At 66.2% G+C, this 54,521-nt stretch carries 55 protein-coding genes, 2 pseudogenes and 1 riboswitch (1 of these 58 running past the window's edge); of the genes and pseudogenes, 37 read left to right on the top strand and 20 right to left on the bottom strand.

All coding sequences use genetic code 11. The features are described 5' to 3' along the window. A protein-coding gene (locus QX124_RS30530; protein ID WP_315756427.1) for a hypothetical protein crosses the window boundary here: on the top strand, window positions 1–41 show its 3' end. It extends 172 nt beyond the left edge of the window; the window shows 41 of its 213 coding nt (coding positions 173–213); its start codon lies off the left edge, out of view; its stop codon occupies window positions 39–41. 8 nt (window positions 42–49) lie between these two features. Here the strand turns inward: QX124_RS30530 and QX124_RS30525 are convergent, their stop codons facing one another. After that, complete coding sequence (locus QX124_RS30525; RefSeq protein ID WP_315770418.1) at window positions 50–622, bottom strand: GNAT family N-acetyltransferase; 573 nt, start codon at window positions 620–622, stop codon at window positions 50–52. Window positions 623–630: 8 nt separating this feature from the next. Beyond that, complete coding sequence (locus QX124_RS30520) at window positions 631–2,988, bottom strand: Orn/Lys/Arg decarboxylase N-terminal domain-containing protein (protein ID WP_315799170.1); 2,358 nt, start codon at window positions 2,986–2,988, stop codon at window positions 631–633. A 143-nt stretch (window positions 2,989–3,131) separates the two neighbouring features. On the opposite strand from QX124_RS30520, the gene cobT reads away from it, so the two are divergent. The 3 genes from cobT to cobS are packed head-to-tail and all read left to right on the top strand — an operon-like array spanning window position 3,132 to window position 5,496. Beyond that, window positions 3,132–4,187, top strand: a complete 1,056-nt coding sequence (cobT, locus tag QX124_RS30515; protein WP_315799177.1) for a nicotinate-nucleotide--dimethylbenzimidazole phosphoribosyltransferase — start codon at window positions 3,132–3,134, stop codon at window positions 4,185–4,187. Next, complete coding sequence (locus QX124_RS30510; protein WP_315786185.1) at window positions 4,187–4,780, top strand: histidine phosphatase family protein; 594 nt, start codon at window positions 4,187–4,189, stop codon at window positions 4,778–4,780. Before cobT ends, QX124_RS30510 begins: the two co-directional genes overlap by 1 nt. Beyond that, window positions 4,777–5,496 carry an adenosylcobinamide-GDP ribazoletransferase gene (cobS, locus tag QX124_RS30505; protein ID WP_315739776.1) on the top strand — a complete coding sequence of 240 codons (720 nt, stop codon included), beginning with the start codon at window positions 4,777–4,779 and terminating at the stop codon, window positions 5,494–5,496. Before QX124_RS30510 ends, cobS begins: the two co-directional genes overlap by 4 nt. On the opposite strand, the gene cobD is transcribed toward cobS, so the two are convergent. After that, a complete protein-coding gene (gene cobD, locus QX124_RS30500) occupies window positions 5,493–6,524 on the bottom strand; it encodes a threonine-phosphate decarboxylase CobD (RefSeq protein ID WP_315799169.1) in 1,032 nt (343 codons plus the stop codon). The genes cobS and cobD overlap by 4 nt on opposite strands. A gap of 22 nt (window positions 6,525–6,546) precedes the next feature. Here cobD and cbiB point away from each other — a divergent pair, with 22 nt between their 5' ends. After that, entirely contained in the window at window positions 6,547–7,515 is a 969-nt protein-coding gene (cbiB, locus tag QX124_RS30495) for an adenosylcobinamide-phosphate synthase CbiB (RefSeq protein WP_315799168.1), read from the top strand. Here cbiB and QX124_RS30490 read toward each other — a convergent pair. The 3 genes from QX124_RS30490 to cobU are packed head-to-tail and all read right to left on the bottom strand — an operon-like array spanning window position 7,502 to window position 10,161. Beyond that, window positions 7,502–8,995 (bottom strand): cobyric acid synthase, encoded by a 1,494-nt coding sequence (locus tag QX124_RS30490; protein ID WP_315799167.1) that lies wholly within the window; start codon window positions 8,993–8,995, stop codon window positions 7,502–7,504. The genes cbiB and QX124_RS30490 overlap by 14 nt on opposite strands. A gap of 4 nt (window positions 8,996–8,999) precedes the next feature. Continuing rightward, window positions 9,000–9,608, bottom strand: a complete 609-nt coding sequence (gene cobO, locus QX124_RS30485) for a cob(I)yrinic acid a,c-diamide adenosyltransferase (protein WP_315799166.1) — start codon at window positions 9,606–9,608, stop codon at window positions 9,000–9,002. A 16-nt stretch (window positions 9,609–9,624) separates the two neighbouring features. Further along, window positions 9,625–10,161: a bifunctional adenosylcobinamide kinase/adenosylcobinamide-phosphate guanylyltransferase gene (cobU, locus tag QX124_RS30480; RefSeq protein ID WP_315799165.1), complete on the bottom strand. Its 537-nt coding sequence runs from the start codon at window positions 10,159–10,161 to the stop codon at window positions 9,625–9,627. 35 nt (window positions 10,162–10,196) lie between these two features. Beyond that, a riboswitch (cobalamin riboswitch) is annotated at window positions 10,197–10,390 on the top strand. Between the two features lie 119 nt (window positions 10,391–10,509). Here cobU and QX124_RS30475 point away from each other — a divergent pair. From QX124_RS30475 to cobJ, 8 genes are read left to right on the top strand one after another with little or no spacing between them, the layout of a single operon-like run. Beyond that, a complete protein-coding gene (locus tag QX124_RS30475) occupies window positions 10,510–11,142 on the top strand; it encodes a HupE/UreJ family protein (protein ID WP_315799164.1) in 633 nt (210 codons plus the stop codon). Between the two features lie 3 nt (window positions 11,143–11,145). Then, window positions 11,146–11,541 (top strand): DUF1636 domain-containing protein, encoded by a 396-nt coding sequence (locus QX124_RS30470; RefSeq protein WP_315739769.1) that lies wholly within the window; start codon window positions 11,146–11,148, stop codon window positions 11,539–11,541. A 19-nt stretch (window positions 11,542–11,560) separates the two neighbouring features. Then, window positions 11,561–12,598, top strand: coding sequence for a cobalamin biosynthesis protein CobW (gene cobW, locus QX124_RS30465; RefSeq protein WP_315799163.1), 1,038 nt, complete (start codon window positions 11,561–11,563; stop codon window positions 12,596–12,598). Window positions 12,599–12,607: 9 nt separating this feature from the next. Further along, window positions 12,608–16,030: a cobaltochelatase subunit CobN gene (gene cobN / locus QX124_RS30460; RefSeq protein WP_315799162.1), complete on the top strand. Its 3,423-nt coding sequence runs from the start codon at window positions 12,608–12,610 to the stop codon at window positions 16,028–16,030. Beyond that, window positions 16,027–17,301: a precorrin-3B synthase gene (cobG, locus tag QX124_RS30455; protein ID WP_315799161.1), complete on the top strand. Its 1,275-nt coding sequence runs from the start codon at window positions 16,027–16,029 to the stop codon at window positions 17,299–17,301. Before cobN ends, cobG begins: the two co-directional genes overlap by 4 nt. Next, window positions 17,294–17,926 carry a precorrin-8X methylmutase gene (locus QX124_RS30450; RefSeq protein WP_315799160.1) on the top strand — a complete coding sequence of 211 codons (633 nt, stop codon included), beginning with the start codon at window positions 17,294–17,296 and terminating at the stop codon, window positions 17,924–17,926. Before cobG ends, QX124_RS30450 begins: the two co-directional genes overlap by 8 nt. After that, the gene (locus QX124_RS30445) at window positions 17,923–18,681 is read left to right on the top strand and encodes a precorrin-2 C(20)-methyltransferase (RefSeq protein WP_315777613.1); all 759 of its coding nucleotides are present in this window, start codon (window positions 17,923–17,925) and stop codon (window positions 18,679–18,681) included. Before QX124_RS30450 ends, QX124_RS30445 begins: the two co-directional genes overlap by 4 nt. Next, on the top strand, window positions 18,678–19,445 hold the full coding sequence (cobJ, locus tag QX124_RS30440; protein ID WP_315799159.1) for a precorrin-3B C(17)-methyltransferase: 768 nt from the start codon (window positions 18,678–18,680) through the stop codon (window positions 19,443–19,445). The genes QX124_RS30445 and cobJ overlap by 4 nt, the downstream gene beginning before the upstream one ends. On the opposite strand, the gene QX124_RS30435 is transcribed toward cobJ, so the two are convergent. Next, window positions 19,409–20,182 (bottom strand): cobalt-precorrin-6A reductase, encoded by a 774-nt coding sequence (locus QX124_RS30435; RefSeq protein WP_315799158.1) that lies wholly within the window; start codon window positions 20,180–20,182, stop codon window positions 19,409–19,411. The genes cobJ and QX124_RS30435 overlap by 37 nt on opposite strands. A 14-nt stretch (window positions 20,183–20,196) precedes the next feature. Between QX124_RS30435 and cbiE the strand changes: the two genes are divergently transcribed. Genes cbiE through cobM form a run of 3 tightly spaced genes read left to right on the top strand, consistent with a single transcriptional unit; the run spans window position 20,197 to window position 22,591 of the window. Further along, window positions 20,197–21,432, top strand: a complete 1,236-nt coding sequence (gene cbiE / locus QX124_RS30430) for a precorrin-6y C5,15-methyltransferase (decarboxylating) subunit CbiE (RefSeq protein ID WP_315799157.1) — start codon at window positions 20,197–20,199, stop codon at window positions 21,430–21,432. Further along, a complete protein-coding gene (locus QX124_RS30425) occupies window positions 21,429–21,833 on the top strand; it encodes a cobalamin biosynthesis protein (RefSeq protein ID WP_315739759.1) in 405 nt (134 codons plus the stop codon). The genes cbiE and QX124_RS30425 overlap by 4 nt, the downstream gene beginning before the upstream one ends. After that, window positions 21,830–22,591, top strand: coding sequence for a precorrin-4 C(11)-methyltransferase (gene cobM / locus QX124_RS30420; protein WP_315777618.1), 762 nt, complete (start codon window positions 21,830–21,832; stop codon window positions 22,589–22,591). The genes QX124_RS30425 and cobM overlap by 4 nt, the downstream gene beginning before the upstream one ends. Here cobM and QX124_RS30415 read toward each other — a convergent pair. After that, complete coding sequence (locus tag QX124_RS30415; RefSeq protein ID WP_315799156.1) at window positions 22,561–23,691, bottom strand: cobalt-precorrin-5B (C(1))-methyltransferase; 1,131 nt, start codon at window positions 23,689–23,691, stop codon at window positions 22,561–22,563. The genes cobM and QX124_RS30415 overlap by 31 nt on opposite strands. A gap of 47 nt (window positions 23,692–23,738) precedes the next feature. Here QX124_RS30415 and QX124_RS30410 point away from each other — a divergent pair, with 47 nt between their 5' ends. Together QX124_RS30410 and bluB are read left to right on the top strand one after the other, a co-directional pair. Then, on the top strand, window positions 23,739–25,079 hold the full coding sequence (locus QX124_RS30410; protein ID WP_315799155.1) for a cobyrinate a,c-diamide synthase: 1,341 nt from the start codon (window positions 23,739–23,741) through the stop codon (window positions 25,077–25,079). Then, a complete protein-coding gene (gene bluB, locus QX124_RS30405) occupies window positions 25,076–25,732 on the top strand; it encodes a 5,6-dimethylbenzimidazole synthase (RefSeq protein WP_315799154.1) in 657 nt (218 codons plus the stop codon). The genes QX124_RS30410 and bluB overlap by 4 nt, the downstream gene beginning before the upstream one ends. Before the next feature lies 1 nt (window position 25,733). Here bluB and QX124_RS30400 read toward each other — a convergent pair whose 3' ends face one another. Beyond that, entirely contained in the window at window positions 25,734–26,459 is a 726-nt protein-coding gene (locus QX124_RS30400; protein ID WP_315799153.1) for a formyltransferase family protein, read from the bottom strand. Between the two features lie 18 nt (window positions 26,460–26,477). Continuing rightward, window positions 26,478–27,809, bottom strand: a complete 1,332-nt coding sequence (locus QX124_RS30395; RefSeq protein ID WP_315799176.1) for a hypothetical protein — start codon at window positions 27,807–27,809, stop codon at window positions 26,478–26,480. A 940-nt stretch (window positions 27,810–28,749) separates the two neighbouring features. On the opposite strand from QX124_RS30395, the gene QX124_RS30390 reads away from it, so the two are divergent. The 11 genes from QX124_RS30390 (at window position 28,750) to QX124_RS30340 (ending at window position 38,963) form a co-directional block, all read left to right on the top strand. After that, window positions 28,750–29,454: an RNA polymerase sigma factor gene (locus QX124_RS30390; RefSeq protein ID WP_315786228.1), complete on the top strand. Its 705-nt coding sequence runs from the start codon at window positions 28,750–28,752 to the stop codon at window positions 29,452–29,454. Window positions 29,455–29,592: 138 nt separating this feature from the next. Beyond that, window positions 29,593–30,417 carry a flagellin gene (locus QX124_RS30385; protein WP_315739750.1) on the top strand — a complete coding sequence of 275 codons (825 nt, stop codon included), beginning with the start codon at window positions 29,593–29,595 and terminating at the stop codon, window positions 30,415–30,417. A 61-nt stretch (window positions 30,418–30,478) separates the two neighbouring features. Continuing rightward, window positions 30,479–32,194, top strand: a complete 1,716-nt coding sequence (fliD, locus tag QX124_RS30380) for a flagellar filament capping protein FliD (protein WP_315799152.1) — start codon at window positions 30,479–30,481, stop codon at window positions 32,192–32,194. Further along, the gene (locus QX124_RS30375; protein WP_315739748.1) at window positions 32,194–32,619 is read left to right on the top strand and encodes a flagellar export chaperone FliS; all 426 of its coding nucleotides are present in this window, start codon (window positions 32,194–32,196) and stop codon (window positions 32,617–32,619) included. Before fliD ends, QX124_RS30375 begins: the two co-directional genes overlap by 1 nt. Before the next feature lie 232 nt (window positions 32,620–32,851). Next, a complete protein-coding gene (locus QX124_RS30370) occupies window positions 32,852–33,124 on the top strand; it encodes a hypothetical protein (RefSeq protein WP_315739747.1) in 273 nt (90 codons plus the stop codon). A 462-nt stretch (window positions 33,125–33,586) separates the two neighbouring features. Next, window positions 33,587–34,252, top strand: a complete 666-nt coding sequence (locus QX124_RS30365) for a flagellar hook assembly protein FlgD (protein ID WP_315799151.1) — start codon at window positions 33,587–33,589, stop codon at window positions 34,250–34,252. Between the two features lie 22 nt (window positions 34,253–34,274). Further along, the gene (flgE, locus tag QX124_RS30360) at window positions 34,275–35,513 is read left to right on the top strand and encodes a flagellar hook protein FlgE (protein WP_315739745.1); all 1,239 of its coding nucleotides are present in this window, start codon (window positions 34,275–34,277) and stop codon (window positions 35,511–35,513) included. Window positions 35,514–35,516: 3 nt separating this feature from the next. After that, entirely contained in the window at window positions 35,517–35,786 is a 270-nt protein-coding gene (locus tag QX124_RS30355) for a hypothetical protein (RefSeq protein WP_315799150.1), read from the top strand. 15 nt (window positions 35,787–35,801) lie between these two features. Then, window positions 35,802–36,254: a flagellar protein FlgN gene (locus QX124_RS30350; RefSeq protein ID WP_315739743.1), complete on the top strand. Its 453-nt coding sequence runs from the start codon at window positions 35,802–35,804 to the stop codon at window positions 36,252–36,254. A 27-nt stretch (window positions 36,255–36,281) separates the two neighbouring features. Then, window positions 36,282–38,039 (top strand): flagellar hook-associated protein FlgK, encoded by a 1,758-nt coding sequence (flgK, locus tag QX124_RS30345; RefSeq protein ID WP_315799149.1) that lies wholly within the window; start codon window positions 36,282–36,284, stop codon window positions 38,037–38,039. 15 nt (window positions 38,040–38,054) lie between these two features. Next, window positions 38,055–38,963: a flagellin gene (locus tag QX124_RS30340; protein ID WP_315799148.1), complete on the top strand. Its 909-nt coding sequence runs from the start codon at window positions 38,055–38,057 to the stop codon at window positions 38,961–38,963. A 453-nt stretch (window positions 38,964–39,416) separates the two neighbouring features. Here the strand turns inward: QX124_RS30340 and QX124_RS30335 are convergent. The 6 genes and pseudogenes from QX124_RS30335 to QX124_RS30310 form a co-directional block, all read right to left on the bottom strand. Further along, window positions 39,417–39,954: pseudogene (locus QX124_RS30335) on the bottom strand (hypothetical protein). 140 nt (window positions 39,955–40,094) lie between these two features. Beyond that, complete coding sequence (locus QX124_RS30330; protein WP_315799147.1) at window positions 40,095–40,499, bottom strand: BA14K family protein; 405 nt, start codon at window positions 40,497–40,499, stop codon at window positions 40,095–40,097. Between the two features lie 124 nt (window positions 40,500–40,623). Next, window positions 40,624–41,406 (bottom strand): alpha/beta hydrolase, encoded by a 783-nt coding sequence (locus tag QX124_RS30325; protein WP_315799146.1) that lies wholly within the window; start codon window positions 41,404–41,406, stop codon window positions 40,624–40,626. A gap of 3 nt (window positions 41,407–41,409) precedes the next feature. After that, a complete protein-coding gene (locus tag QX124_RS30320; RefSeq protein ID WP_315799145.1) occupies window positions 41,410–42,705 on the bottom strand; it encodes an O-acetylhomoserine aminocarboxypropyltransferase in 1,296 nt (431 codons plus the stop codon). A gap of 92 nt (window positions 42,706–42,797) precedes the next feature. Then, window positions 42,798–43,418, bottom strand: coding sequence for a nitroreductase family protein (locus QX124_RS30315; RefSeq protein WP_315799144.1), 621 nt, complete (start codon window positions 43,416–43,418; stop codon window positions 42,798–42,800). A gap of 80 nt (window positions 43,419–43,498) precedes the next feature. Continuing rightward, window positions 43,499–44,428, bottom strand: coding sequence for an aliphatic sulfonate ABC transporter substrate-binding protein (locus tag QX124_RS30310; protein ID WP_315777648.1), 930 nt, complete (start codon window positions 44,426–44,428; stop codon window positions 43,499–43,501). 438 nt (window positions 44,429–44,866) lie between these two features. Here QX124_RS30310 and QX124_RS30305 point away from each other — a divergent pair, with 438 nt between their 5' ends. Further along, on the top strand, window positions 44,867–46,243 hold the full coding sequence (locus QX124_RS30305) for an IS30 family transposase (RefSeq protein ID WP_315715219.1): 1,377 nt from the start codon (window positions 44,867–44,869) through the stop codon (window positions 46,241–46,243). Window positions 46,244–47,309: 1,066 nt separating this feature from the next. After that, window positions 47,310–48,062: a hypothetical protein gene (locus tag QX124_RS30300; RefSeq protein WP_315799143.1), complete on the top strand. Its 753-nt coding sequence runs from the start codon at window positions 47,310–47,312 to the stop codon at window positions 48,060–48,062. A gap of 378 nt (window positions 48,063–48,440) precedes the next feature. Here the strand turns inward: QX124_RS30300 and QX124_RS30295 are convergent, their stop codons facing one another. Then, window positions 48,441–49,091 carry a TetR family transcriptional regulator gene (locus QX124_RS30295; protein WP_315799142.1) on the bottom strand — a complete coding sequence of 217 codons (651 nt, stop codon included), beginning with the start codon at window positions 49,089–49,091 and terminating at the stop codon, window positions 48,441–48,443. Window positions 49,092–49,184: 93 nt separating this feature from the next. On the opposite strand from QX124_RS30295, the gene QX124_RS30290 reads away from it, so the two are divergent. Further along, complete coding sequence (locus tag QX124_RS30290) at window positions 49,185–49,847, top strand: O-methyltransferase (RefSeq protein WP_315799141.1); 663 nt, start codon at window positions 49,185–49,187, stop codon at window positions 49,845–49,847. Window positions 49,848–49,924: 77 nt separating this feature from the next. Here QX124_RS30290 and QX124_RS30285 read toward each other — a convergent pair whose 3' ends face one another. Further along, window positions 49,925–50,092 (bottom strand): hypothetical protein, encoded by a 168-nt coding sequence (locus tag QX124_RS30285; RefSeq protein WP_315799178.1) that lies wholly within the window; start codon window positions 50,090–50,092, stop codon window positions 49,925–49,927. Between QX124_RS30285 and QX124_RS30280 the strand changes: the two genes are divergently transcribed. Next, window positions 50,013–50,612 (top strand): aspartate/glutamate racemase family protein, encoded by a 600-nt coding sequence (locus tag QX124_RS30280; RefSeq protein WP_315799175.1) that lies wholly within the window; start codon window positions 50,013–50,015, stop codon window positions 50,610–50,612. The two genes, QX124_RS30285 and QX124_RS30280, sit on opposite strands and share 80 nt — an antisense overlap. Before the next feature lie 12 nt (window positions 50,613–50,624). Here QX124_RS30280 and QX124_RS30275 read toward each other — a convergent pair whose 3' ends face one another. Then, entirely contained in the window at window positions 50,625–51,983 is a 1,359-nt protein-coding gene (locus tag QX124_RS30275) for an LLM class flavin-dependent oxidoreductase (protein ID WP_315799140.1), read from the bottom strand. A 142-nt stretch (window positions 51,984–52,125) separates the two neighbouring features. On the opposite strand from QX124_RS30275, the gene QX124_RS30270 reads away from it, so the two are divergent. The 4 genes and pseudogenes from QX124_RS30270 to QX124_RS30255 form a co-directional block, all read left to right on the top strand. Beyond that, on the top strand, window positions 52,126–52,659 hold the full coding sequence (locus tag QX124_RS30270) for a tannase/feruloyl esterase family alpha/beta hydrolase (RefSeq protein ID WP_315799139.1): 534 nt from the start codon (window positions 52,126–52,128) through the stop codon (window positions 52,657–52,659). A 140-nt stretch (window positions 52,660–52,799) separates the two neighbouring features. Continuing rightward, window positions 52,800–53,006: a PRC-barrel domain containing protein gene (locus tag QX124_RS30265; RefSeq protein ID WP_315739728.1), complete on the top strand. Its 207-nt coding sequence runs from the start codon at window positions 52,800–52,802 to the stop codon at window positions 53,004–53,006. A 330-nt stretch (window positions 53,007–53,336) separates the two neighbouring features. After that, on the top strand, window positions 53,337–53,564 hold the full coding sequence (locus QX124_RS30260; RefSeq protein ID WP_315799174.1) for a hypothetical protein: 228 nt from the start codon (window positions 53,337–53,339) through the stop codon (window positions 53,562–53,564). Between the two features lie 134 nt (window positions 53,565–53,698). After that, a pseudogene (locus tag QX124_RS30255) lies at window positions 53,699–54,023 on the top strand (amidohydrolase); the annotation flags it as partial. 139 nt (window positions 54,024–54,162) lie between these two features. Here QX124_RS30255 and QX124_RS30250 read toward each other — a convergent pair. Beyond that, window positions 54,163–54,521, bottom strand: a 359-nt coding sequence (locus QX124_RS30250) for a hypothetical protein (RefSeq protein ID WP_315799138.1), incomplete at its 5' end; no start/stop codon positions are given.

Raw genomic sequence — 54,521 nt, 5'->3', positions numbered from 1 at the left:
CCGACCGCATTGAGGTGAAGGCGGCCGACTTTCCGTCCTGACCTGCGGCTCAGCGGCCCATCCCAGCCGGTGCGTCGCTGGCTCCGGGGCCAAGCGAGCGCTGCACCATCACTGTGTCGCACCAGCGGCCGAAACGGTAGGCTACTCCCGGCAGCAGCCCCACCCTGACGAACCCGAAGCGCTCATGAATGCCGAGCGAGGCGACATTATCGGCGTCGATATAGCCGATCATCTGGCGATATCCGGCCGCGGCGGATGCATCGATCAGCGCCTGCATCAGCAGCCCGCCGACACCACGGCCGAGATGCTCATGGTGGACATAGATCGAATGCTTGACCGCGAACCGGTAGGCCGGCCGCTTCCTGAACAAGACGACATAGGCATAGCCCACGACTTCGCCGCGGAATGTCGCGACAAGATGTGGCAGCCGATGATTTCGCAGATTCTTGCGCCGCTGCTTGAGGTCGTCCGGCTCGGGCGCCCCGGAACCGGCGGCGCTGTCCTCGACCCCGCGGCGGACATGCCGCCGGTAGATCGAGAGCATGGCCTCGACATCCTCGTCGCGTGACGGCCTGACGAGGACCGGCGGCTCGGTGTCGCGAGCCGTGATCGCGCTGTCCATGGTTCGAATTACTCTGCGCAGACATAGGTATGGAGCCGGATCCGGCCGGACTCGTCGAGCTCCTTATACAGCCCCTGTATTTCGACCTCGAAACCGGGATAGGCGTTGAACGCCCGCTCGAACATCTTGAGGTAATCGATCATCGGCTTGGCGCGGTCGGATAGCCGCTCGCCCGGAACGATGGTGGCGATGCCCGGCGGATAGACCACGAAGGGGGTCGTCGCAATGCGCCCGGCGATCCGATCGATCGGCAGGTAGTCGACCTCGTTGCGCATCAGCGCACGCGCCGCCTCGCGTGGTGACATCGCGATCTCCGGCATGTGCTGCGGCTGGAACTGCTTTGCCTGCAGCGCGCTCACCTCGGCTTCGCGGTAGAAGCGGTGCATCTCTCCGCAGAGGTCGCGCAGCCGCAGCTTGCCGTAACGCGCAAAGCGCTTGCGGGTGAACTCCGGAATGGCGTCCTCCAGCAGCACGTTGTCATCGTGGAGCCGCTTGAAGGCGACCAGGCCACTGATCAGGGTTCCCGCCTTGCTCGCCTCGACCCCCGGCGTCAGCAGGAACAGCAGCGAGTTGAGATCGTTCTTCTCCGCCACGATGCGGTTCTCGCGCAGATATTGCGCGACGATCGGAGCCGGGATGCCGTGATCGGCATAGCCGCCGGTGGCGCGATCGAAGCCCGGGGTCAGCAGGGTCAGCTTGTTCGGATCGGTCATTGCGAAGCCGGGGGCGAGATCCGGAAAGCCGTGCCATGCCGCGCCCGGCGTGAGCTGCCACAGCGCGGTATCGGTCGCGAGCTGGTCGGTCGAGATCGCCTCCCAGGCCACGTCATGGCTAGCCCCGGGATTGGCCGCATCGGGGATCGACACCCGGTCCGGCACGAACGGCTCGAAGAACCAGCGCCGCGCCGGATCCTTCTCCTTCTCCTCGAATTCCCGGCGCATCGCCCTGATCTTCTTGCGCAATTCGATTCCGAGCCGGATCGTGTCGTCCCACAGCACCTCACCGGAGCGGCCCTTCATCATCTGCGCGCCGACGTCCAGCGAGGCGAACAGCGGATAGAACGGCGAGGTCGAGGCGTGCTGCATGAAGCTTTCGTTGAAGCGGCGATGCTCGACCCGCCGCCGCTGGCCCTTGATGTGGCGGTCCTTGACGTGGATCTGCGAGGCCTGGGAGAAGCTCGCGAGCTGCTTGTGGGTCGATTGCGTGGCGATGATGCCGGGGGCGTCGGGTCCGAGGTCGCCGAGGCCCATGGCGAAGCGGCCGGCGTAGAGCGGGTGGAATTTCATGAAGCCCGCCCAGGCCTCGTCGAACATGATGTAGTCGCAGAGATGCCCGATCCGCTTCAGGATCATCTCGGCGCTGTGGATCGTGCCGTCATAGGTGCACTCCTCGACCACCGCGACGCGGAACGGCCGCTCCTTGCGCCAGGCGTCGGGGTCCTTGACCAGCGGGTTGTCGCGGATCTGCTGTCGCAGATGCTCTTCGTCCAGCAGATCCCAGCGCATCGGGCCGATCAGGCCCCAGGGGTTGCGAACCGTTGGAACGTAGATCGGGACGCCGCCCGAAATCAGCAGCGCGCCGTGATGAGCGGCCTTGTGGTTGTTGCGATCGAACAGCACGAGGTCGCCGTCGGTGACCAGGGCCCCGAGCACGACCTTGTTGGAGGTCGAGGTACCGTTGAGGACGAAATAGGTCTTCTCGGCGCCGAAGATCTGCGCGGCTTCCTTCTGCGCGCGCAGCGCCGGCCCCTCATGGGTCAGGAGATCGCCGAGATCGAGCACGGAATTGTCGAGATCGTCGCGGAACACGGCCTCGCCGAGATGCTCGACGAAGACCCGGCCGATCGGGCTGCGGCTATAGAACACGCCGCCATTGTGCCCGGGGCAGGTCCAGAGCTGGTTGCCTTCCTCGGCATAGTCGACCAGCGCGCCGAAGAATGGCGTCTTCAGTGTCTCGGCATATTGCTTCAGCCGGCTGACCAGGTTCTTGGCGATGAAGGCTGGAGTCTCCTCCGACAGGAACACGTAGCCGTCGATGAAGTCGAGCACCTCGACCGGCAGATCCTCGAACCGCTTGCGGCGGATCAGGAGGATGATCGGGAAGTCCAGTCCGCGACGGCGCATCAGGTTGATCAGCGACGCCGTCTTGCCTTCCAGGCCCTTCTTGCCCCAATCGACGACCATGCAGCCGATCGCGGCATCCGTCTGCACAGCGATCTCGGCGTCCTCCAGCTTGCGGGCGCGCACCACCTCGAAGCCCGAGCGCTGGATCTCCTCGATGATCTGGTTGAAGCGGAGCCCCGCAAGGTCGTCGGTCTCGAACACGGGCGCGGCGAACAGGAAGGTGAAGCGGCGGAAGTATTCCATGAGAGTCTTTCGGGCTGGGTGGGCAGCCACCTGTCGTCACGTTCGATGACGCTTCGATGACAATAGGGCGCCTCACGGAGCTTGTCTCGGTCGCCTCGCAGTGGCAATCGTCCCGAACCCGAGTGATGCTGAAAGGATCCGTGGTGCTTCCCGAATGGATCAGCCTTGATTGTGTGGCGCCGTCCGAGCTCCATCGGCAGGCGGCGCTGGAACGCCAGGCCCAGTTGACCAAGCCGATTGGCGCCCTTGGGCGATTGGAGCAGGTGGCGGTCGAGCTGGCGGCGCTGCAGGCGTTGGAGCGGCCGGGGGCCGATCGGGTCCCGGTGGTGCTGTTCGCGGGGGACCATGGCATCGCGGCGCGGGGCGTGTCGGCGTATCCGCCGGAAGTGACGGTGCAGATGCTGCACAACTTCGCGGCCGGTGGCGCAGCGATCTCGGTGCTGGCGCGCAACCTCGGCTGTCCGCTGGAGGTGGTCGACGTCGGCACGCTGGCGAGCGAGCCGGTGCCCGGCGTGATCGTCGACAAGCCGCGGCGCGGCACGCGCGACTTCAGCACCGAGGCGGCGCTGACGCTGGAGGAGGTCGCGTTTGCGGCCGAAGCCGGACGGCGCGCGGTGGTGCGGCAGGCCGATCACGCGCCGCAACTCGTGATCTTCGGCGAGATGGGGATCGGCAACACGACATCGGCGGCAGCGATTGCCGCCGCGCTGCTGTCATGCGCGCCCGCGGACATCGTCGGCAGCGGCACCGGGCTCGACGCCGACGGACGGGCCAGGAAGGCTGCGGTGATTGCCGATGCGTTGGGGCGACACGGGCTCACGGCGGGAGCGGCCGTCGCGGATGTCCTGGCTGCAGTCGGCGGCTTCGAGATCATTGCGATGGCCGGCGCGATCGTCGCCGCCGCGCAGCGGCGCTGGCCGGTGCTGGTCGACGGCTTCATCGTCTCTGTCGCGGCGCTGGTCGCCGTCCGCCTCAATCCCTCCTGCCGTCCGTGGCTGCTGTTCTCGCATCGCTCGGCCGAGCGCGGCCACGCCATCGTGCTCGACGCGCTCGGTGCCCGTCCGCTGATCGACCTCGATCTGCGGCTTGGCGAGGCCTCGGGCGCCGCCACTGCGCTGCCGATCATTCGGTTGGCCTGCGCGCTCCACGGGGGCATGGCCACCTTTGCGGAGGCCGCCGTCTCGGGAGCCAAGTCCTGATGCGGATCGATCTGCTGCGGCACGGGACGACAGGACGGGACGGCTATCTCGACGGCCGTACCGACCCGCCGCTCAGCGACCTCGGCTGGGATCAATTCCGGCGGCAGACGCGGAGCCTGATCTGGCACAGCGTCGTCAGCTCGCCGTTGGCGCGCGCACGTGCGGCAGCGGAGGATTATGCCCGGCAGACCAACTGTGCGCTGGACATCGATGCGGATTGGAGCGAGCTCGATTTCGGACGCTGGGACGGGCGGACGCATCGCGACATCGCCGCGGAGCCCGGAGGCGAAGCCTTGCTCGACACCTTCCATGCCGATGCTGAGGTCCGGGCGCCGGGCGGTGAGAGCTGGTCCGATTTGCAGGCGCGAGTGGCGCGCGCAACACATCATATCCTTGTCCGGCCCGAGCCTGCGCCGGTTCTCGTGGTGACCCATGGCGGCGCCATACGCGCAGCGCTCTCGCATCTGCTCGGCTGGCCGCTGCACCAGCTGTGGAGCTTACGCATTCGCCCTGGTACGCGGATCACGCTCGAAGCCGGGCAGGGCGATGATGGTGTACCTTGGGGCGAAATCGTCGAGATCATCCAGCCATGATGCTTCGTGAATTCTGGATCGCATTGCAGTTCCTGACACGGCTGCCGACACCGCGGGTCGCTGAGTTACGACCGGACGATCTGGCGCGGGCGTCGGTCTGGTTTCCGGCAGCCGGACTGGTGATTGGCGCCTGTCTGGCGCTGGTCGCCCGCCTTTTTCATGATGCCGATCCGTGGATCGTCGCGCTGACCGTGCTGGTCGCCTGGATCGGGATCACCGGCGCGCTGCATCTCGATGGGCTCGGCGACGTCGCCGATGCGTTCGGCGCCTCGCATGGCAAGCCGGAGCGCTTCATCGCCGTGCTTGGCGATCCCCACGCCGGCAGCTTCGCTGTCGTCGCGATATCCCTGCAGATCGCCGCGAAGCTGGTGCTGATCGCCGAGCTGGCGACGGGGCCGACGGCCTGGGCGCTCGTGCTGATCCCGGCCTGGGCGCGCTGGGGAACGCTGGTGTGCAACAAGACGCTGCTTTCGCTGAAGCCGGGGCTGGGGGCGAGCATCTCCAACAGCGTCGGCTGGAACGTCATCGTCGCCTGGGGCGGCGGACTCGCGATCGGTGCGCTCGCCGGCGCGGTACCGACGCTGGTTGCGATTGGTCTCGTTCCGGCGGTCGCGTTCTACTGGCAATGGCGGCTCGGCGGCATCACCGGCGATTGCCATGGCGCCAGCATCGAGGTCACGGAAACGCTGCTGCTTGCCGCCTGCGTGCTCGGTTAGAAGGCATCGCCGAGCGCCGGCGCCAGCCGGTGCCACTCGGACGCATTGCCCGGCAGGCCGAAGCGCAGCCAGCTCGGCTGAGCCGGAAAGCGCCGGACGTGGATGCCGTGCCGGGCGAGCCGCTCGGCGATGTCAGGCGCGTTCGGCGATGTGATCAGCCTGAACAGCGGCGTGCCGCCGATGACCGCGCAGCCGGCCTTGCTCAGAAGATCGTCGATGCGCTGACAGTCGTTCGCCAGCCGCGCGCGTGTCTGCTCCAGCCAAGCAGCGTCGGCCAAGGCCGTCGTTCCGATCGCGAGCGCAGGTCCGGATACGGCCCAAGGCCCGAGCTCGTCGCGGAGTCGGCGGACGACGTCAGCGGAGCCGATCGCGAAACCGAGGCGGACGCCGGCAAGGCCGTAGGTCTTGCCGAACGAGCGCAGCACGATCGTCGCCGGCGGCAGGTCGGCTGCGAGGCTGGCGTCGGCGGGACAAAGATCGATGAATGCTTCGTCGACGATCAGCAGGCCGTCGCGCCGGCGCAAGGTCGCGGCCAATCCGACCTGCACATCGCGGGGCAGCAGGCGGCCGGTGGGATTGTTGGGATTCACGACGACGGCAACATCGGCATCGGCGAGCGCATCGACATCATCGACCAGACCGACGCGATGCCCACAGCGGCGCCAGCACAGCGCATGCTCCTCGTAGGTCGGGGCGAGCACGGCAACCCTCGAGCGCGGGCGCAGCCGCGGCAGGATCTGCAACAGCGCCTGCGTGCCGGGCGCGGCAACGATCATTTCGGGCCCCGCCACGCCATAGCGCGCAGCAGCCGCTGCGCACAGCGCGTCGTCTTCGGCTTGGGCCGGCAAGCGCGCCCAACTTGCGGGCGGGATGGTCGGCACCGGGTAGGCTATGGGATTGATGCCGGTCGACAGATCGATCCACGGCCGCGGCGCATCCGGGTAGCGACGGCTGATCGCAGCGAGATCGCCGCCGTGAAGGATCGCTTCCGGCTGGTCCGCGCCCGTGCTAGTCGCTCTGTCGTCCATGTCTGTCCTTCAGCGGAGATCGATGTTCGTCTCTCTCGCGCTCACGGCGCTGCTCGTCGAGGCGGCGGTCGGTTATCCCCAGGTCCTGGTGCGGCGGATCGGCCATCCCGTGATGTGGATGGGTGCGCTGATAGCATGGGCGGACCGCCGCTGGAACGGGGCAGACGGCTTTGCCGCACGACGTGCCCGCGGCATTGCGCTCGTCTGCCTGCTCGTCGCGGGGGGGATGACCATCGGCCTCGCCGCAGCGTGGGTGATGCAGGCGGTCGTGGGCGAGCCGGTCGCAGCGATCATCCTTGGTGTGGCGGCAAGCAGCCTGCTGGCCCAGCGCAGTCTCGACACGCATGTCGCCGCGGTTGCAGAGGGACTGGAGCAGGAGGGGCTCGAGGGCGGCCGCCGAGCGGTCTCGATGATCGTCGGCCGCGATCCCGATCGGCTGGATGAAGCAGGCGTTGCGCGGGCCGCGATCGAGAGCCTGGCAGAAAACTTCTCCGATGGCGTCGTCGCACCCGTGTTCTGGCTCGTCGTCGGTGGTCTTCCAGGTATCCTGATCTACAAGGCTCTCAACACCGCGGACAGCATGATCGGTCATCTCTCGGACCGGCACCGCGCGTTCGGCTGGGCGGCGGCGCGGCTCGACGATCTCGTCAACCTGCCGGCCTCGCGCCTGTCCGCGCTGTGGATCGCAGCCGCTGCGGCCTGCATCCCGAGCGCCTCGGCTTCGGCCGCGGTGCGAGCCGTTGCACGTGATGCGTCGAAGCATCGTTCGCCCAATGCCGGCTGGCCGGAAGCGGCGATGGCTGGTGCGCTCGGACTGCGCCTGGCGGGGCCGCGCGTCTATCACGGTCATCTCGTCACCGATGCCTGGATGGGCGACGGGCGCGCCGATCTCAACGCCTCCGACATCCGGCAGGCCTTGCGGCTGTATCGGCTGGCCTGTCTGGTTCAGGCCCTGGTCGTCGCAGGACTCGTCCTGGTCAGGATCCTGTAGCCGCCACGGGCGGCGCGGGCTTGCTCGCCAATGCAAGGATACGGTCCACGTCAACGTAGCGCTCGAGATGCGCCGCGAGTGCATCCAACGTCGTGTCCACATCGATCTCATAGGAGAGGCCGCTGGTCGTCGCGCCGAGGCTGCGCAGCCAATGGCTGCGCAGGCCGTCGTCGGCGAACAGGCCATGCACGTAGCAGCCGGCTACCAGGCCATCAGGCGCGATGGCGCCATCGCGCCGGCCATCGGAGAAGGTCAGGAAGGGGCGCTGTGTCGCCCGTCCCTCCGTGTGGCCGATGTGCATCTCGTAGCCGCGGAACGAGAGCTTATCGTGCGTCAGCGTGCCCTGGACCTCGCGCAACGCCTTGTCATCGGTCAATGTCGTTTCGACGTCGAGCAGGCCAAGTCCCGCGACGGACTCGGGCGTGCCCTCGTGCCCATCGGGATCGCTGATCACACGCCCCAGCATCTGATAGCCGCCGCAGATGCCGAGCACGCGGCCGCTGCGGCGCAGATGCGCGATAAGATCGATGTCCCAGCCGACTTCACGCAAGGCGGCGAGATCGGCAATCGTGGCCTTCGAGCCCGGCAGGATCACCATCGATGCGTCGCCGGGGATCGGCGTGCCAGGCCGCAAAAACTGCAGATCGATTCCATCTTCCAGCCGCAACGGATCGAACTCGTCGAAATTGGAGATGCGCGGGTAGGCGAGGATGACGACCTTCGGCCGCTGTCCTCCCGATGATCCGCGTTCAGCCAGGCCAAGCGCGTCCTCCGCTGGCAGGCGGCGCGCATCCGAAAAATGCGGAATGAGCCCGAGCGATGTCCACCCCGTCCGCTTCTCGATCTCGTTCATGCCTGACGCAAACAAGGCCGGATCGCCGCGAAACTTGTTGACGAGGAAACCTGCCACGCGCGCGGCATCGTCCGGCGGGATCACAGTCCTGGTGCCGACCAGGCTCGCAATCACGCCGCCCCGATCGATATCGCCGATCAGCACCACCGGAATCTGCGTGGCTTGCGCAAAACCCATGTTGGCGATGTCGCCCGCGCGCAGGTTGATCTCGGAGGCGGAGCCCGCGCCTTCGACCAGCACGATGTCGGCATCCGCTGCGAGGTGATGGAAGCTGTCCAGCACGGCCGCCATCAGTTGCGGCTTCATCGCCTGATAGGCGGACGCCTTGGCGTTGCCGACCACGCGGCCCTGCACCACGACCTGCGACCCGATCTCGCTCTGCGGCTTCAGCAACACCGGATTCATGTGCACGGTCATCGGCCGCCGCGCCGCGCGCGCCTGCAGCGCCTGGGCACGGCCGATCTCGCCGCCATCAGCGGTGACGGCGGCGTTGTTCGACATGTTCTGCGGCTTGAACGGCGCCACCTTGAGGCCGCGCAATGTCAGCGCGCGCGCGAGCCCCGCGACGATCAGCGATTTGCCGACGTCGGAGCCGGTGCCCTGGAACATGATGGCGCGCGCGCGCATGAGCTCAGTACTCGATGCCTTCCTGCGCCTTCACGCCGGCCGCGAAATGATGCTTCACGAGGTTCATCTCGGTGACGAGATCGGCGGCCTCGATCAGCTCCGGCTTGGCGTTGCGCCCGGTGACGACGACGTGCAGATCGGGACGGCGCCCTGCGAGCGTGGCGACGACGTCTGCGATATCAAGGTGATCGTAGCGCAGCGCGATGTTGAGCTCATCGAGGACAAGCAGCCGGATCGACGGATCCGCCATCAGCTCCTTTGCCTTTGCCCAGGCGCGCTCGGCCGCGGCGACGTCGCGCGCGCGATCCTGCGTTTCCCAGGTGAAGCCCTCGCCGAGCGTGTGCCAGGAGACCTGATCGCCGAACTTCTCGATCGCCTTGCGCTCGCCGGTTTCCCACGCGCCCTTGCCGAACTGCACGACGCCGATGCGAAAACCGCGGCCGAGTGCGCGCAGCATCAGGCCCCAGGCCGCCGTCGATTTGCCCTTGCCCTTGCCGGTGTGAACGATCAGCAGGCCCTTCTCGACGGTCTTGGAGGCGACCTCGGCATCCTGCACCGCCTTGCGGTTCTCCATCTTCGCCTTGTGGCGTGAATCGTCGGCGCTTTCGGTCATCGGCATGTCCTTCCCGTTACTTCAATGTCAGCGGCAGGCCGGCCGCCATCAGGATCACGCGATCGGCCACGGCCGCGACGTCCTGGTTCAGTCGCCCCTGGGCATCGCGAAAGGCGCGCGCGAGCGCGTTGTCCGGCACGATACCCAGTCCGACCTCATTGGACACGGCCACGACGGGGCCAGGCGCGTCCCTGAACGCCTCGATCAGCTCGGCGCATCGTGCCGGAACGTTCATGTCGGCGAGCATCACATTGCTGAGCCACAGCGTCAGGCAATCGATCAGCATCGGCGCGCTCGAATTTGCCCGTGCACGGACCAGGCCTGCAAGATCATGCGTGGTCTCCAACGTCTGCCATCCCTCGGTGCGGCGCGCTTTGTGCTGCGCGATTCGGTCCTTCATCTCATCGTCGAACGCCTGCGCGGTCGCAACATAGGTCCAAGGTGCGGGAAGGGCGGTCACGAGCGCCTCGGCATGACGGCTCTTGCCGGAACGCGCGCCGCCGAGCACCAGGGTGAGGCGCGGCAGGGCGGGATGCGGGCGGGCGGGGACCATGGGGGACGATTCCGATTGACGGGCTTTGGCGCGACCCGTATCTAACAGATGACGGTTCTCCGAAAGGAGAGATTTAGGGAACACGGTGCGGGTTCTTGACCCAAGGCCGTGGCTGCCCCCGCAACTGTAATCGGCGAGTGTGAGGCCAAGACACCACTGGGAAACCGGGAAGGTGGCTTCATGCGGTGACCCGAGAGCCAGGAGACCTGCCGTCGACATTGCTGTTGGCCGACCCGTCGCGCGGGGAGTCGCGATGCTGGTTCTGATCCCGCCGGGATGGGCGGGATGCCGTCGGATGCAGCGCATCGTCCGGTCCTCTGGGGGAGCCGGCAAGCGACGGAGACGGCCATGAAGTTGACCCGTACCACGACCTTTGCAGCCGCGAGCCTGGTGCTGCTCGCCGCCGATCCCGCCTTCGCGCATCACATGATGGATGGCAAACTGCCGCAGACGTTTGCGCAGGGCCTGCTGTCCGGCCTCGGCCATCCTGTGATCGGAATCGACCATCTGGCCGCCATCGTCGGTGCGGGCATCGTTGCAGCGCTTCTGGGCCGCGGCTTCGCGCCGGTGCTCGCCTTCACCACAGCGATGATCGCGGGCGTCGGCCTTCATGTGGCCAAGGCCAACATCCCGGCTGCCGAGCTGCTGGTCGGCCTGACCACCGTCGTGGTCGGTCTGGTGGTGGTGATGCGTGGCGGTTTCGGCGTGCTGCCCGTCGCCGGCCTGTTCGCCGTGACCGGCCTCGTCCACGGCTATGCGCTGGGTGAATCGATCGTCGGGGCAGAGAACACCCCGTTCGGGGCCTATCTCGCCGGTCTGCTCGTGATCCAGACCCTCATCGCCGCCGGCGCGTTCCTCGGCACCAGGCTGCTGTCGGCGAAGGCCAAGGCGGCTGCGCCGCTGGCGCTGCGGCTCGCGGGCGCCGCCATCGTGCTGGTCGGCGGCGTCGCCGCGGCGACGGCGGCCGGCGTGATCGGCTGATTGATGACCGCATCGGAGACTGGTGAGACGACGCTGTTCGTCTGCGTCACCTGCCGTTCGCAGGCGACGGAACCTACGCCGCCTGATCAGCCGCGGGCCGGAGCCCGTCTGCTCGCCGCGATCGAGACGTTGCCGACCGCGCAGCGCGCCGGTGTCGCCGTGGTCGGCGTCGAGTGCCTGTCCAACTGCAATCGTGCGTGCACGGTTGCAGTGACGGCGCCGGGCAAATGGACCTACGTGCTCGGCGCGCTCGATCCGGATCTGCATGTTCAGGATGTGCTGACATTCGCGCAGCTGCATCAGCGCCATGACGCCGGCCTGCCGGCCTGGCGCGAGCGTCCCGAATACATCCGCAAGAACACCGTTGCGCGCGTTCCCGCGCTGTCAGCACCACGCTGAAACGAGAGATCGTATCGCCATGACGAAGTCGTTCGCCAAGACGCCTTGCACCATCGTCACCGGTTTCCTCGGCGCCGGCAAGACCACGCTGGTGCGCAACCTGATCGAGACCGCGAATGGCCGCCGGCTCGCCATCATCGTCAACGAGTTCGGCGATGTCGGCATCGACGGCGACATCCTGAAAGGCTGCGGCGTGCCGGACTGTCCGGAGGATCGCATCGTCGAGCTGTCGAACGGCTGTCTGTGCTGCACCGTTGCCGATGATTTCGTGCCCGCGCTCAGGAGCCTGCTGGATCAGAAGGAGCCGCCCGAGCATATCGTGATCGAGACCTCGGGGCTCGCGCTGCCGAAGCCGCTGGTGCAGGCCTTCAACTGGCCGGAGATCGCGACGCGCGTCACCGTCGACGGTGTGGTGGCGGTCGTCGACGGCCCGGCGGTGGTCGCGGGACGCTTCGCCGACGATCCCGAAGCGCTCGCCGCGCAGCGCGCCAGTGATGCTTCACTCGATCACGACAACCCGCTGGAGGAGGTCTACGAGGACCAGCTGCTGTGCGCCGATCTCGTCGTGATGAACAAGAGCGACCTGATGAGCGAGGAGCAGCGCAAGGATGTCGCGGCCGAGATCACGGCGAAGGTGCAGCGTGCCGTCAAGGTGATCGCGACGGAGCACGGCAGGCTGTCGGCTTCAATTCTGCTCGGGCTCGGTGCCGCAGCGGAGGACGATCTCGCGGCCCGACCGTCACATCACGACAACGAGGCCGAGCACGACCACGACGATTTCGAGAGTTTCGTGCTCGACGTTCCGGCGCAGGCTTCGCCCGATGCGCTCGTCGACCGCATCGCGGCCGCCGTCGACGCGCATGACGTATTGCGCGTGAAGGGGTTCGTGGAAGTCGCCGGCAAGCCGCTGCGCCTCCTGGTGCAGGCCGTCGGCAACCGCATCCAGCATCAGTTCGAGCGCCCGTGGCGATCCGGCGAATCGCGGCAGGGGCGGCTGGTGATCATCGGCGAGCGCGGCCTCGATGCCGCCGCCATCCAGAGCCTGATCACAGGATAGGCGGGACCGATGCACCTGCTGGCGACAACGGGCGCGGATCTCGACGACCTCGAACAGGCCGTGGATCTTGCACAGTCGCCGGCCGAAATCGTCGTGCTGTCGTTCTCGGATAGCGATTTGTCGGCATTGGCCGAGGCCTGGACCGCGTCGTCGGATGAGCTGCCGAGCCTGCGCCTCGCCAGCTTGAAACGGCTGAAGCATCCGATGTCGGTCGATCTCTATGTCGACCGTGTCGTGCTCGGCGCGCGCGCCGTCGTCGTGCGCTGTCTCGGCGGGCTCGACTATTGGCGCTACGGGCTGGAGCGCATCGCATCGGTCTGCCGCAGCCGCAACATCCCGTTCGCGGCACTGCCGGGTGACGATCGCGCCGACGAGAGGCTCGATGCGCTCTCGACCCTGCCGAAGGACGCGACCTCGCGTCTCTACGGCTATCTGCACGAGGGCGGCGTCGGCAATGCGCGCGAGGCCCTGCGCTATCTCGCGACGCTGCTCGGGCGCGACGCGCATTTTGCGGAGCCGGTCGCGATCGGTTCGATCGTCGGCTTCATGCCCGATCGCGGAGCGGTCGGCATCGATGATCTCTGCGGCCACGATGATGCGCGGCCCACCGCGTTGATCGTGTTCTACCGTGCGGGCCTGCTCGCCGCGGATACGGCAGGGATCGCGGAGCTGATGCGGGCGCTCGAAGGTGAAGGGCTGGCGGCGGTCGCGGTCGCGGTGACCAGCCTGAAGGATCCCAATATCGGGGATGCACTGGCGCGACTCGTCCAGCGCCGGCGTCCTGCGATCATTTTGAACGCCACCGCGTTCTCGGCGCTGCGCGACGACGGCACCACGGTGCTCGACCTCGCGGACGCGCCGGTCTTGCAGATCATCCAGGCGCAGAGCACCGAAGAGGCCTGGGCCTCGTCGGCGCGCGGACTGTCGCCGACGGATCTGGCCATGAATGTCGTTCTGCCGGAGCTCGACGGCCGGCTGTTGGCGCGCCCGATTGCGTTCAAGGGTGAAATGCCGGCGGATGAGCGTCTGCAGTTCGGCACGATGCGTTATGTACCGCAACACGACCGCATTGCTTACGTCGCCCGGCTCGCGGCGCGATGGGCGCGGCTGCGGGCGCTGCCGGCAAGCGAGCGGCGCGTGGCGCTGATGCTTTCCGATTATCCGGCGCGCGGCGGGCGCCGCGGCTACGCTGTCGGTCTCGACACCAGCGAAAGCGCAGCCGCCATTGCGCGGCTGTTGGCGGAGGCGGGGTACGATATCGGCCGCGCAGCGCCGACCGCCGAAGATGTCGACGCGCTGCTGCGGGACGAGGCAGATGAGCTCGTGGTGCCGCTCGCGGCCTATCGGTGTGCTCTGGCGCTGTTGCCGGATGAGCTGCAGCGTGCCTCGCATGACAATTGGGGAGAGGCGGAAGCCGACCCGGCGGTTCGAGATGGCACCTTCCGTTTTCCGGTGCTGCGTGCGGGAAAACTCTCGATCCTGCTACAGCCGGATCGTGGCAATCGCGCCGATCGCAAGTCTGGGTACCATGACACGAGCGTGCCTCCGCGGCACGCCTATGTCGCGCTCTATGCGCATCTGCGTGAGGCCGAGCGGATCGATGCGCTGATTCATCTCGGTGCGCATGGCACGCTGGAATGGCTGCCTGGCAAGGCACTGGCGCTCTCAAATGCGTGCTGGCCGGAGGCCGTGCTGGGCCCGCTGCCGGTGATCTATCCCTTCATCGTCAACAATCCCGGCGAAGCGATGCAGGCCAAGCGGCGATTGTCGGCCCTGACGCTCGGGCATCTGACGCCGCCGCTGTCGCAGGCCGGTCTGCACGGACCCTTGCTGGAGCTGGAGGGGCTGGTCGAGGAATATGCCGAGGCGGATGGCCTCGACAAGCGCCGGCTGAAGCTGCTCGAGGAGGAGATCGTCGCGCGGGCCTGGCAGGGTGGCTTGGCCGCCGATTGCGGGCTCGACCGTGCGATGACCGGACGCGAGGCGATCGCACAGCTCGATGCGCAGCTCTGTGACATCAAGGAGCTCGCGGTGCGCGACCGCCTGCATGTGTTCGGGGAAGCGCCCGACACGGCGGCGACCGGCCTGCTTGCGGATGCGATCACGGCGGCCATGGGGCCGGCGGCCGCGACGGTCGATCGCGCCGACATCGCCGCACGGATCGCCGCGAGCGCTGCAGCCGAACGCAGTGCGTTGCTCGCGGCACTCGACGGTCGCCGCGTCGCTGCCGGTCCCGCCGGCGCGCCGAGCCGCGGCCGGCTCGACGTGTTGCCCACGGGGCGTAATCTCACCGCGATCGACCCGCGTGCGATCCCGACCCGGACCGCCGCTGTGGTCGGCGTACGCGCGGCTGACGAGGTGATCCGGCGCTATTTGCAGGATCATGGTGACTACCCGCGCGCGCTCATGCTCGATCTCTGGGCGTCCGCATCGCTGCGCACGGGCGGTGACGATCTGGCCCAGGCCTTGGCTTATCTGGGCGTGCGGCCGCGCTGGGACCTCAACTCCAATCGTGTCACCGGCGTCGACGTACTGCCGTTGGCGATGCTCGACCGCCCGCGCATCGATGCGACGCTGCGGATCTCGGGGCTGTTTCGCGACCTGTTCGAAGCGCAGATCGCGCTGTTCGATCTCGCCGTGCAAAAGGTGGCCGCGCTTGACGAGGACGATGCCGACAATCCGCTGGCCGCGGCACGGCGGCGCGGCGAGAGCCTCGCGCGCGTGTTCGGCGGGGCGCCTGGCAGCTACGGTGCCGTTGCCGCCGACCTTGCGCTCGGAATGGACTGGACGAGCCGGTCGCAGCTCGGCGAGGCGTATCTCGAGAGCGCCGCTTATAGCTTTGGCGGGACGCATGACGGCGCGTCTGCTTCCGACACGTTCCGCGCCCGCGTCCGCAGCGCCGACGCCCTCGTGCATCCGCAGGACGATCGTGAGCGCGACCTGCTCGATGGCGAGGAGGTCGCCGACTTTGCCGGAGGCTTTGCGGCGGCCGCGGCGTCGCTCGGCGCGTCGCCCGCGCTGCTGCATCTCGACACCAGCCGTCCGGAGGCGCCGGCGGCGCGGACATTCGGCGAGGAGATCGCCCGCGTGGTGCGCGGCCGTCTCACCAATCCGCGCTGGATTGCGGGAATGCTCGCGCATGGCTATCGCGGCGTCGCCGAGATCGCGCAGGGCGTCGACGCGCTCTACGCCTTTGCCGCCACCTCTGACGCCGTCGCCGAGCACCTGTTCGATCTGGCGCATGGGGCGCTGCTGCGCGACGAGGCCGTGTTGGACAACATGGTCGCGCGCAATCCGGCGGCGGTCGCCGCGATCGTCTCGCGATTTGAGGATGCGCTACGCCGGCAGCTATGGGTGCCACGCCGGAATGCGGTCGCCGATGAGCTTGCGCATGCCCGCACGCGTCTGACGCAAGCGGAGAGCGCGTCATGACCGCCTCGGTCGAGATCAAGGGCTGGTGTCCGGGCGCGCGGCGTCCGATGCCGAGCGGCGACGGGCTCATCGTTCGCGTCCGGCCGCATGGCGGCGCGTTGCCGGTGTCGGCGCCGCGTGAGCTTGCCGAGGCTGCTCGGCGCTACGGCAACGGCCAGATCGACCTCACGCGCCGCGCCAATCTGCAAATGCGTGGCGTATCGTCCGAGACGCTCGCGCCGCTGTGGGAGCTGATGGCATCGCTCGGCCTGCTCGATGACAGCGCCGAGCTCGAGGCCATCCGCAACATCGTCGTCAACCCGCTGGCGGGACTCGACCCGGCCGAATGGGTCGACATGCGCCCCGTCGCCGCCGAGCTGGAGACGCTGCTGGCCTCGGATCAGGCGCTCCATGCGCTGCCGCCCAAGTTCGGCTTTGCGCTGGACGGCGGCGGCAGGTTGCCGCTGACTGGGCTCGCTGCGGATGTTCGTCTCGTCGCCTGTAGCGGTCCTGAAGCCCGGCGTGTCGCCGTTGGCATCGCCGGTTCTGTTGAGTCCGTGTGGCTGGGAACGACAGCCGATGCCGATGCGGCGTCGACGGCTGTGCGGCTCGCGCGGCTGGTGCTGCAACACAGCCCGACGCGGCGCTCCGCAGATTTGCCGCCGCACGCGCGCGCCGCCGTCGGCGCCGAACTGGGCCTTGATCTCTCCAACGTCATCGCGACGCCATCAGCCGCGAAATCGCAACGACGTTGCGGCATCATTGCCCTGACGGATCAAACCTGCGCCGTCGGTCTCGGCGTGCCATTCGGCCGCATCGATAGCGGCACGCTGGCGCGGCTTGCGGCCATGCTCGCGGCACACGATGTCGCCGAGGTCCGCCTGTCTCCATGGCGCGCGCTGTATGTCGCCGCGGGCGCCGTGACCGCGGAGCAACTGGTGGCGGATGCAGCCCGGCTCGGCCTGGTTGTCGACGATACCGATCCACTGATGCGCATCGACGCCTGCTCGGGCGTCGGCTGCTGTCCGTCGACGGGACTGGCGACGCGACAGCATGCCCGCGTGCTCGCGAATGCGATGGCCCGGACCGGATTCAACGGCACGCTGCACGTCTCCGGCTGCGCCAAGGGCTGCGCACGCTCGGCAGCCGCAGACGTCGTGCTGGTCGGCGAGGGCGAAGGTTATCACATCGTCCGCAACGGCACGGTGAAGAGCGAATCCTGCGGCATGCTCGATCCCACTGAGACCGACGTCGACGGGCTGTTCGAAACGAAAGAAAAGGCCGATGTCTGAGCTGCGCGACTACATCAAGGACGGGGCGGAGATCTATCGCCGTTCGTTCGCGACCATCCGCGCCGAGGCCGATCTGTCGCGCTTCCACGGACTGGAAGAGAAGATCGCCGTGCGCATCATCCATGCCTGCGGCATGGTCGAGATCACCTCCGACATTGCCATGTCCGAACACTTCGCCGCCGAAGCGCGGGCGGCGCTCGATCGTGGCGCGCCAATCCTGTGCGACGCCAAGATGGTGGCGCAGGGGATCACGCGGGCGCGGCTGCCGGCGAGGAACGAGATCATCTGCACGCTCGATGCTCCGGAGGTGCCGGCGCTCGCCGCGCAGCTCGGGACGACCCGATCCGCGGCGGCGCTGGAGCTGTGGCGGCCGCATCTCGGCGGCGCGCTGGTGGCGATCGGCAACGCGCCGACGTCGTTGTTTCATCTGCTCGACATGCTCGATCAGGGCGCGCCGCGACCGGCCGCGGTGATCGGAACGGCCGTTGGGTTCGTCGGAGCCCGGGAATCCAAGGAGGCGCTCGCGGCCGACGGCCGTGTGCCGTATCTGATCGTGAAGGGTCGGAAGGGCGGCAGCGCCATGGCGGTCGCGGCGGTGAATGCCATCGCGAGTGATGTCGAATGAGCCTGCTGGACACCATCGCGGGCTCGGCAAATCCGGGCACGCTCTACGGCATCGGCGTTGGTCCGGGCGACGTTCGTTATCTGACCTTGCGCGCCGCCGGCCTGGTCCGGTCCGTCGATGTGGTGGCGTTCTTTGCCAAGCGCGGCATGGAAGGCAACGCGCGACGGATCGTCGCGCCGTTGATGGAATCGGGCCGGCACGAGCTGCGGCTCGAATATCCGGTCACGGAGGAATTGCCCGTTGCCGACCTGTCCTATCAGTCCCAGATCGCCGACTTCTACCGACGTGCGTCGGACAGCATCACCGCGCATCTGGCGGCGGGGCGATCGGTCGGTCTGCTGTCCGAAGGCGACCCGTTCTTCTACGGCTCGTTCATGCATATGTGGCGGCGGCTCGAGCGCGATCATCCGGTCGAGGTCGTCCCGGGCGTCACCGGCATGTCCGGCTGCTGGACCAAGGCCAATGTTCCGATCACCTGGGGCGACGACGTCCTCTCCGTTTTGCCGGGCACGCTGGGCGAGGACGTCCTGCATGACCGGCTGACGCGTTGTGAGGCCGCCGTCATCATGAAGGTCGGGCGCAACCTCACCAAGGTGAAGCGTGCGATCATCAGCGCCGGCTTGCTCGATCGTGCGCTCTATGTCGAGCGCGGCACGATGGAAGCGCAGCGTGTCGCGCCCCTGGCCGAGGTGGAGCTGGAGCGCGGCCCCTATTTCTCGATGATCCTGATCCCCGGACAGGGGCGGCGGCTATGACGGGCACGCTGACCATTGTCGGCGTCGGCCCAGGGCGAGCCGAACTGATCACGCCGGCCGCCTCGGTCGCCATCGCTCGCGCGACCGATCTGATCGGTTATGGACCGTATCTCGACAGAGTGACCACGACGAGTCCGGGCCAGATCCGGCACGCCAGCGACAATCGCGTCGAGCTCGACCGCGCCCGCCACGCACTCGGGCTCGCAAGCGACGGCAAGCAGGTCGCGGTGGTGTCGGGTGGTGATCCCGGCGTCTTCGCGATGGCCGCAGCGGTGTTCGAAGCGGTCGAGGCGGGACCGGCGGCCTGGCGCGACCTCGACATCCGCGTCGAGCCTGGTGTCACGGCCATGCTGGCAGCCGCGGCTGAGGTCGGGGCGCCGCTCGGTGGCGACTTCTGTGCGATCTCGCTGTCTGACAATCTCAAGAGCTGGACGACCATCCGCCGCCGCCTGGAGGCGGCCGCTGCAGCCGATTTCGTCATCGCGCTGTACAATCCGCTCTCCAAGGCGCGACCGCATCAGCTGGGTGAGGCGTTCGCGCTGCTGCGGCAGATCAAGCCGGCTTCGACTATCGTCATCCTGGTGCGGGCCGCGGGCAGTGGTGATGTCAGACAGATCATCACCACGCTGGGCGAGGTGGATCCCGACAGGGCGGACATGCGCACGCTCGTGCTGATCGGATCGACGGCCACGCGCCTGATCGCGCGCGGGGGCCAGCCGCCCTTCGTCTATACGCTGCGTCGTGAAGTCGAGGGCGGCGCATGAGCGAGCTGCGCCTCCAGCCACAGCAACGCGGCCCGCGCGCCGTCCAGCGCGACGCCATGCGGCTTCACGGGGCGGGTGATCATCACCACCGGAATCGCGAGCCGTCGCGCGGCTGCGATCTTCGGGTAGGTCGCGGCTCCGCCGGAGTTTTTCGACACCACGAAGGCGATGCGCTCCTGGATCAGAAAGGCTTCCTCTGTCGGCTCGTCGAACGGCCCCCGATCATGGACGAAGCGAATGTCGGAGGGCAGCAGGACGTCACCAGGCGGGTCGATGGTTCGGGCGACATAGCGATGCTGCGGCGCTGCGCCGAACGCTGCGAGCTCCAGGCGACCAAGGCTGAGGAACACACGCGCCGGATCCGCTCCGAGCGCCGAAGCCGCGTCGTCGGCACTGTCGACCTCGATCCAGCGATCGCCGGCCTGGCGTTGCCAGGCCGCGCGCCGGATCGACGCCAGCGGCACCGACAGCGCATGGCAGGCTGCGACGGCATGGCGCGAGATCTGGTCGGCGTAGGGATGCGTGGCATCGATGACGGCGTCGATCGCATGATCCCGCAGCCAGGCTTCCAGTCCGGCGATGCCGCCGAAGCCGCCGATGCGCGTCGGCAGCGGCTGCGGTTTGGGCGAAGCGGTGCGGCCGGCGAGCGAGAGCGTCGCTGCGAACCGGTCGTCGCCGGCGAGCAGCTTCGCCAGCTCCGAAGCCTCGGTCGTCCCGCCGAGAATGAGGATGCGCATGCGGGGCAGGGTCCATGGTGAACTCGGCCGCAACTTGCAACGCGCAGCGCTGGCTGTCCATCGTCGGGATTGGCGAGGACGGCGTTGACGGCCTCTCGATGCCTGCACGACGTCTCATCGCGCAGGCCGCGCTCGTGGTCGGTGGCGCGCGCCATCTCGAGCTTGCGGCGCCGTTGATTGTGGGGGAACGGCTGGCGTGGCCCAGCCCGCTGAAGCTCGCGTTCGATCAGATCGCGGCGCGACGGGGAGAGCCCGTCGTCGTTCTCGCAAGCGGGGATCCTTTCAACTACGGCGTCGGCAAGCAGCTCATGCAGCGTTTCGCGTCCGCCGAGATGCAATGCGTCCCGCAGCCCTCGGCCTTCAGCCTCGCGGCGGCGCGGCTCGGCTGGCCGCTGCAGGACGTGGCGCAGGTGACGTTGCACGGCCGCGCGCTCGAAGGGATCATCCGCCATCTTGCGCCGGGGGCGCGCATTCTGGCGCTGGCTTGGGATGGATCCACCGCCCCAAGGCTCGCCGCGCTGCTGACCTCACGCCGCATGGGACGCTCGCGCCTGACGGTGCTGGAAGCGATCGGCGGCGCGCACGAACGGGTGCGAAGCGCGCTGGCTGACGCGTTCGATCTTTCCGATATCCATCCGTTGACCACGATCGCGATCGAGGTTGACGCAGAGGTTGATGCGCCCATGATCCCGCTGACGGCCGGTCTTGCCGATGACCTATTCGAGCATGACGGCCAGTTGACCAAGCGCGAGGTCCGCGCCGTGACGTTGTCGGCCCTGGCGCCACGTCCGGGCGAACTGCTGTGGGACGTCGGGCTGGGGTCGGGCTCGGTGGCAATCGAGTGGCTGCTGCGTCACGGCTCGTTGCGCGCGTTCGGGATCGAGGCGCGGCAGGACCGGGCCGACCGGGCGATGCGCAACGCGCTGGCGCTCGGCGCTCCCGAGCTGAAGCTGGTGATGGGGCGCGCGCCGGCGGTGTTGGCGGATCTTGAGTCGCCGGATGCGGTCTTCATCGGCGGCGGCATTTCGGAAGCGGGGGTGTTCGAAGCCGTCTGGTCGCGGCTGAAACCCGGCGGCCGCCTCGTCGCCAACGTGGTGTCGCTCGAAGGCGAGACGCGGCTGAGCGCGTTGTTCGGCCAGCATGGCGGTGAACTGATCCGCATCGCCGTTTCGCGGATCGAACCGGTCGGTCGCATGCATGGCTGGCGGCAGGCCATGCCGATCACGCAGTGGCGGGTGACGAAGCCATGATCGCGCTCGGGATTGGCTGCCGCCGTGCCGCCAGCGTCGCAGACATCGAGGCGGTGATTGCACATGCGCTCTCGCTTGCGCGCCTCGCACCCGCGGACGTGGCGGTGCTCGCCACTGCGGCCGACAAGGTCAGCGAGCCTGGCGTGATCTGCGCCGCGCAGCGGCTTGGCCGTCCGCTGCTCGGAATTGCCTCTGCAGCGATGACGGCTGTCGCCGACCGCGCGATCACGCGAAGCGATCGCGTCAGGCGCTTGAAGGGTGTACCTTCGGTGGCCGAGACGGCCGCGCTGGCTGCCGCCGGCGCGAATGCCCGGCTGATCCTCGCGCGCGTCGCAAACGCCGCGGCGACCTGCGCGCTGGCGGAGGGCGAGGCTGTCACCGATGCGGAGCCTGCGCCATGACGGTGCACTTCATCGGCGCCGGTCCCGGTGCCGCCGACCTGATCACCTTGCGTGGTCGCGACCTGATCGCGCGCTGCCCGGTGTGTCTCTATGCGGGCTCGCTGGTTCCTCAGGCGCTGCTCGATCATTGTCCGCCCGGTGCGCGTATCGTCGATACGGCACCGATGTCGCTCGACGAGATCGTGGCCGAGATCGAGCGTGCCACGCTCGCGGGCGAAGATGTGGCGCGGCTTCATTCCGGCGATCTCTCGATCTGGAGCGCGCTCGGCGAACAGCTGCGGCGCCTCGACGCGTTGAGGATACCCTACACGATCACACCCGGCGTGCCGTCGTTCGCAGCGGCAGCGGCCGCGCTCGGTCGCGAGCTGACCTTGCCGGGACTCGCACAATCGGTGGTGCTCACGCGTACCTCCGGCCGCGCTTCGGCCATGCCCGAGACGGAACAGCTCTCGCTGTTCGCGCAGTCGCGCGCCACGCTCGCCATCCATCTCTCGATCCACGTTCTCGATAAAGTCGTCGAGGAGCTGCGGCCGCACTACGGCGACGACTGTCCGGTGGCGATCGTCTATCGCGCGAGCTGGCCGGATCAGTTGATCCTGACCGGCACGCTGGCGACGATCGTCGGGCAGATCACGACTTCCGCCGTGGAGCGGACCGCGCTGATCCTGGTGGGCCGCGCGCTCGCAGCTGAGGATTTTCGCAATAGCGCGCTGTATGATGCCGATTATCAGCGACGCTTCCGCGGGAGGGGCGAATGAGCCGGCCCGTAACTCTGTCCGACCAGCCGGCCATCGCGGTCGAACACGGCGACATCGAGCGCAACGTCGTTGTCGCCCAGGGCACGCCGCGCCGTCTGCCAGGCGGCGTGCGCGACGACCTCGCCGGCCGGAAATCCGAGCCGCTCGGCCTCTTGAAGCACCTGCAACGCGGTGTTGGCGGTGCGTGCGGTCGTGACCAACGCGTCCGGCGCGCCGGCGTCATGCAACGTGTTCGCGAGCCAGCCGAGATCGACTTCGCCGGCGCGCGAATGCAGGTCGAGCAGGCCCTGGCCGAGCTTGGTCATCTTGGCGAAGCCGCCGGCCACGGTGATGCGGGCCACCGGATGCCGGCGCAGATATTTCAGCATGCCGCCGGCGAAATCGCCCATGTCGATCAGCGCCGTCTCCGGCAGGCCGTGGAGCTGCTGCACGGCCTTCTCCGACGTGCTTCCCGTCGCGCCGGCGATGTGCGGCAGGCCGGCGGCGCGCGCGACGTCGATGCCGCGATAAATGGAGTGGATCCAGGCGGCACAGCTGAACGGCACGACGATTCCCGTGGTGCCGAGGATCGACAGGCCGCCGACGATGCCGAGGCGCGGGTTCAGCGTCTTCCGGGCGAGCTCCTCGCCGCCGGGAATGGAGATCTCGATGATGACGTCGCGCGCCGCGCCGAGCGCTGCAGCGGCCTCATTGATCGCCGCCGCGATCATCTCGCGCGGCACCGGATTGATCGCAGGTTCTCCCGGCGGCAGCGGCAATCCTGGTCGCGTCACTGTGCCGACGCCGGGGCCGGCGCGGAACGTCACGCCGGAATTGTCTGCACCGCGCCGCAAAGTCGCTTTGACCAGCGCACCGTGCGTGACGTCAGGATCGTCGCCGGCGTCCTTGATGACGCCGGCGGTTGCCTTCGCGCCGTCGGCCTCGTGCATCGCGACCGCAAAGCCGACACGACGTCCGCCCGGCAGGGCGATCTCGACCATGGCAGGACAGTTGCCCGTGATCAGCAGCTCGTAGGCGGCGCGCGCCGCCGCCGTGGCGCAGCTGCCGGTCGTCCAGCCACGCTTCAGCGGTCGGTTCGGCGGATCCGCGGTTTCCATCATGTCCGTTCGCATAGCACATTTTGCCATGCCTCGGCGGCGTTGCGGCCATGACCATGGTGACACCCAGCGGGATCATCATCGCCGCGCCGCGTTCGGGCGCCGGCAAGACGACGGTGACGCTCGGACTGCTGCGTGCCCTCAGCCGGCGCGGCACGCGCGTGCAACCCTTCAAATGTGGCCCCGACTATATCGATCTCGCCTTTCACACGGCTGCGGCAAGACGGACGAGCTACAATCTCGACAGCTGGGCGATGTCGGCGCCGCAACTGCTGGGGCTTGTCCGCGACGTTGCCGCCGACGCCGATATCGCCATCGTCGAGGGCGTCATGGGCCTGTTCGATGGCGCATCGCATCCCGGACGCGCGGGCAGCGGCTCGGCCGCGGATCTCGCAGCCCTGACCGGCTGGCCGGTCGTGCTCGTTCTCGATGTGAGTGGGCAGACCGAGACGGCCGCTGCCGTCGCGCTCGGCTGCGCGCGTTTTCGCGACGATGTTCACGTGGCCGGCGTGATCCTCAATCGGGTCGCGAGCGAGCGGCATAGGGCGCTCATCGAGCCGGCGTTCGCGACCATCGGAATCAGGCTGCTCGGCGCGCTGGCGCGGGAGGCGCAATTGACATTTCCCGAACGTCATCTCGGACTGGTCCAGGCCCAGGAGATCACGGCCCTCGAAGCCCATCTCGAGCGTCTCGCGGCAAGCGTCTCCGGAGCCGTCGATCTCGAGGCGCTGCTGGGTCTCGCGAATCCGATCCGCTCTACCGATCTCGCTGCGCAGACATCTGGCCTTGGCATCAAACCGCCCGGACAGCGCATTGCGCTCGCAGCAGATGCGGCCTTCTCGTTCAGTTATCCGCATCTCCTGCGGCACTGGCGCGCTCAGGGCGCGGAGGCCATTCCGTTTTCGCCGTTGAACGACGAGGCTCCCGATCCCGCAGCCGACGCGGTCTGGCTGCCAGGCGGCTATCCCGAATTGCATGCGGGACGGTTGGCCTCGGCGCGGTCGTTCCTCGCTGCGTTGCGCGCGATGGCCTTGCGCGGCGTGCCGATCCACGGCGAGTGCGGTGGCTACATGACGCTGGGGGCGGGACTCGAAGATGCCCACGGTGTCCGGCATGCGATGGCGGGGCTGCTGTCGCTGGAAACCTCGTTCGCACGACGCCGCTTGCATCTCGGCTACCGTCAAGCGACCCTATTGGCCGATTGCAGCCTCGGCCGAAGGGGCGCCGTCGTTCACGGTCACGAATTCCACTATGCAACCATCCTGAGCGAGGCAGACGATCCGCTGATCGCGTGCCGCGATGCGTCGGGCGGCGTCGTCGCCGAGCGCGGCGCCCGGCGCGGGTCGGTGACCGGATCGTTCCTGCACGTCCTGAGCGGGGAGGGCGCATGAGCGAGCCAGGCCGAAGCTCTCCGCAGTTCGACGCGACATTCCGGCAGCGCTTTGCCGAGCTGGTGCGCTGGCGTCGCGACGTCCGCCGTTTCCGCTCGGATCCGGTCTCCCCAGAGCTGATCGAACAGTTGCTCGCGCTCGCGTCCCATGCGCCATCCGTCGGCTTCTGCCAGCCCTGGCGGTTCGTGCTCGTCGAGAGCCCTGAACGCCGCGCGACGGTCATCGAGAACTTCCAGCACGCGAACCAGGCCGCGCTCGCCGGCTATGATGGTGAGCGCCGCGCGCTTTATGCAAGCCTCAAACTGGAAGGCTTGACGCAGGCGCCGGTCCATCTCGCCGTCTGCGCCGACGAGGGCGCTGCCACCGGTCATCGGCTCGGCCGCGCCACGATGCCGGAAACGCTCCGCTACTCGGTGGTGGCGGCGATCCAGACGTTCTGGCTGGTGGCGCGCGCCGAAGGTCTCGGCGTCGGCTGGGTGTCGATCCTGGATCCAGCGGCTGTCTGTCGCGAACTCGCGTTGCCGTCCGACTGGAGCCTGATTGCGTATCTCTGCGTCGGCTGGCCGCAGGAGGAACATGACGATCCCGAACTGGAACGTCACGGCTGGGAAACGCGGCTCGACCAGACAGTGATCAAGCCGCTCAAGCGCTAGGTCACGATGCGAGCGCCAACGCCGGTGCGTCAACCGTCCTTGGCTCGCCAACAGCGCCCGCGGCGCTCATGAGCTGAAACCGTGTGCCGTGCAGGTTGATGGTCAGTGGAATGCCGCGGAAGTCGTCGTGAAAGGCGCGGATGCGGCGCGCCATTTCGGCCGGATCGATGTCGGCGGACATGTCGCACTTGGCGGCGTACATCTGTCTGGTGCTCTTCGCTCCGCTCCAACCGACGCCGAGCGCCGGCAGCGGGCCGGCGTCGCAGGCGAGGTCGCGCGACATGCGCCAGAACAAATAGGCGAGCCGCACGAACGTCATCTGTTCCAAACCACGGACATCCACGCCGCGCGGGATGTCGAACGTCTCGACACCGACGATCGGGCCGCAGTCGACACGGGTCTCCATCACATGGGCCGTTGCGCCGAAGCGCGTCGCACCGTCGTACATCGCGAAATGAGCCGGCGCCCAGCCCGGATAATCCGGCGGGGCCGGATGAAAATTGTAGGCGCCGTGGCCGAGCGCCTGAAGGGTGTCGGCAGGCACGATGACGCCGGTCGTGAAGGCAAGCAGGCGGGATCTGCCGAGCACATCGCGTTCGATGGCTTCGATGTCCTGCAGGCTGACCGCGAAACGGAATGCGAGGGCAGGGTTGTGCGCCCGTAGCAGCTCCGACAGCGCAAGTTGCTGGTCGCGGCTGCCGGTGAGAAGAATGATGGTGTCGAACATGATTTGTCCCGGTTGGCGTCAGCGGCGATGGGCGTTGAAGGTGGCGGGCCGGTGCGCAGCTCCCGAGGTGGCCGTCGCGGCGAACAAATTGGCCGGCAGCTCCTGACCGGGGATGATCTCGAGCACCATGTTGTCGGCCAGCAAAGCGGCCTCCCGCGCGATGCGAACCTCCAGCTGCCACGAGCACAGTGAGAGCTCGAGGCGGCCAAAGCCGCCGCAATCAGCGACGAAGGCGCTGGTCAGCTTCTCGATGCTGTCAGCGGCGGCGCGTGCGCTGCTGCTTCCGACGTCGCGCAGGATGACCGTGACACCTCTGCCGGATTTTACTTTCGAGCGCACCACGAGCAGCGACTCCAACGCGCCGACGCGCCCGGCTCGCCGGGGCGGCCGCGCCACCTCGGCAAAGTCCGGGTCGGGACCAAGATCAGCCTTTGTCGGCTTCAGATTGTGGACGATCGTCGCGCTGCGGACTCCGGCTTCCCCTGCGACGGCATGGTAGCTGCGGGGAAGCCAGACCGTGTCGAGCGCGATCTGGGAGCTCACCGTACTCCAGGCCTGATCGATCTGATAGCCGTCCCAGATATCGGGATATGAAGAGGCGATCTCACGCCAGGTCGTCAGCATTGTCCCGGCCGCCTTGGACCGGCCGAAATAGAGGGTGCGCGGCGACATCTCCCAGCCGTTCCACTTATGGACGGCAAAGTCGCAGCCTGCCAGATGAGGAAGGTCCGGAGGTGCTTGGAACATCACGTCGGCCTCGACGTACAACAGCGGTTCGCGATTCCGCTGCCACATCCGCGCGATGAAGTCGGCCTTGTCCGCAGCGCTCAGGCGTTCGCCGGGACGGCGATCGATCGCCTCGATGTCGAATGGGAGCCCGAGCCGCTGCAACGAGCGTCTGAGATGATAGACGTGCAAGTCGCCGACCGTCGTTGGATGGCAGGACACGACACGCATCGCAGTTGCCGGTGCTGCGTCCGGCGCAGGCCAGTCGCGGCCGCCCCACCATAATTCGTGCGGGCCGTCGGCTGAGGTGCCGACGGTGCCGAACTCGGTCAACTTGGATTTCAGGAAATCGAACGCGGGGTTTTCGCCGAAGGGGATCACCACGGCGTCATGCGAGGTCAGCGCGCCGTACAGCAGCTCCGCCCCGGCGCCCGTTGGCGGGTCGATCAGGACGATAGTGCGGCCGCGGCCAGGCGGTGGAAGGTCATCGCAGTGAACCACCGGCCCGAATGTTCGCGACAGCCATTGCAGACGATGACCTTGCCGCTGACCGAGCCTGACGCCGTGAGCGCGCAGGCTTTGCACCGGGTCGTGGTCGTTGGTCTTCAGATCTTGTCGCGTCATGCCGGGCCCTCCCGCACAATAGAACGGACCACGTCGGCCAATCAGGCGCGTCGATCGCGCATGCGCTTGCGTCGGTGTCTTGCGATAATGCGAGTAAGACCGGGCTTTCGACACGGAAAACGCGAACTTCGTTTCGCAATGTTGCCGGGCGCGCTGCTCGAGGCCGCAACAGATGACAAACACCGTGGCTGCGCGAGCAGAAGTATTCGCAATCACTCCGGTTTGATGCGCCTTATCAAGGCCGAAGCGGACGATTGGTCTCGCAAACGAAGTCGCAGTGCGGATCACGAGTCTCACACCGGATATATCGCGTGCGGTGACGCTCTGGAGCCTCGATGCAGATCGAAACATTCAGCAACATTCGTTGACGCTATAGACATGATGGCCATCTACGCGCGCGCGTCGACGGCGCGCGACGCAGCGCGTCGATCGCTTCATCTATCGTGCTATCAGCAACTACAACGTACGAAGGCGATGGATCAGGCGCGCAATGTCGCAAAAATCGTCACGCGATTCAAAAATCGCGTCCGCGGCAACTGACAGAGTCGAAAAATGCGATAATTTCGTCGAGGTGATTCGGAAAAAATTGCCGGGCGAGATGATCGTTTCGCAACAATTCCGAACCTTGCTCAACCGCGGACTTTGTGTGCGCGGTATGCATCCACGGATGCTGTTAGTAAGCGTTGCAGCTCGCGTTTTCTGCTGAATTCGTCTTCTGGAATGAATCCCCCGCCATGCCGAACATCGGCCTCTCTTTCTCAACGATCGTCGGGCGCTCGATCCGCGTGCGGCAGAATTTGCCTGTCCCTAGGCAAAACATTCCATCTAACTACCTGAAAAATCACAAAAAATCTTCGCCTGCTTCTTTCGGCCGCCGCGTTCAACGATCGGAAGCCGTCTGCGAATGCCGCATTCGGCATTGCGGGTTGGAGATTCGGAAATGAGCTACGCGCTGGACGTCTGGGCCCCGGCCGATGGCATATCTTCGAAAGAGCCGGGGTCCCCGGACGTCGCGGCGCTGCCGTCGAGCGAGTCGGCCAGCACCGTTCCCGACTCCGCGCCGCCAGGCGAGACCGCGGTCTTCGACGAGGACAAGGACCTGCTCGACCGGCTCGCCACCGGAGAGGAGCTCGCATTTCGTCTTCTCGTCGAGCGCCACATCGATCGCGCCTATGCGATTGCGTTGCGCATCGTCGGCAATGCCGCCGATGCCGAGGACGTCGTGCAGGACACGATGTTGAAGGTCTGGACTCACCGGGGGCGGTGGCAGCACGGTCGCGCCAAATTCTCGACCTGGCTCTATCGCGTCGTCAGCAATCGCTGCATCGACATCCGCCGCAAGCCGCGGACCGAGAATGTCGACGTGGTACCAGAGGTTGCGGACGGCAAGCCGGATGCAGTGAGCGTCATCGAGCGTGCGGAGCTCAGCGTCCTCCTGGAGGGGGCGATGCAGCGGCTTCCGGAGCAGCAACGGATCGCCGTGATCCTGTCGTATCACGAGAACATGAGCAACGGCGAGATCGCCGAGGTGATGGACACGACAGTGGCCGCCGTGGAGTCCCTGTTGAAGCGGGGACGCCAGCAACTGCGCGACATGCTGCGGCGTCACGAGCGCGACATTCGCGGCGCCTTCACGGATTGCTAACCATAAAATTCTCGGCGCAGGAGAAATCCCGCCTGAATCCCGCAGGCGCTTCCGTTTGATCGGTCAGACGGGGCCGATCCGCACCGTCAGTCCTTCCACGATGCGGCGTGCTTTGCCGATCACTCAGGAGTCCTCACCGTGCCCGCAATTTCCACCAACATCGCCGCCAACTCCGCCGTCCGTTACCTGAACATCAACTCCAACCAGGAGACGAGCTCGCTCGCCAAGCTGTCGAGCGGTTCGCGCATCACGTCAGCCTCGGACGACGCGGCCGGTCTCGCCATTTCGACGCGCATCTCTTCGGACATCACCACGCTGCAGCAGGCCGCGACCAACGCAGCGCAGGCGACGTCGATCCTGCAGACCGCGGATGGCGGCGCGTCCAACATCAGCGACATCCTGGCGCGCATGAAGTCGCTGGCCTCAGAGTCCGCATCGGGCACCACGGTCGGAACCAGCCGCACTTACATCCAGTCGGAATTCTCGCAGCTGATCAGCGAAATTTCGTCGATCGCGACCGGAACGCGCTATAGCGGCCAGAGCCTGCTCGACGGGACCAGCACCTTCTCGTCGGGCGTCTCGGTCCTGGTCGGCTCGTCCGCGTCCGACACCATCAACATCACGCTGTCGGATCTCACCGCGAGCACGCTCGGCGTCTCGTCGCTCGACGTCAGCACCCAGACCGGCGCGACCGCAGCCTTGACCGCTCTCGACACCGCGATCGACACCGTGTCGAAGGCCCGCGCCGACATCGGCGCGCAGGAATCGCGTTTCAACTTCTCGGCGGACTCGATCTCCACGCAGACGCAGAACCTGCAATCGGCCAACTCCGCGATCAAGGACGTCGACATCGCGTCGGAGCAGGCGAAACTGTCGTCGGCGCAGGTGAAGACCCAGGCCGCGGTGTCGGCGGAAGCCGCCGCCAACCAGATCCCGCAGTACCTCCTGAAGCTGCTGGGCTGAGTTGTGATCTGCCGGGCCGGCGCCACGCCGGTCCGGCCCTTCCCTCGGAGGACGACGATAGATGACGGTGAGCAGCGCAACCTCGAGCACGAGCGGCACGACGTCGTCTTCTTCCTCATCATCGACGAGTTCGAGCAGCTCGCTCACGACGTCGGGAACGAGCACGACGAGCACGATCGACTGGACTGCGCTGATCGAATCCGCGGTCAATGCCAAGCTCACCCAGGCGACCCAGATCTCGACCAAGATCACGGCCAATGAGGCCAAGATCACGGCCTACCAGACGCTGCAGACCGCGCTGAAGACGCTGTCCTCGGGATTGTCGTCACTGGCGACGTCGATGGTGAACTCGCTTGCGACGAACGCCTTCGCCACGCGGGCCGCCACCATCAGCGCGACCGGCGACGTCAGCGCCTCATCGGCTCTGTCGATGTCGGTGAGCAACGGTGCTGCGACCGGCAGCCACACGCTGACGATCGGCCAGATCGCCACCGCACACAAGGTGACGGGCACGACGCAGTCGAGCCAGACCGCGGCACTCGGCTATTCCGGCACGTTCTCGCTCGGCCTATCCGGCGGCAGCACGGCCGACATCACCATCACCAGCGGCATGTCGCTGCGGGATGTCGTCGACGCGATCAATGCCCAGACCTCTACGACCAATGTCGAGGCGTCGATCGTCCAGGTATCGAGCGGGTCGTATCAGCTGGTGCTGACGGGAACCCAGGATTCCGCTGACATCACCTATGCCAGCTCGTCCGGCGACGACGTGCTCAACAAGCTTGGCGTGACCGACAGCTCGGGTGCCTTCACGACCGTGCTGCAGACGGCGCAGGAGGCGGAATTCACGCTCGATGGGATCAGCCTGACGCGCAACACCAACGACATCACCGACGTTCTCAGCGGCGTCACCTTCGATCTGCTGCAGGCGACTCCGTCCGGAACGACGCTGACCGTCACCATCGGGACGGACACGAGCCAGATCTCGTCGGCATTGCAGACATTCGTCACCGACTACAACGCATTCCGCGATGCCGTCATCGCGCAGCAGACCACCAATTCCGACGGGACGGCGTCCTCGAGCTCCGTCCTGTTCGGCGACGGCACCATGCGCGACATCATGAATTCGCTCCAGGCCGTGCTCGGAACCTCGGTCGGCGGGCTGACGATGGCGGACCTGGGCCTGTCGTTCAACGAGAAGAACGAGCTCGAGCTCGATACGGGCACGCTGTCGACGATCCTCAGCACCAATCTGAGCGGCGTGACGACGTTGTTGTCGGCGCAGACCACGACCTCGTCGAGCCAGCTCAGCGTAGTCAATACCGGATCGTCGCCGCAGTCGTTCACCCTGGATCTGACCGTGGACTCGTCGGGGACGCTCACGACCGCGTCGGTCGGCGGCGACAGCTCGCTGTTCACGGTCAGCGGCAACACGATCGTGGGCAATTCCGGGACGATCTATGCCGGGATGGCCTTCACCTACACCGGCTCGACGTCGCAATCGGTCACCGTGACCTCCACACAGGGGCTTGCAACCCAGATCTACCAGATCGCCAAGACCGCATCGTCCAGCACGGGATCGCTGCAGACGCTGATCGACAATCTGACCTCGCAGGACGAGACGATGCAGGCCAAGGTCGATGACATCAAGAGCTCGGCCGCCACGTTCCAGACTCAGCTCACGGCGCAATACGCCAAATATCAGGCCGCCATCGAGAGCGCCAACAACACGCTCACTTATCTAAAAGCCCTTCTCAACGCGAGTTCGAGTAACTGATGACCCAAAATTCGATGGCGCAATTCGCAAGTCAGGCCTATCGCGGTGCTGCGGTGGCCGTTCCGCCGCTCCGGGCCGTCATCATGCTGCTCAACGGAGCGATGCTGAGCTTGCAGAAGTCGCTGCAGGCGCAGGAGGCCCGCCGCTTCGAGGAGGGGCACATCCATGTGACCCGGGCGACCGCCATCCTGCGCGGATTGAGCCTTCACCTTGATCCAACGCGCGGCGGGCCGGTCGCCGACCAGCTGTTCGGAACCTACAACGCCCTGATCGTGGCCGCGCTGCGGGCCTACGGTCGACCTCACATGCGCGAGAATTTCCAGCGGATCACTCAAAGTTTGCTGGAGCTGCGGGAGGCGTGGGAGGCGGTCGATGCGGCAGCCCGGGGAAAGCGAGCAGCCGGTGATTCGGCCAACCGTCGGTAGCGCTGTCCGAATCAGGCACCTGCCGCACTGCGGAAATCTTGGGAAACCGATCAGAAACGGGCTGCATTGTCTCCCGTTTCGGTATCCAGTGCGGCGTCGCGTGCAGACGGCTCCCGAAAAATACGGAGTTTCCCGCGTCCGGTTGCGGTCGATCGTCACAATTGCCGATATCAATTTCGTTCGCGGGCTGAATGCTTTATGACCAAGCCGGAAGCGCTGGATTGGGCGGACGATGGACGTCAGGGAATTCGAGGATCTGATCGGTAGGCTGGGTGAGGACATCTCGCGCTGGCCAGCCGAGCAGCGTCAATCGGCTGCTGATCTGCTTGCATCCTCTCCCGAGGCCGATCGATTGCTGTCCGAGGCACGTCTTGTTCGTGAGGCGCTGTCGTCGCCGCCGGTTCGTGCACCCGCGGGCTTGACGTCGCGTATCCTTGCTGCGGCCAACCGCCTGACCCAAGAGGAAGCGTCAACCGCCCCGGCTGACGCCCACCAGCCCGGCTGAGCTCCGCCAGGGCCGAGCTTGGGCGACTGCGCTTCGGCCGGTTGGGCCGTGGGCGCCGGAACCGCAACACCATCACCGCTGCCATCCCCCTCAATTTGTCGAACTCGTTTGCGCATGAATCGGGAGCGCCAGAGTGCGACGACGCGAGCCGTGGCGCGGAGATGACGCGACGGTTGCAGCCGATCTGACCTGGTCGCGCCGTCCATTCTCTCTGCTGGTCTCGTCCTGACCACCGGCCGAGCGCGCCGCGCTGCCGATGCAGAGCGGGGGGGCCACACCAGGCGATTTTTGCCGCCCCTGCGCAACCGCGCGCCGGCAAATTCTGCCGTCGGATCAACTAATTCGATCGACTAATTGTGCGCCTGGAATCGGCGCTCCGGCCGTTTGATCAGCAAACGCCTCCACGACCGCGTGGTCGTGCTGTGTCCCGCCGCCGTTCGCGGCGCGAGCCGGAGTTCTGCCATGACCGTTTCTGCCGCGAGTTCGTCGACTGCGACCACCTCATCGACCTCATCATCCAGCGACACATCGCGTACGACACTCAGCTCGACCGACTTTCTTCAGCTCCTGGTGAGCGAATTGCAGAACCAAGATCCGCTCAACGCGACCAGCGTGACCGACTTCATCAACCAGATGACGTCCTACGCCAACTACACCTCGCAGCAGTCGCTCAACAGCAGCATGACCTCGCTGGCCGGCTCGTTCTCGAGCCTGGTGACGCTGAATTCGGTGAACTACATCGGCCACACCGTCGAGGCCAAGAGTGACACCGCCGTTCTGTCGAACGGCTCGGCGACCTTCGGCTATTCTCTCTCGTCGGCGGCATCGAACGTTTCGATATCGATCAAGGATTCCTCCGGAAGCACGGTCTGGACCGGCACCGGGACCGGCAACAAGGGCGCCAATTCGATCACCTGGGACGGCACCGATTCCAGCGGCAATCAGCTCAGCGACGGCGGCCAGTACACGATCTCCGTGACGGCGACGGACTCCGCGGGCACCTCGGTTCTCAACTACACGACGATCACCGGGACCGTAACCGGCATCGACACCTCGACCAGCACGCCGTCGCTCACCGTCGGCGGCGTTCCGGTCAGCGCCAGCAACATTATCGGCGTCACCTCCTGACGGCATTACCCGGAGTACAATCATGAGTCTTTCTGGAGCCCTGTCATCGGCGATCTCGGCGCTCAACGCGCAGAGTTCATCGCTCGCCATGATCAGCGACAATATCTCCAACGCCGATACGACCGGATACAAGACCACGTCCGGCCTGTTCGAGCAGCTGGTGACGGCATCGAGCAGCTCGAAAGCCTATTCCTCGGGTGGCGTCTCGGTCTCCGGCCGTGCCAATATCACGCAGCAGGGGCTGCTGGCCGCCACCACCAACGCGACCGATGTCGCAATCCAGGGCTCGGGTTTCTTCGTCGCGACCAACTCGACTTCGGCCGGAGGCGAGACCTTCTACACCCGCAACGGCGCGTTCACGACCGACAATGCCGGCTACCTCGAGAACAACGGCTATTATCTCGAAGGCTGGCGCACCGATGCGAGCGGCAACGTGGTCGGCAACGGGCTCGAATCGATCAACACCAAGGTTGCGCTGACGAATGGTGGAGCGACCACCAAGACGTCGCTCGCCGCCAACCTGCCGGCCGATGCCGCGAGCGGCGATACGTTCAGCAGCTCGATGACGGTGTACGATTCGCTGGGGCAATCGCACACGCTCAACGTCACCTGGACCAAGGGGGCGACGGCGAACGAATGGACCGCCGATTTCGCGCCGGCCACGGCGTCGGACGGCACCGTGACGAGCGGCACCTATACAATCGATTTCAACTCAGATGGCTCGCTGAGCACGGTCTCTTCGACCAATCTCGGCATCACCTGGAATAACGGCGCGGCGGCCAGCTCGATCGCGCTCAGCTTCGGCACGACGGGCGGCGGCACCGATGGCCTGACCCAGCTGTCATCCGGCAGCACGACGCCGAGCGTCTCCAATTTCAGTGCCAATTCCGATGGCATCTCTTTCGGTACGCTGAGCAGCATTTCGGTCGGCAAGAACGGCCTCGTCGAGGCGACGTATTCCAACGGCCAGACGGTTCCGATCTACAAGATCGCGGTGGCGACCTTCGCCGATCCCAATGGCCTCGTGGCGCATAGCAGCGGCATGTACACGTCGACGGCGACGTCGGGCAATGCGACCCTGCAGGCGTCCGGCGAGAATGGTGCAGGAACCATCTACGGCAGTGAGCTGGAGTCGAGTACGACCGACACCACGGGCCAGTTCAGCAATATGATCTCGGCTCAGCAGGCCTATTCGGCGGCATCGCAGGTGATCTCGGCGGTCAACAAGATGTACGACACCCTGATCTCGTCGATGAGGTAGATCATGGCCGACCTGAAGAGGGAGCGGCTCGGCGAGGGCGAGGCTCTGCTGAAGAGGCTGCGGCGGCTGAGACTGCGCGCCGCGACCGTCGGCAAGGACGACCGCGCGCAACTGTTGGCCTTGATCGACGATATCGAAACGGTCCGACGAAGGCTTCTGCGTGAATGCGCGCTGCTCGACGAAGAGCTCAAGGTCGCCACCGTGAGGGTGACGGCGCTGAATACCTACGCCCGTGTCGCGCAGATCAGCCGCCGACCGCAGCGTGAACAGTAGGATGGGAGCGACAGGATGAAACACGCAGTTCAGGCCGATCAGCGGCCGGCCAGCGAAGATGAAGTGCGGACCTTGATCGCGCTGATTGACGAGCTCATCGCGGTGGTGTCGGAGGAGAATGCGGAGCTTGCCAAAGGGCTCCCGGCCTCGCGCTCCAAGCAGCTTGACGACAAGAATCGGCTCGCCGGGCTGTTTGAGCAGCGGGTTGCCGAATGTGCCAGGCGAACGGCGAGTCTCGACGTCCGCGACCGTGTCCTGCGCGAACAGCTCATGGAGCACATCTTCAACCTGCGTGGCGCGATGGACGAGAACCTCGTTCGGCTGCGGGCTGCGATCGAAGCCAGCAATCGTCGCATCGAGGCGGTCATGCAGGCGATCCGCGAGCAGATCGCGAATGCGTCGCCCTATGGCGCAGGCGGGCGTCGCACCGCGCGTGCGACGTCCTGTGGAACCAATGTCAGGGCATGATGGCCGCCCAGCAGCGGGAGTAGAGTGATGTCGCTCGACATAGCACGGCTGGTCGCGTTCAGCGGCATCTCGGCCACGGAGCTGCAGATCAGCGTGGCGTCGTCGAACATCTCGAACGCCGACACGAAGGGGTATACGCAGAAGACGGCCAACCAGGTCACGAATGTGACCGGGGGAGTTGGAACCGGTGTTTCGATTACCGGCATTTCGAGCAATGTCGACAAGCTGCTGCTGAAATCCCTGATCGGATCCAATTCCGAGCTCGGCGCGGCCGACACCACCAACGACTATCTGACGCAACTGCAGCAGCTGTTCGGCAGCGCGTCCACATCCGGCACCTCGACGACGGGAACGTCGCTGGCAAACTCTCTTGCATCGCTGGAGTCCGCCTTGTCGTCGCTGGCGAGCTCGCCCAGCAGTGTTTCGCTGCAATCGGCCGTCGTCAGCGCTCTGGACGATTTCGCAAGCCAGCTGCGCAGCACCTCTGGTGGCGTGCAGACCTTGCGCGCCAACGCCGACAAGGACATCGCGTCGTCGGTTCAGAGCGTCAACGACGACCTGCAGCAGATCGCCGATCTCAATGTCGAGATCCGCAGAATGGCAGCGTCCGGCCAATCGACCGCGGATCTCGAGGATGAACGCAATGCCGCGCTGCAGGACCTCTCGTCCTACATGAACGTCAGCTACTACACGGCGTCGAACGGCGATCTTCAAGTCTATACCTCGTCGGGGCGAGCCCTCGTCGACAGCTCGGCGCACGCGCTGAGCTACACGGCCTCGGCGAATGTCTCGGCGGCTTCGAGCTATGCGTCCGGCGGCTTCAGCGGCGTCATGGTCGACGGCGTCGACGTCACGTCCCAGATCACGTCGGGCAAGATCGGCTCGCTGGTCACGTTGCGGGACGAAATCTTGCCGGCCGCGCAGACCCAGCTCGATCAGTTGGCTTCGCAGCTGAAATCGGCGCTGAATGAGATCAGCAATGGCGCGTCGGCCGTGCCACCTCCGGCCACTCTGACCGGGTCGGCGAGCGTCAGCAGCACGACGGCTCTGTCGGCGTCCGGAACGGTCCGCATCGCCGTGGCTGACCAGAGCGGCAATCTCGTTTCGTATGAGGATCTCGATCTGTCGTCCTATGCGACGGCGGGCGATCTGGTCACGGCGCTCAACGGCATCTCCGGGGTCTCCGCCTCGATCGATTCCAGCGGACACCTGTCGATCAGCGCCACGTCGTCGTCGAACGGCATCGCGATCAACGACATGACCAGCGCGGTCGGCGGCAGCGGCTTCTCCGACTATTTCGGCATGAATGACCTCGTCACCGGCACGAGCGCCGCCAATTTTGCCGTCAACAGCAGCATCTTGAGCGGCGCTTCTGGTCTGCCGACCGGAACGCTCGACGGTTCTGCGACCTTGACGATCGGCAGCCAGGTGCTGACGGCCGGCTCGGCGACGGTTATCAATGCGCTCATCGACAAGCTGACCGGCCCGACCAGCTTCGCGTCGGCCGGAGGCCTGAGCGCAACGACCGGCTCGTTTGCCGACTATGCCGCGGCGATCGTCGCCAATGTCGCCAGCAAGGCTTCGCAGGCCTCCACTGCCTACACCGCGAAGTCGACGGCCCAGTCGAGCTATGCCAGCTCGCTGTCCTCGCAATCGGGCGTCAATCTCGACGAGGAGACCGCGCGGCTGAGCTCGCTGCAGAACAAATACGCTGCCGCCTCGCAGCTGATCTCCGTGATCAACAGCATGTTCTCTTCGTTGCTCACTGCCGTGCAATCGACCTAGTCCGGAGCGCAGATCATGACGATGCGGATTGCGACATTCTCGAACTCCGACCAGATGATCACGAGCGCGCTGCGGACGCAGGCGACCATGGCCAATCTCCAGGTGCAGGAAGCCTCGGGGCTGAAATCGGAGTATCTCGCCGGCTACGGCGCCGACACCCAGCACGTCGTCAATCTTCAGGTCTCGGTCACGCGGGCGCAATCCTATATCGATGCTGCGACCCTGGCCGACAGCAAGGTGCAAGTCATGTATTCCGCGGTGGGACAGGTGTCCGACATCGTCAGTCAGCTGCGCACGGCCCTGAGCGCCGCGAGCTCCGGCAGCAGCACGGGAACCACGTCGGCGATCAGTACCGCGCAGCAGTTGCTGCAGCAGATGGCGGGCATTCTGAACACCCAGTATGATGGGCAATATCTGTTCGGCGGGGGGCGCACCTCGACTCCGGCTGTCGATACCTCGACCTTCGCGTCCGGCTCGGGATCGCTGGCCACGACGGATACCAGCTATTTTCAGGGCGACAGCGAGCTTGCCTCGGTCCGTGTCTCCGACGGCCAGTCCGTGACGTATGGCGTGACCGCCGACAACCCTGCTTTCGAGGAGGTCATGCGTGTTCTGAAGTTCGTTGCGAATAGCTCGACCCTGTCTGGAACCGACATCACCTCCGCGCTGACGCTTGCCGATCAAGCAGTGGACGATGTCGCCACGGTGCAGGCCAAGGTCTCCGATGCAGCGTCCCGGATCGAGAGCGCGAAGTCTCAGCAGACCGACTACAAGAGCTATGCCGAGAGTCTGGCGACCGACCTGACCAGCGTGGACGTCGCTGCGGTCACCGCCCAGCTCTCGACTTATCAAGCCCAGCTCACGGCGAGCTATACCGCCATCTCCAAGATCCAGAGCCTGAACCTGGCCAGTTACCTGCGCTGAGTTTCGGGACATCGTGCGGGCCCAGCAGAGCCGGACTGCCGATTCAAACCATGCGGCTCGCCGGAGGATTGTTGGCGGGCATCTCGTCGGCGGACCTCTCACTTGCCTGGCTTGCGATTGCGACGTTCGACAGCGGCGCTGCGCGCGATCGGTGGGGTGGGTATGGGCGGATCAAGGAAAACGCGAAAGTCCAGCAGCTCCATCTGCGGGAAGAGGATGATCAGGACGTGGAGCTGCCAAGGAATTCCGCACTGGAGTCGTCTGCGCCTTCGTCGTCACGGTCATGGCTCTCAAGCAGATCTGGTGGGTAATCGCGCCCGGCGCAATGAGGCGTTGGCGACATTTGTCGTGTTCGTCTGGCGCGATCATGACGAGTACGTCATCCGCCGCGGCGGAGGTTGCGCATCGCCGTGCCGGTGCGTCGGGCGAGCCGCACGCACCAGCGAATTCACATCACCAGCGATGATGGGCGCGGACTCACGCCATGACCGTAGCGGTGTCCGAAATGACGGCCGCCGTGCCAGCCATGATGGCCCCAACCCGGACCGCGGTAATAGCCGTAGCTGTGCCGCCACGGCCGCGGGCCATAGGAATAGCCGTAGCTGCGATAGATCGGGCGCGGCACGTAGCTGTAGCCATAGCCGCCGTAATAGGGCCGGTAGGCCGGGTAGTAGCCGCCATAGCCGTAGGGATAGGCGGCGTAGCGATACCCGCCGTAGTAGGGATAGGGCGCGTAGCCGCCATAGTAGGAGGGTGCGGCGATCGCCGATCCGATCAGGGCACCCGCCAACAGCCCCGCGCCGATCGCGGCACCGCCGCCCCAGCCGCCATGCCAGCCGCCGTAGCGGACCTGCACGGCATTCGAGCTTTCGGCGCTCGGTTTGGCGGCTGCTGACAGCGACGTCAGCGGCGCAGCCGAGACCGAGTGCAGCGTGGATACAGAAAGTGCGCCGGCGATGGCGAGCGTCGCGGCGGCTTTGAAGGTGACCATCCTGATGTCTCCCGTTGATTCAGCGCTATGCTCAACCGGACGAGACGAACTTCGTTGCATTTGTCGCAGCGGACGTTTTGTCACGCGCCATTGGTCCAGGCGGCGGTCGATGCCGGGGGGGGGCATCGACCTTGGTGTCGTTACGGGCAGGAATGGCGCAGGCCGTCATTGCCGAGATAGGTGCCGGAGCCCGGGTCGTAGGACCGGCCCCGCTGGGCGCAATAGGCCTGGGCGTTGGCGGCCTCGGCGCGGCTGTCGGCGATGGCGCCCCCGATGATCGCGCCGGCCGCGAGGCCGCCGAGGGCGGCGGCACCCGCACCATAGCCGTGGCGATGCCCGTAAGAGCGATGGCCGTAATAGCCGTGGCGATGACCGTAACCGCCGCGCCAGTGGCGATATTGCACCTGCTGCGGCTCGGTCGCGTTCTGCGTGGCTGGGGTCGGCGCCGGGTGGTTCGGCAGCAACGGCGCTGCGGCGAGCGGCGATGCAGCCGCGAGCGCCATCGTTCCGATGGTGGCGACCGTCAAAAGCTTGCGCAGATCCATCTGCGTGCTCCTTTCTGTTCTTTGTGCCGGAGGGCAACGGCTCGCCGTCGCCCTCCGTTCCGCGCCGCGAAGGAGCATGTCGGCGGCACGAGGTCGCATCCAAGAGCGGAACCGTGACCGCAAGCTAATCGATCAGCGCATCGAGCAGCGCATCGGGACATTCTGTCATCATCGTATGTCCCGCGCCGGGCAGGACGGTCGTGCGCGATTGCGCAATCGCAGCCGCCAGCGCCTTGCCGGCCTTCAGCGGCGTCATCATGTCCTTTTCGCCGAGGATCAGCCGCGTCGGCACCTTGATCCTGGCCGCCGATGCCAGCGCATCCTGGTACTCGTTGCAGGCCGAGAGATCGTTGAACAGCACGCCCGGCGCGCAGCGCTCCAAGGTCGCCTGCGCGCCGCCATGCATCCACAAGCCCGGTGCGCGGCTGCCGCCGAGCTCGGCGGCAAAACCGAGGCCCCAGATCGAGACCATGTCGATGGCGGCGTGATCGTTGGATTCGGCGGCCTTCAGGAGGTCAGGCCCTACCGTCATCGTCGCCGCGGTGCCGATCAGGCTGAGCGCCGACACGCGATCGGGATGGCGTGCCGCGGCATCCAGCGCGATCAGCGAGCCCATCGAATGGCCGATCAGGTGAGCGGGTTTCGCATTCAACGCCTGCAACAGCGCGACGATCCAATCGGCCATCGCAGCGATGGTCGGCAGCGCCGGGCCCGCCGAGCGGCCGTGGCCCGGCAGATCGGGCGCCAGCACGGCAAAGCCGTGATGGGCGAACCAGCGGCTGTGCAGCGCCCAGACCGAATGATCGAAGCCGGCGCCATGGATGAAGACGACGGCGGGCAGGGACGAATCGAAGTCGCGGCCGCCCGTGGCGGCGAAGACCTCATGATCTCCGATCGACAGCTGCATGGCTCACACCTTCTGCGAGGCGCGCAGCGCCTGTCCGAGATCATCGATGATGTCGCTGGCCGCCTCGATGCCGACCGAGAGCCGGATCAGCTCCTCGCCGATTCCGGCCGCGGCGAGCTGGGCTGCGTCCATCTGCTGATGCGTGGTCGAGGCGGGGTGGATCACCAGCGTCTTGGCGTCGCCGACATTGGCGAGATGGCTGATCAGCTTCAGGCTCTCGATGAACTTGCGCCCCGCGGGACGTCCGCCCTTGATGCCGAACGAGATGATCGAGCCGGTGCCGCGCGGCAACAGCTCCTTGGCGAGCGCATGGTCCGGATGCGTCTCGAGCGAAGGATGCAGCACCCAGTCGACGGCCTTGTTGGCAGTCAGCGCCTCCAGCACGGCGCGGGTGTTGGTGACGTGCCGCTCCATGCGCAGATGCAGCGTCTCGACGCCCTGCAGCAGATGGAACGCGTTGGTCGGCGACAGGCAGGCGCCGAAATCGCGCAGGCCTTCGGTCCGCGCGCGCATGATGAAGGCGGCCGCGCCGAACTGCTCGTCGAAGACGATGCCGTGATAGCCGGCATAGGGCTCGGTGAGCTGCGGGAATTTGCCGGACGCGCGCCAGTCGAACCGGCCGCCATCGATGATCGCGCCGCCGATCGCGATGCCATGGCCGCCGAGCCACTTGGTCGCAGAGTGCATCACGATGTCGGCGCCTTGGGCGATCGGCTGGCTGAGATAGGGCGTGGCAAAAGTGTTGTCGATCAGGAGCGGCACGCCGGCCGCATGCGCGATCGCCGAGACCTTGGGGATGTCCAGCACCTCCAGACCGGGATTGCCCAATGTCTCGCCGATCAGGAGCCGCGTGTTCGGCTTGATCGCGGCGCGGAAACCGTCGTGATCCCTGGGCTTGACGAAGCTCGTGGTGATGCCGAAGCGCGGCAGCGTGTGCGCGAGCAGGTTGATGGTGCCGCCATAGAGCGAGGAGGAGGCCACGATGTGATCGCCCGCATTCAGGAGCGTGGCGATGGCCAGATGCAGCGCCGCCTGGCCGCTCGCGGTGCAGACGGCACCGACGCCGCCTTCGAGCGCGGCGAGCCGCTCTTCGAGCACGGCCGTGGTCGGGTTGGAGATGCGGGTATAGATGTGGCCGGCGCGTTCGAGATTGAACAGCGCCGCGGCGTGCTCGGTGTCGTCGAACACGTAGGACGTGGTCTGATAGATCGGCACCGCGCGGGCGCCGGTCGCGGGATCCGGGTGCTGGCCCGCGTGCAGGCTCAGGGTCTCGAAGGCGGGCGGTTTCGGCGGCGGCATGCGGATCAACTCTCCTCAAGCAGATCGCATCTTCTGCCACAGATTTCGCCGTCAGTCAGGAGCGGCGCGGTGCGCCGCCCCTGCGACATCGATCAGCCGCCGAAGCGCTGCGGGAACAGGCCGGCCGAGGCGATCTCGGCGATGGACAGGCGTGCGCTCGGCTTCTCGCGCTCCTTGAGCATGGCCGGCAGCTTCTCGCCATCGCCCTTGCGGCCGACCGCGATCGCGATCTCCACGGCGAAACCGTCGGGCACCCCGAGCGCTGTCTGTGCGGCGGCGACGTCGAAGCCGCTCATGCCGTGGGTGATCCAGCCGGACACCGCCGCCTGGTTGGCGAAATTGGCCCAGGCCGCGCCGGCATCGAAGGAATGCGTGCGCGTCGGTGCCGGCTCGGTCTTGCCCGCCGGGATGAAGGTCTTCTTCGACAGCACGTAGACGATCGCCGCGGCATGCTGCGCCCAGCCGCGGTTGAACTCGACCAGCGGCGACAGGAAGGTGTCGAACTCGGCCGAGCCGCGCAGCGCGTAGAGAAAGCGCCAGGGCTGCGAATTGTAGGAGGAGGGCGCCCAGCGGGCCGCCTCGATGAAGGTCAGGAGCTCCGTCTCCGGAAGCGCCTCGTCGCTGAAGCCGCGCGGCGACCAGCGATCGACGAAGATGCGATGCGCCGGATGCTCGGTGATGCGGTCGGTCGGCGGGGGAAGATGGGCAGTCACGGGGGTCTCCTTCGTTCAGGCTCGTCGTCGGGCCTCGCGCCGCGCTTCGCTGCGGGGCACAATCTCGGCTCCTGTGTGGCTCACGGCGCTTTGGGAGTCCAGATCGCCAATGCCGATGTGTCCACCTTCGCCGGCAGCACGCGCTCCGCCAGGAAAGCATCCGCGATCTTCTGCTGCTCCGACAGGCCGGCCGCGGTGACCGCGCCGACCTGGTAGGAGCGGTGGCTGTTGGCCTCCTCGACGGTGGCCGCATCGATGCCCCACAGGGCAGCGAGCTGGCTCGCCGCGGCGCCCGGATTGGCCTTCACCCATTTGCCGGTTTCGACGAGCTTGCCGTAGATGACGTTGAGGGCGTCGCCATGCCCGGCGGCGTAGTCGGCGGATGCGAGATAGTAGCGCTTGTAGCTGGCAAGCCCGTCGCTGCCGTCCGCGAGCACGCGCGCCCCTGACTGGCGGATGGTGCTGGTCAGGAACGGATCCCACGCGACCCAGGCATCGACATTGTTGCTGACGAAAGCGGTCCTGCCGTCGGCGGGCGGCAGATAGGCGGGGGTGATGTCCTTGAAGGTGAGACCCGCTTTGGCGAGCGCGGCGAGCAGCAGATAGTGGCTGCCGGCGCCCTTGGTCACCGCGATCTTCCTGCCTTTCAGCTCAGCGAGCGTCTTGGTCGGCGAAGCCGTTGCCACGAGGATCGCCTGCGCCGACGGCGAGGCGGCCTCCTCGGCGACATAAGCGAGCCTCGCGCCCGCGGCCTGCGCGAACACCGGGACGGTATCGGCGACATCGGCGCCGACATCGATGCTGCCGATGTTGATCGCTTCCAGCAGTGGCAGGCCGCTGGAGAATTCGTGCCACGACACCTTGATGCCGAGCGGCGTCAGCGCCTTCTCCAACTCGCCATTGGTTTTGAGGAGGGCGATCAGGGTCGAGGATCTCTGATAGCCGATGCGCAGCGTCTCGGCTGCGTCGGCTTGCGACGTGGCGAGCGCGCCGAGCAGGGCCGCGGCCATCATCAGGACGCCGCGACGGGCGAGATGCAAGGGCCGCGCGCGACGCAGGCCGCTGAAGGACGGTGTCATTCGGCAATCTCCCAAACAGGCAGTTGCATGCAATTGTCCAGGATCATTCGCAGGATCGTGAGCCCTGCGCAATTTTGCAGATCTGTTCATATGGAGATGAAAGTTTCTCATGTGCCCGTGCCGCGAGAGGTTTTGTTTTCTTGGCGCGAGAGATCTGACGAGACAGCCGCTCGCATCCTCGCGACGCGCAGGGCGTCCGAGATGTGTCTGCCGTTCGTCCCTCCATCGACAGAGGGCACAGGGAAGGCCGGGCGTCGACTGACACCCATGGCCCGCGTGCAAAAAGGAAGCACGCGGCGGTTACCACAGGATCAGCCGGACATCCGGTGGATTCAATTGGTCGTCGCAACACTCGATGAGGAGGTTGCGATGGGCATTCGAAAGAAACGGTCAACGCGGGGCAAGCTGGGATCATTGGGGCGCCCACCAGTTGCGGGGCGTGCGGAACAGCAGAAATTTTGGCGTGGGATTGCCGCTGGATTGAACAGCGAGAATGCTGCGCTGGCTGCTGGATTATCGGATGCTGTCGGCCCCCGATTATTTCGAAAAGCGGGCGGCGTGGCACCGGCAATGTTCCGACCTTCAGCGAAGCCGCTCTCCGGACGGCACCTCTCCTTTTCTGAGCGCGAAGAGATTGCGCTGCTGAATGCGCAGCGCCATTCTGTACGAGAGATAGCACGGCGCCTCAATCGGTCTCCCTCGACCATCTCCCGTGAACTCGATCGCAATGCAGCCACGCACGGCGGCAAGATGGCCTATCGGGCGACGGCCGCCCAGTGGCATGCAGATCGATCGGCCCGGCGTCCTAAGCCGAGCAAGCTTGCAAGCAACGCCGCCTTGCGCGCTTATGTTGAAGAGCGGCTTGCAGGGTTTGTCGCGCCTCCAGGCGGCGTTCGGCGGAAGGCCGGTCGTGCGGGCTCTAGCCAGGATCAGGGGTGGACGAAAGCGTGGAGTCCCGAGCAGATTGCCCGGCGCTTGCCGATCGACTTCCCGGATGACGAGGCGATGCGCATCAGCCACGAAGCCATTTACCAGGCGCTTTTTGTTCAGGGCCGAGGAGCGCTGAAACGCGAGTTGTCGTCCTGTTTGCGAACGGGACGTGCGCTGCGCGTGCCCCGAGCGCGTACGCGGAAGCGCAGCAAAGGCTTCATATCGCCGGAGATCATGATCAGTGAGCGTCCGGCCGAAGTCGCGGATCGAGCTGTGCCGGGACATTGGGAAGGAGATCTGATCGTCGGCTCCGCCAGCTCGGCAATCGGCACGCTGGTCGAACGCAGCACGCGGTTTACAATGCTCCTGCACCTTCCACGGTTGCCGGGGTTTGACGACGGCCCACGTACGAAGGATGGGCCTGCGCTCTCCGGACACGGAGCTGAAGCGGTACGCGATGCGATCACGCGCACCATCGTCACCTTGCCCAAAGAACTCCGCCGCTCGCTAACCTGGGATCAGGGGACCGAAATGGCTCAACACAGTGACCTCAAGATCGATACAGACCTTCAGATCTACTTCTGCGATCCAAGAAGCCCCTGGCAACGTGGCACGAACGAGAACACGAATGGCCTGCTGCGGCAGTACTTCCCGAAAGGTACCGATCTGAGCGTCTACGATGCTGACGAGATCGCCGCCGTGGCCGCAGCGCTCAATTCCCGACCGAGAAAGACGCTAGGATGGAAAACTCCAGCAGAGGCGCTTGACGAGCTGCTGTCACGAATGAAAACACTGGGTGTTGCGACCACCGCTTGAGCCCGCCTCCGGCCTTCCCTGCGCAATGGGCTTACGGCTTATACGCGTTCTCCCCGGCGCGCCGAGCTTTCTGGCCACCGTCGCCTGCGCGAAGCCGAGCCTCGTCGCAGACTTGATACTAGCATCGGAGTATCAGGACCACGCGATTTCGCCGTCCGGCTCCCATCGTTCGTCCGCGCGCTTGACGCACGCTGCGACGAGAACCGGCCATCGCATCCCGCACCAACGTTTCGTGACGTTCGCGAAGCGCCCCTCTCGATCGGGCGGGATAGGGTGATACAACCACAAATTCCGAAAAAAAGGAACAAGAATGTTTTTCGCAGGAGGACTGGACAGGGCAAATCAGCTTGAGAACGCGGGCGAATTTCGTTCCTTCGCGCAAGCGCGAGGAGAAGCAATAGGCTCGTCACGCAAGACCTGGAGCTTTGGCATATGACAATCAGCTTGAGCCCCTCTGCCTCCACGTCATGGCCGGGCCTCGTCCCGGCCATCTACGTCTTAGTAACTCTCCGCAGAGGTTTGGGCGGGTTGTCCGATCGAACGGCCTTGCATCTGCCGGCCGAAATGAAGCGCGGGAGCTCATGAGCGGATTTGGCCTGAGGCCTCCGACTTGCGCGGTGCGACAAATCGGCAGCCATTGGGGGCAGGAGCCGCGGAGCAAGCGCATTCGGGAGGACAGCCCGTGACTAAAGCAAACCTCCGCGACCGAGTCAGCGGCGTTCGCATTCAGCCCATTGTGGACATCCGAAGCGTAGACCGGGTAGTCCGAGCCCGGGCCACGGGCGGACATGGAAATGGAGGCGGCAACTCGTCGTCGCCAAGCACATTCCTCAGGACGTCCACTCGATCAGCTGAATGGTGACAATCTTTGTCGCCATGCGCCGTGTTTACATTGCGCAGCACGTTGGTGAAGCCGCCGCCCACACCGACGACGCCTGCATGGTTGGAGAACCCCGCAGCTATCGCGGGGGTGCCTCGACTCATGTCGGGGAAAAGGCAGGCGGTCGGCCTTGCCGCGCCGACGCCGGTCTGTAGGATTGCTGCCGCATTCCAAGGAGACATATTGATGAGATTGTTGATTGCGGCTTCCCTGATTTTCGCTACCCTCGCCACCCCGGCGTTAGCCGCGCCGCCCGCCAGCTGTGCCTCTAAGTTCGTCGGCGAGTGGCGGCATTCCGGCAGTGGCAACCGCGGTTCGGTGAAGGCCGACGGCCGCGCGCTGTGCAGCGAACATCCCGCCTGCGTGCAGGGCACCTGGACCTGCTCTGGCAACGTCCTCACCTACACCAACAGCCTCGGCACCTGGAACTACACGCTGGCGCCCGACGGCAAGTCGATGTCGACCGGCACGGCCACCGCGACTCGGATCGGGCCGGCGCCGGCGAGCGCCCGTTCGCGCGCCTCCGATACGGTGGCCGACGCCCCCGATCGGGCCTGCAAGGCGGGAAACATCGCCTCGCTGCAGGCTCACGACGACAGGCTGAAGGGTCTGTGGCAGAGGGCCAGCGAGCGTGAGCAGTGCGGGCCCATTCTCGCCCTCGGGAGAAAGCGAATCGAACTGCTCAAGCAGATCAATTCCGGCAGCTGCGGCAAGGAGTCGGTGCAGATCGGCGCGAGCAACGAGATGACGAAGGTCGCCTCGGTAATGTCGAAATGCGACCAGACCTACACCCCGTCCGACCCGGGCATCCTGAGGCGGGCGGGCGGCACGATCCGAGGTTTCGTCAAGGACCACGTCTTGAAGTGCGAACCTACCTCCGAGAACAACAACTGTGCGCCCAAGCCCCAGCGCAACGGCGGTCCCGGCGTCAGAGGTTAGCCCCTCTGATCCACCCAAATGTGACGCCGCTCCACGCACTCTGCCGGTGCAGCGTGATCGTTCGCTTTGGGTCAAAGCCGCCGTCCGACGGCCTACTTCCGGTTGAACCCCGAGAACCGACGTCGCAAGCTTCGACCGAAAGGCCCGGGATGGGCAGAAGCGGACGAATGTCACTCTTTGAGCCGACCTTCGTACGCTTTCACGTGATGCGGAAACAGTTCCTTGTAGGATGGCTGCGCGATCCCGAGGCAGGAAACTTCCCACCCAAGTGGATTTTCAGCTTCGCCGTACTCGCAAACCTCGACGTGCGAACAAACAAGTGCAATCCCGTCCGCCGTCCTTGCGCAAACAAGAGGCGGGGACGCGCCGGCTGCGGGACTACCCGGCCTTGCGTCTGTGAGGCTTGTTCGCGGTGGAGAGGTACGCACAGAACATGTCCGCCATCGCATCGGCATAGGCCGATATCTCGGCCCGGCTGCGCGGCGTCTCCGAGAAGTGCTTGCCGACCTGGCTGAGCGTCGTCTTGATCAGGTCTGCTGCCCGCGCGTGCTCGGCCTCTCCAGCACCAGGCAGCACCTCGCGCATGAAGGCGAGCATGGCGCGGCGGCCGCTTGTCTTGGCCCGGCGCGCCTCGGGCGCATCGCGGTAGAGCGGGGCGGCGTCGTCGAGCGCGCCGCGCACGGCGGCCTCGTCGCACTCCGATTGCAGGAACGCGTGAACGAGCGCGCGCAATCGCGTCAAAGGCGGACGGCGCGTGTCCTCCAGAATGCCGTGCAGCAGTTTCGTCGTCTGCTGCCACTCGTCGCTCTGCAGCCTGAACAGGATCGCCGCCTTGTTCGGGAAATACTGATAGAGCGAGCCGACGCTGACGCCGGCCTTTTCGGCGACACGGGCCGTGGTGAAACGTTGCGCGCCTTCCTTGGTCAAAACCTGAACAGCCGCCTGCAGAATGGCCGCGACGAGGTCGGCCGAGCGTGCCTGTTGCGGCAGTTTTCGCGGGGAAATCGGGGCTTTTCGAGCCGGGGCCATGGAGCGTTCCGAAATGCGATTAGCGAATGCGAATGATTATTCGTATTCTGACTTCGACGCAAACGACACGCATTGAGAACACGGAGAATATCAATGATCACCCTGACCACTCAGCCGGTAGCGCCGCTGCTGGATCGCCTGCTTGCCGAGGCCACGTTGCTGCGGCCGGAGACGAGTCCGATCTTCGCCGGCATGACCGAATGGGGCGAGCAACTGATGCGCAGCAGGTCCGACCATGTCGAGCTCTACACGCAGCTCAAGGACTTTCCGTTGCCCGTGTCGCGCGACACCGGCATGCTGCTCTACATGCTGGTGCGCGGCGTCAGTGCGCGATCGATCGTCGAATTCGGCACCTCGTTCGGCATCTCGACGCTGTTCCTGGCCGCGGCGCTGCGCGACAATGGCGGCGGCCGGCTGATCACCACGGAGTTCGAGCCGTCCAAGGTCGCCCGTGCCCGTGCCAACCTCGCGGAGGGCGGCCTGGCCGATCTGGTCGAGATCCGCCAGGGCGACGCCCTGCAGACGCTGAGCGATGATCTCCCGGACGCGATCGACCTGGTTCTGCTCGACGGCGCCAAGCCGCTGTATGGCGATATCCTGGCGCTGCTCGAGAGCCGGCTCAGCGCCGGCGCGTTCATCGTCGCTGATAATGCCGACCACAGCCCCGACTATCTCGCCTACGTCCGTTCGCCAGCCAACGGCTATCTGTCGGTGCCGTTCGGCGACGAAGTCGAGTTGTCGATGCGGATCGTGTGAGCGGCCGGCGACGAACGGCGATGTCCGCCACCCTCATCGGCGAATGGGCCTGGTGTTGACGTTTGGCCGACGATTGTTCACGAGGAGAGCTTCGTCATCTGAGCAACCGTCCTCATGCCCCGCATCCTCCTGATCAATCCCAACAGCTCGGCCACGACCACCGCGATGATGGTGTCGATTGCGGCCGCCTGTTGCGCCGGCCGGGCCGAGGTGGTCGGCGCGACCGCGACGCGGGCGCCGGCCATGATCGTGGATGCCGAGGCGCTGGCCGCATCGGCGGCGGAAGTGGTCGATATCGGCCGCGCGCATCGCGATGCTTGCGATGGCATCATCGTCGCGGCGTTCGGCGATCCCGGCGCCGCGGAGCTTGGCAGCCAGTGCTCGCTGCCGGTGGTGGGCATCGGCGAGGCGTCGATGCGCGAGGCCGCAGAGGGCGGGCAGCGCTTCGGCGTTGCCACGGTGACGCCTGCGCTGGTCGCGAGCATCGCGGGCCTTGCAGACAGGCTGAACCTGTCGGCGCAGTTCACCGGGACGCGCCTGACGCAAGGCGACCCGGCCGCGCTCGCCGTCGATCCGGCGCGGCTTGCTGCCGCCCTGGCTGACGCCACGCGCGCCTGTATTGCCGAGGACGGCGCCGAGGCCGTGATCATCGGCGGCGGGCCGCTGGCGCAGGCCGCCGATCAGTTGCAGCGGCAATTCGCCGTGCCGATCATCAAGCCGATCGAGGCGGCGGTGGCCGTGTTGCTGTCGCGTCTGTCGGGCTGAGTGCCAGCAGCGTTACGGCCGGTAGCTCGCCGCCGGATGCGGTGCCGCGAGCCGGGCGCGGCCGAACATCTTCTCGCGCAAAGTACCCGGCTGGTAGGCCTTCTTGTAGCGGCCGCGTCTGGTCAGCTCCGGCACCAGCATGTCGGTGACATCGGCAAAACTCTCCGGCGACAGCGCAAAGGCGAGGTTGAGGCCGTCGACGCCGGTCTGCTCGATCCAACTCTCGACGAGATCGGCGACCTTCGCAGGCCCGCCGACGAACACCGGGCCGATGCCGCCGATGCCGACATGCTCGGCAACCTCGCGCACGGTCCACACCCGGTCCGGATCGGCCCGCGTGACGTTGTCCATCGCACTGCGGCCGGCATCGTTGAGCACGTGGCGGACCTGCTGGTCGAGGTCGTAGGTCGAGAAGTCGACGCCGGTCCAGCCCGACATCAAGGTCAGCGACGCCTCGTGGTCGATGTAGCGGCGGTAGTCGGCAAACTTCGCCTCGGCCGCCGCATCGGTCTCGCCGAGCACGACGGTGGCGATGCTGAAGATGACGATGTCGCTGCCGGCGCGACCCGCGTCGGCGGCGGCCTGGCGGATCGCGGCGACGCGCGGCGCGATGATCTTGGCCGACGGGCCGGACATGAACACGCATTCGGCATGGCGGCCGGCGAACACGCGGCCGCGCGGCGAGGTGCCGGCTTGATACAGCACCGGCGTTCGCTGCGGCGACGGCTCGCAGAGATGGATGGCGTCGAGCTGGTAGTTCTCGCCGCGATGGCTGACGCGGTGAACCTTCGTGGGATCGGTGAACACGCCGCTGGTCCGGTCGCGCTTGACGGCGTCGTCCTCCCAGCTGCCTTCCCACAGCTTGTAGACGACCTGCATGTACTCGTCGGCGACGTCGTAGCGGTCGTCATGCGCGGTCTGGCGCTCCCTGCCCATGCCGCGTGCGGCGCTGTCGAGATAGCCGGTGACGATGTTCCAGCCGATGCGGCCCTCGGTGAGATGATCGAGCGTCGACATCCGCCGCGCGAACGGGTAGGGCGGCTCATAGGACAGCGTGCAGGTGACGCCGAAGCCGAGATGCTCGGTCACGGCGGCCATTGCCGAGATCAGCATCATCGGATCATTGACGGGCACCTGGATGGCGTGGCGGAGCGCCGCGTCGGGGTTGCCGCCATAGACGTCGTAGACGCCGAGTACGTCGGCGAGAAACAGTCCATCGAAGCGGCCGCGCTCCAAGGTCTTGGCGAGGTCGAGCCAATAGGGCAGGCGGTTGTAGTCGGAGGAGCGGTCGCGCGGATGCCGCCACAGGCCGGGCGACTGGTGCCCGACGCAGTTCATCGCAAACGCATTCAACCGGATGTCCGCAGCCATGATGTCCTCGACGCTGTCTTGAGCCGACCAGATGGCACGCTTCGCCTATGGTTTTCAATCGCGTGGATGCGCACGGCCGCTGCGCGCCGCGGATCAATGACGGCGCAGGACGGGCCGTGGCCCGCACGTGGGGAGGACGAGATTGACGGCGATCCGGATCACGACGCTGGCCGCGCTGGTACTGACATCGTCGGCTGTGGCCTCCGTCCATGCGCAGGATTTCAAGGCGAGTTGCGCCGCGCTCGCGCAAGGCTTCGCCGACAGCGGGCGCGTCGTCACGGCCGAGTTCGTCGCCGCGGGCGGCGTGCAACTGGCACCGCCGGCACCCGCGGGCGTGACCGCCTCTGGGGCAGCGCTTCCCCGAGTTGTTCGACGGCGTCATCGCGGGCGCGCCGGCCTATCGCGTGCCGCTTGCCGGGTCGCGTGGCTGTTCCTGGTTCCCGGCATGAACCATTGCGGCGGCGGACCCGCCACCAATCAGTTTCACTTGCTGACCGCTCTGGACCAATGGGTGGAGGGCACGGCCGCGGCGCCTGAGGCGATCCACGCCACCGCGCGGCGTGCGGCCGATGTGCCACGGCCCGGGCGCACGCGCGATCTCTGCGCGTTCCCGAAGGTGCTGACCTCCAAGGGCAGCGGCAGCCTCGAGGATGCGGCGAATTTCGAGTGCCGCTGAACAGGTCGTGCATGCCGTCTGCACGGTGTGCACGATCTCTTGATGAGCGGTTGACCCGGGAGGGGGATGAGCCGATCTATCTGCCAGCCGACCTGTCTCCGCAGCGTTGCGGCTCCCATCAGCCCACACACCGGTCCCTCATGGTTGCCAAGACGCGAGCCTTCACCATTCTGTGCGAGTTCGAGCACGTCCAGACCGAGCTGATCGGCAAATGCGTGGCCTTGAGCGACGGCAAGGCCGGAACCGTGGAGCAGGTGTATCTTGATGAGCTGCATGGGTTGCGCATCACCCTTCGCGGTCATGACGGGCGCTGGCCGGTGTCGACCATCAAGTTCACGCAATCCTGAGCGGCGGCGTTGGTCTCGGATTTGGAACGCTCAAACGATCGAAACGGCTTGATTGCGCGTCGCATGGCGATGCGTGGGGCATCGGATCGAGCGTTCGAACTTCTCGAGCGGCCTTTGCAGAGGCCTGCCGGAAGACCTGTGCATCGCATATCAAATGATACGAGAGCGGGCCGGCGCTGCGGCTAGCCTCGATGCTCCCGGCGCGGCCGGCCGCTGCTGCTCTGCCGCCCGGACTAGGGTGGTCGCGGCCGATTCACTTATGTTGATGCGCCCGGCATCTCCTGATCTAGAGTTGTCGGTGCGCATCAATGAAACTGGATGCAAATCCGCATGGAAGTAGAAGGTCGGAAGAAACGGCGTCGGCGTGTCAAGCAGACGATCTCGTTGGGTGAGCGGTTGCTAGAGATGGCGCGCGAGGCGCGAGACAGGGCGAAACGTCTGCCGCCGGGCATCGAGCAGGCCAGGCAGCTGCGGCGCGCCCGCGAGGCCGAAGCGATCGTCGAGCTCGATCGCTTCCTGACGGCTCCAGCACGCAGCACTCCGCCGCGATCGCGTTGACGCCGTCTCGCGCCGGCTTGGGGCGAAGGGGCGCGGCGCTGCCAGTGGTGTTTCCGGAACTTGCGGCAACAGGGCTGACCGATCCGAGGCCGGGCCAATTCCGGACGGCACCCTCTCAACCTATCGCAAGACGCATCCCGGCCGGTGCCGATCTGCATCACTGGCCTCATCCCCGTGTTCGCGGTGGCGAGAACAACGCCTACTTCGCATTCGCGAATGTGTGCGACGCCGCGAATTTCGATTCCGGGGTCAGCGGCGTGTTCGGTCCGGATACATCAGCGTTTCCGCGCCGTGAGGCGATCGTTGAAGGCGGGGAGGGGATCGCGACCGTCGACATCGACACCAGCAATCTCGACAGCCTCCATCCGACCAACGTCGTCCGGCGGAAAGATCTCGTCCCGCATGCGGATGCCGCACTCGTATCGTGCGCTGGTGCAACCGCACACGAGCAATTTCTGACGCTGCGCGCGCCAACCGTTTCAAAATGGAACGGAGAAACGGCGTGTGACGGGTCCGAGCGTGGGGGGCGACAGCGCTATCCACATTTCTGCACAGCCGTCGCAAAAAGTTCTTGCGCGGGATGCGGCGCCGCACTATCTCACCACCACGCCAGCCGGACATCACTGATGACTGAGGCCCCCGACTTTCGGGACCGACGTTGTTTTTCTTCCGATTGGCTCCTGAGTTTTTTCTTCGGAATTGCTCTTGACGGTCTTCGAAAATCGGCTATGTGAAGCGCCCCGGCCATCGGGACTTCCTCGGCGAAAAAGACCAACGAGGTTGATGCACTTAGTAGTTCGAGCGAACTAACAAGTGCGGGCTGTTTGACAAGTGAAGATGAAGAAAGAGAAACGTGGACGGCGGAGTCCTTGCGGGTCTCGGGATTGAGAGCTTCGGCTTTTGGTTCTGGGATCGGACGAGAAGACTTCGGCGGACAATGTTTCAAAGGTAACACCA

Source organism: Bradyrhizobium sp. SZCCHNRI3043 (assembly GCF_032377735.1).
In the GTDB taxonomy this organism is placed as follows: domain Bacteria; phylum Pseudomonadota; class Alphaproteobacteria; order Rhizobiales; family Xanthobacteraceae; genus Bradyrhizobium.
The sequence above is the reverse complement of the archived record's forward strand: the minus strand, read 5'-3'. Positions and strand labels throughout refer to the sequence as shown.

What these genes read in the sequence shown, in the direction of transcription:
- QX124_RS30525 (WP_315770418.1), bottom strand. Translation starts at nt 622, where the DNA reads ATGGACAGCGCGATCACGGCTCGCGACACCGAGCCGCCGGTCCTCGTC.
- QX124_RS30520 (WP_315799170.1), bottom strand. Translation starts at nt 2,988, where the DNA reads ATGGAATACTTCCGCCGCTTCACCTTCCTGTTCGCCGCGCCCGTGTTC.
- QX124_RS30510 (WP_315786185.1), top strand. Translation starts at nt 4,187, where the DNA reads ATGCGGATCGATCTGCTGCGGCACGGGACGACAGGACGGGACGGCTAT.
- cobS (WP_315739776.1), top strand. Translation starts at nt 4,777, where the DNA reads ATGATGCTTCGTGAATTCTGGATCGCATTGCAGTTCCTGACACGGCTG.
- cobD (WP_315799169.1), bottom strand. Translation starts at nt 6,524, where the DNA reads ATGGACGACAGAGCGACTAGCACGGGCGCGGACCAGCCGGAAGCGATC.
- cbiB (WP_315799168.1), top strand. Translation starts at nt 6,547, where the DNA reads ATGTTCGTCTCTCTCGCGCTCACGGCGCTGCTCGTCGAGGCGGCGGTC.
- QX124_RS30490 (WP_315799167.1), bottom strand. Translation starts at nt 8,995, where the DNA reads ATGCGCGCGCGCGCCATCATGTTCCAGGGCACCGGCTCCGACGTCGGC.
- cobO (WP_315799166.1), bottom strand. Translation starts at nt 9,608, where the DNA reads ATGACCGAAAGCGCCGACGATTCACGCCACAAGGCGAAGATGGAGAAC.
- cobU (WP_315799165.1), bottom strand. Translation starts at nt 10,161, where the DNA reads ATGGTCCCCGCCCGCCCGCATCCCGCCCTGCCGCGCCTCACCCTGGTG.
- QX124_RS30475 (WP_315799164.1), top strand. Translation starts at nt 10,510, where the DNA reads ATGAAGTTGACCCGTACCACGACCTTTGCAGCCGCGAGCCTGGTGCTG.
- QX124_RS30470 (WP_315739769.1), top strand. Translation starts at nt 11,146, where the DNA reads ATGACCGCATCGGAGACTGGTGAGACGACGCTGTTCGTCTGCGTCACC.
- cobW (WP_315799163.1), top strand. Translation starts at nt 11,561, where the DNA reads ATGACGAAGTCGTTCGCCAAGACGCCTTGCACCATCGTCACCGGTTTC.
- cobN (WP_315799162.1), top strand. Translation starts at nt 12,608, where the DNA reads ATGCACCTGCTGGCGACAACGGGCGCGGATCTCGACGACCTCGAACAG.
- cobG (WP_315799161.1), top strand. Translation starts at nt 16,027, where the DNA reads ATGACCGCCTCGGTCGAGATCAAGGGCTGGTGTCCGGGCGCGCGGCGT.
- QX124_RS30450 (WP_315799160.1), top strand. Translation starts at nt 17,294, where the DNA reads ATGTCTGAGCTGCGCGACTACATCAAGGACGGGGCGGAGATCTATCGC.
- QX124_RS30445 (WP_315777613.1), top strand. Translation starts at nt 17,923, where the DNA reads ATGAGCCTGCTGGACACCATCGCGGGCTCGGCAAATCCGGGCACGCTC.
- cobJ (WP_315799159.1), top strand. Translation starts at nt 18,678, where the DNA reads ATGACGGGCACGCTGACCATTGTCGGCGTCGGCCCAGGGCGAGCCGAA.
- QX124_RS30435 (WP_315799158.1), bottom strand. Translation starts at nt 20,182, where the DNA reads ATGCGCATCCTCATTCTCGGCGGGACGACCGAGGCTTCGGAGCTGGCG.
- cbiE (WP_315799157.1), top strand. Translation starts at nt 20,197, where the DNA reads ATGGTGAACTCGGCCGCAACTTGCAACGCGCAGCGCTGGCTGTCCATC.
- QX124_RS30425 (WP_315739759.1), top strand. Translation starts at nt 21,429, where the DNA reads ATGATCGCGCTCGGGATTGGCTGCCGCCGTGCCGCCAGCGTCGCAGAC.
- cobM (WP_315777618.1), top strand. Translation starts at nt 21,830, where the DNA reads ATGACGGTGCACTTCATCGGCGCCGGTCCCGGTGCCGCCGACCTGATC.
- QX124_RS30415 (WP_315799156.1), bottom strand. Translation starts at nt 23,691, where the DNA reads ATGATGGAAACCGCGGATCCGCCGAACCGACCGCTGAAGCGTGGCTGG.
- QX124_RS30410 (WP_315799155.1), top strand. Translation starts at nt 23,739, where the DNA reads ATGACCATGGTGACACCCAGCGGGATCATCATCGCCGCGCCGCGTTCG.
- bluB (WP_315799154.1), top strand. Translation starts at nt 25,076, where the DNA reads ATGAGCGAGCCAGGCCGAAGCTCTCCGCAGTTCGACGCGACATTCCGG.
- QX124_RS30400 (WP_315799153.1), bottom strand. Translation starts at nt 26,459, where the DNA reads ATGTTCGACACCATCATTCTTCTCACCGGCAGCCGCGACCAGCAACTT.
- QX124_RS30395 (WP_315799176.1), bottom strand. Translation starts at nt 27,809, where the DNA reads ATGACGCGACAAGATCTGAAGACCAACGACCACGACCCGGTGCAAAGC.
- QX124_RS30390 (WP_315786228.1), top strand. Translation starts at nt 28,750, where the DNA reads ATGAGCTACGCGCTGGACGTCTGGGCCCCGGCCGATGGCATATCTTCG.
- fliD (WP_315799152.1), top strand. Translation starts at nt 30,479, where the DNA reads ATGACGGTGAGCAGCGCAACCTCGAGCACGAGCGGCACGACGTCGTCT.
- QX124_RS30375 (WP_315739748.1), top strand. Translation starts at nt 32,194, where the DNA reads ATGACCCAAAATTCGATGGCGCAATTCGCAAGTCAGGCCTATCGCGGT.
- QX124_RS30370 (WP_315739747.1), top strand. Translation starts at nt 32,852, where the DNA reads ATGGACGTCAGGGAATTCGAGGATCTGATCGGTAGGCTGGGTGAGGAC.
- QX124_RS30365 (WP_315799151.1), top strand. Translation starts at nt 33,587, where the DNA reads ATGACCGTTTCTGCCGCGAGTTCGTCGACTGCGACCACCTCATCGACC.
- flgE (WP_315739745.1), top strand. Translation starts at nt 34,275, where the DNA reads ATGAGTCTTTCTGGAGCCCTGTCATCGGCGATCTCGGCGCTCAACGCG.
- QX124_RS30355 (WP_315799150.1), top strand. Translation starts at nt 35,517, where the DNA reads ATGGCCGACCTGAAGAGGGAGCGGCTCGGCGAGGGCGAGGCTCTGCTG.
- QX124_RS30350 (WP_315739743.1), top strand. Translation starts at nt 35,802, where the DNA reads ATGAAACACGCAGTTCAGGCCGATCAGCGGCCGGCCAGCGAAGATGAA.
- flgK (WP_315799149.1), top strand. Translation starts at nt 36,282, where the DNA reads ATGTCGCTCGACATAGCACGGCTGGTCGCGTTCAGCGGCATCTCGGCC.
- QX124_RS30340 (WP_315799148.1), top strand. Translation starts at nt 38,055, where the DNA reads ATGACGATGCGGATTGCGACATTCTCGAACTCCGACCAGATGATCACG.
- QX124_RS30330 (WP_315799147.1), bottom strand. Translation starts at nt 40,499, where the DNA reads ATGGATCTGCGCAAGCTTTTGACGGTCGCCACCATCGGAACGATGGCG.
- QX124_RS30325 (WP_315799146.1), bottom strand. Translation starts at nt 41,406, where the DNA reads ATGCAGCTGTCGATCGGAGATCATGAGGTCTTCGCCGCCACGGGCGGC.
- QX124_RS30320 (WP_315799145.1), bottom strand. Translation starts at nt 42,705, where the DNA reads ATGCCGCCGCCGAAACCGCCCGCCTTCGAGACCCTGAGCCTGCACGCG.
- QX124_RS30310 (WP_315777648.1), bottom strand. Translation starts at nt 44,428, where the DNA reads ATGGCCGCGGCCCTGCTCGGCGCGCTCGCCACGTCGCAAGCCGACGCA.
- QX124_RS30305 (WP_315715219.1), top strand. Translation starts at nt 44,867, where the DNA reads ATGGGCATTCGAAAGAAACGGTCAACGCGGGGCAAGCTGGGATCATTG.
- QX124_RS30300 (WP_315799143.1), top strand. Translation starts at nt 47,310, where the DNA reads ATGAGATTGTTGATTGCGGCTTCCCTGATTTTCGCTACCCTCGCCACC.
- QX124_RS30295 (WP_315799142.1), bottom strand. Translation starts at nt 49,091, where the DNA reads ATGGCCCCGGCTCGAAAAGCCCCGATTTCCCCGCGAAAACTGCCGCAA.
- QX124_RS30290 (WP_315799141.1), top strand. Translation starts at nt 49,185, where the DNA reads ATGATCACCCTGACCACTCAGCCGGTAGCGCCGCTGCTGGATCGCCTG.
- QX124_RS30280 (WP_315799175.1), top strand. Translation starts at nt 50,013, where the DNA reads ATGATGGTGTCGATTGCGGCCGCCTGTTGCGCCGGCCGGGCCGAGGTG.
- QX124_RS30285 (WP_315799178.1), bottom strand. Translation starts at nt 50,092, where the DNA reads ATGGCCGGCGCCCGCGTCGCGGTCGCGCCGACCACCTCGGCCCGGCCG.
- QX124_RS30275 (WP_315799140.1), bottom strand. Translation starts at nt 51,983, where the DNA reads ATGGCTGCGGACATCCGGTTGAATGCGTTTGCGATGAACTGCGTCGGG.
- QX124_RS30265 (WP_315739728.1), top strand. Translation starts at nt 52,800, where the DNA reads ATGGTTGCCAAGACGCGAGCCTTCACCATTCTGTGCGAGTTCGAGCAC.
- QX124_RS30260 (WP_315799174.1), top strand. Translation starts at nt 53,337, where the DNA reads ATGGAAGTAGAAGGTCGGAAGAAACGGCGTCGGCGTGTCAAGCAGACG.